Annotated in this window: 62 protein-coding genes and 1 tRNA gene (1 of these 63 cut by a window edge); 9 read left to right on the plus strand and 54 right to left on the minus strand. The window is 57.1% G+C overall.

All coding sequences use genetic code 11. From position 1 onward, the window contains the following. Positions 1–213: 213 nt before the first annotated feature. The gene (locus BISA_RS10715) at positions 214–714 is read right to left on the minus strand and encodes a single-stranded DNA-binding protein (RefSeq protein ID WP_051917550.1); all 501 of its coding nucleotides are present in this window, start codon (positions 712–714) and stop codon (positions 214–216) included. 262 nt (positions 715–976) lie between these two features. Beyond that, positions 977–2,779, minus strand: coding sequence for a proline--tRNA ligase (locus tag BISA_RS10720; RefSeq protein WP_033891947.1), 1,803 nt, complete (start codon positions 2,777–2,779; stop codon positions 977–979). Positions 2,780–2,951: 172 nt separating this feature from the next. Here BISA_RS10720 and BISA_RS13390 point away from each other — a divergent pair, with 172 nt between their 5' ends. Continuing rightward, positions 2,952–5,108 (plus strand): SCO7613 C-terminal domain-containing membrane protein, encoded by a 2,157-nt coding sequence (locus tag BISA_RS13390; protein WP_051917551.1) that lies wholly within the window; start codon positions 2,952–2,954, stop codon positions 5,106–5,108. A gap of 22 nt (positions 5,109–5,130) precedes the next feature. On the opposite strand, the gene amrS is transcribed toward BISA_RS13390, so the two are convergent. Genes amrS through orn form a run of 6 tightly spaced genes read right to left on the minus strand, consistent with a single transcriptional unit; the run spans position 5,131 to position 11,449 of the window. Beyond that, positions 5,131–6,258: an AmmeMemoRadiSam system radical SAM enzyme gene (gene amrS / locus BISA_RS10730; RefSeq protein WP_081890120.1), complete on the minus strand. Its 1,128-nt coding sequence runs from the start codon at positions 6,256–6,258 to the stop codon at positions 5,131–5,133. Next, the gene (gene amrA / locus BISA_RS13395; RefSeq protein ID WP_237746148.1) at positions 6,245–7,015 is read right to left on the minus strand and encodes an AmmeMemoRadiSam system protein A; all 771 of its coding nucleotides are present in this window, start codon (positions 7,013–7,015) and stop codon (positions 6,245–6,247) included. Before amrA ends, amrS begins: the two co-directional genes overlap by 14 nt. Further along, the gene (gene amrB / locus BISA_RS13400) at positions 7,012–8,004 is read right to left on the minus strand and encodes an AmmeMemoRadiSam system protein B (protein ID WP_237746149.1); all 993 of its coding nucleotides are present in this window, start codon (positions 8,002–8,004) and stop codon (positions 7,012–7,014) included. Before amrB ends, amrA begins: the two co-directional genes overlap by 4 nt. Before the next feature lie 41 nt (positions 8,005–8,045). Next, a complete protein-coding gene (locus BISA_RS10745; RefSeq protein WP_033891948.1) occupies positions 8,046–9,458 on the minus strand; it encodes a DEAD/DEAH box helicase in 1,413 nt (470 codons plus the stop codon). Between the two features lie 50 nt (positions 9,459–9,508). After that, on the minus strand, positions 9,509–10,738 hold the full coding sequence (locus tag BISA_RS10750) for a flagellar biosynthesis protein FlhF (RefSeq protein ID WP_033891949.1): 1,230 nt from the start codon (positions 10,736–10,738) through the stop codon (positions 9,509–9,511). Positions 10,739–10,798: 60 nt separating this feature from the next. Further along, positions 10,799–11,449, minus strand: a complete 651-nt coding sequence (gene orn, locus BISA_RS10755) for an oligoribonuclease (RefSeq protein WP_033891951.1) — start codon at positions 11,447–11,449, stop codon at positions 10,799–10,801. A 266-nt stretch (positions 11,450–11,715) separates the two neighbouring features. Between orn and BISA_RS10760 the strand changes: the two genes are divergently transcribed. Further along, positions 11,716–13,065 (plus strand): IS3 family transposase, encoded by a 1,350-nt coding sequence (locus BISA_RS10760; RefSeq protein ID WP_033891952.1) that lies wholly within the window; start codon positions 11,716–11,718, stop codon positions 13,063–13,065. A gap of 209 nt (positions 13,066–13,274) precedes the next feature. On the opposite strand, the gene guaB is transcribed toward BISA_RS10760, so the two are convergent. The 3 genes from guaB to BISA_RS10775 form a co-directional block, all read right to left on the minus strand. Then, positions 13,275–14,825, minus strand: a complete 1,551-nt coding sequence (guaB, locus tag BISA_RS10765; RefSeq protein WP_033891953.1) for an IMP dehydrogenase — start codon at positions 14,823–14,825, stop codon at positions 13,275–13,277. A 75-nt stretch (positions 14,826–14,900) separates the two neighbouring features. Next, positions 14,901–16,148 (minus strand): MraY family glycosyltransferase, encoded by a 1,248-nt coding sequence (locus BISA_RS10770; RefSeq protein ID WP_237746150.1) that lies wholly within the window; start codon positions 16,146–16,148, stop codon positions 14,901–14,903. Next, positions 16,145–16,813: an L-threonylcarbamoyladenylate synthase gene (locus BISA_RS10775; RefSeq protein ID WP_420308767.1), complete on the minus strand. Its 669-nt coding sequence runs from the start codon at positions 16,811–16,813 to the stop codon at positions 16,145–16,147. The genes BISA_RS10770 and BISA_RS10775 overlap by 4 nt, the downstream gene beginning before the upstream one ends. Before the next feature lie 203 nt (positions 16,814–17,016). Here BISA_RS10775 and BISA_RS10780 point away from each other — a divergent pair, with 203 nt between their 5' ends. Next, positions 17,017–17,673 carry a sugar O-acetyltransferase gene (locus BISA_RS10780; protein ID WP_033892039.1) on the plus strand — a complete coding sequence of 219 codons (657 nt, stop codon included), beginning with the start codon at positions 17,017–17,019 and terminating at the stop codon, positions 17,671–17,673. An 82-nt stretch (positions 17,674–17,755) separates the two neighbouring features. On the opposite strand, the gene prmC is transcribed toward BISA_RS10780, so the two are convergent. The 3 genes from prmC to rpmE form a co-directional block, all read right to left on the minus strand. Further along, the gene (prmC, locus tag BISA_RS10785) at positions 17,756–18,637 is read right to left on the minus strand and encodes a peptide chain release factor N(5)-glutamine methyltransferase (protein WP_033891955.1); all 882 of its coding nucleotides are present in this window, start codon (positions 18,635–18,637) and stop codon (positions 17,756–17,758) included. Between the two features lie 161 nt (positions 18,638–18,798). Then, positions 18,799–19,887: a peptide chain release factor 1 gene (gene prfA / locus BISA_RS10790; protein ID WP_033891956.1), complete on the minus strand. Its 1,089-nt coding sequence runs from the start codon at positions 19,885–19,887 to the stop codon at positions 18,799–18,801. Positions 19,888–20,021: 134 nt separating this feature from the next. Beyond that, positions 20,022–20,234 carry a 50S ribosomal protein L31 gene (gene rpmE / locus BISA_RS10795; protein WP_003830110.1) on the minus strand — a complete coding sequence of 71 codons (213 nt, stop codon included), beginning with the start codon at positions 20,232–20,234 and terminating at the stop codon, positions 20,022–20,024. 268 nt (positions 20,235–20,502) lie between these two features. Here rpmE and BISA_RS10800 point away from each other — a divergent pair, with 268 nt between their 5' ends. Both BISA_RS10800 and BISA_RS13505 read left to right on the plus strand, forming a co-directional pair. Then, positions 20,503–21,342 (plus strand): tyrosine-type recombinase/integrase, encoded by an 840-nt coding sequence (locus BISA_RS10800; RefSeq protein WP_033891957.1) that lies wholly within the window; start codon positions 20,503–20,505, stop codon positions 21,340–21,342. Between the two features lie 40 nt (positions 21,343–21,382). Next, positions 21,383–21,505, plus strand: coding sequence for a hypothetical protein (locus BISA_RS13505; RefSeq protein WP_272945254.1), 123 nt, complete (start codon positions 21,383–21,385; stop codon positions 21,503–21,505). 10 nt (positions 21,506–21,515) lie between these two features. Here BISA_RS13505 and BISA_RS12360 read toward each other — a convergent pair whose 3' ends face one another. The 26 genes from BISA_RS12360 to BISA_RS10910 form a co-directional block, all read right to left on the minus strand. Then, complete coding sequence (locus BISA_RS12360; RefSeq protein ID WP_051917552.1) at positions 21,516–22,178, minus strand: CHAP domain-containing protein; 663 nt, start codon at positions 22,176–22,178, stop codon at positions 21,516–21,518. Positions 22,179–22,189: 11 nt separating this feature from the next. Continuing rightward, entirely contained in the window at positions 22,190–22,393 is a 204-nt protein-coding gene (locus BISA_RS13020) for a hypothetical protein (RefSeq protein WP_152597273.1), read from the minus strand. Next, complete coding sequence (locus BISA_RS10815) at positions 22,377–22,742, minus strand: phage holin family protein (protein WP_033892042.1); 366 nt, start codon at positions 22,740–22,742, stop codon at positions 22,377–22,379. Before BISA_RS10815 ends, BISA_RS13020 begins: the two co-directional genes overlap by 17 nt. A gap of 41 nt (positions 22,743–22,783) precedes the next feature. Beyond that, positions 22,784–23,314 carry a hypothetical protein gene (locus BISA_RS10820; RefSeq protein ID WP_033891959.1) on the minus strand — a complete coding sequence of 177 codons (531 nt, stop codon included), beginning with the start codon at positions 23,312–23,314 and terminating at the stop codon, positions 22,784–22,786. Beyond that, a complete protein-coding gene (locus BISA_RS10825) occupies positions 23,311–24,732 on the minus strand; it encodes a hypothetical protein (RefSeq protein WP_033891960.1) in 1,422 nt (473 codons plus the stop codon). Before BISA_RS10825 ends, BISA_RS10820 begins: the two co-directional genes overlap by 4 nt. Then, positions 24,729–25,829 (minus strand): phage tail tape measure protein, encoded by a 1,101-nt coding sequence (locus tag BISA_RS10830; protein ID WP_033891961.1) that lies wholly within the window; start codon positions 25,827–25,829, stop codon positions 24,729–24,731. The genes BISA_RS10825 and BISA_RS10830 overlap by 4 nt, the downstream gene beginning before the upstream one ends. Before the next feature lie 8 nt (positions 25,830–25,837). Then, positions 25,838–26,296, minus strand: coding sequence for a hypothetical protein (locus BISA_RS10835; protein WP_033891962.1), 459 nt, complete (start codon positions 26,294–26,296; stop codon positions 25,838–25,840). 158 nt (positions 26,297–26,454) lie between these two features. Next, positions 26,455–26,805: a hypothetical protein gene (locus tag BISA_RS10840; protein WP_033891963.1), complete on the minus strand. Its 351-nt coding sequence runs from the start codon at positions 26,803–26,805 to the stop codon at positions 26,455–26,457. Beyond that, the gene (locus BISA_RS10845) at positions 26,802–27,221 is read right to left on the minus strand and encodes an HK97 gp10 family phage protein (protein ID WP_033891964.1); all 420 of its coding nucleotides are present in this window, start codon (positions 27,219–27,221) and stop codon (positions 26,802–26,804) included. The genes BISA_RS10840 and BISA_RS10845 overlap by 4 nt, the downstream gene beginning before the upstream one ends. Then, a complete protein-coding gene (locus BISA_RS13625) occupies positions 27,218–27,343 on the minus strand; it encodes a hypothetical protein (RefSeq protein WP_161786511.1) in 126 nt (41 codons plus the stop codon). Before BISA_RS13625 ends, BISA_RS10845 begins: the two co-directional genes overlap by 4 nt. A gap of 17 nt (positions 27,344–27,360) precedes the next feature. Further along, positions 27,361–27,777, minus strand: coding sequence for a hypothetical protein (locus tag BISA_RS10850; RefSeq protein WP_152597272.1), 417 nt, complete (start codon positions 27,775–27,777; stop codon positions 27,361–27,363). Between the two features lie 2 nt (positions 27,778–27,779). Continuing rightward, the gene (locus BISA_RS10855) at positions 27,780–28,163 is read right to left on the minus strand and encodes a hypothetical protein (protein WP_033891966.1); all 384 of its coding nucleotides are present in this window, start codon (positions 28,161–28,163) and stop codon (positions 27,780–27,782) included. Then, the gene (locus BISA_RS10860) at positions 28,160–28,489 is read right to left on the minus strand and encodes a head-tail connector protein (protein ID WP_033891967.1); all 330 of its coding nucleotides are present in this window, start codon (positions 28,487–28,489) and stop codon (positions 28,160–28,162) included. The genes BISA_RS10855 and BISA_RS10860 overlap by 4 nt, the downstream gene beginning before the upstream one ends. A gap of 14 nt (positions 28,490–28,503) precedes the next feature. Continuing rightward, positions 28,504–29,370: a hypothetical protein gene (locus BISA_RS10865; protein ID WP_033891968.1), complete on the minus strand. Its 867-nt coding sequence runs from the start codon at positions 29,368–29,370 to the stop codon at positions 28,504–28,506. Continuing rightward, positions 29,367–29,525 carry a hypothetical protein gene (locus BISA_RS13025; RefSeq protein ID WP_156099611.1) on the minus strand — a complete coding sequence of 53 codons (159 nt, stop codon included), beginning with the start codon at positions 29,523–29,525 and terminating at the stop codon, positions 29,367–29,369. The genes BISA_RS10865 and BISA_RS13025 overlap by 4 nt, the downstream gene beginning before the upstream one ends. Next, positions 29,522–31,111: a phage major capsid protein gene (locus tag BISA_RS10870; RefSeq protein ID WP_033891970.1), complete on the minus strand. Its 1,590-nt coding sequence runs from the start codon at positions 31,109–31,111 to the stop codon at positions 29,522–29,524. The genes BISA_RS13025 and BISA_RS10870 overlap by 4 nt, the downstream gene beginning before the upstream one ends. Beyond that, the gene (locus BISA_RS10875) at positions 31,108–32,232 is read right to left on the minus strand and encodes a phage portal protein (RefSeq protein ID WP_081890122.1); all 1,125 of its coding nucleotides are present in this window, start codon (positions 32,230–32,232) and stop codon (positions 31,108–31,110) included. Before BISA_RS10875 ends, BISA_RS10870 begins: the two co-directional genes overlap by 4 nt. An 85-nt stretch (positions 32,233–32,317) precedes the next feature. Further along, entirely contained in the window at positions 32,318–33,763 is a 1,446-nt protein-coding gene (locus BISA_RS10880) for a hypothetical protein (protein ID WP_033891973.1), read from the minus strand. Then, positions 33,760–34,068 carry a hypothetical protein gene (locus tag BISA_RS10885; protein WP_033891974.1) on the minus strand — a complete coding sequence of 103 codons (309 nt, stop codon included), beginning with the start codon at positions 34,066–34,068 and terminating at the stop codon, positions 33,760–33,762. The genes BISA_RS10880 and BISA_RS10885 overlap by 4 nt, the downstream gene beginning before the upstream one ends. Positions 34,069–34,191: 123 nt before the next feature. Beyond that, positions 34,192–34,929, minus strand: a complete 738-nt coding sequence (locus BISA_RS10890) for an HNH endonuclease (protein ID WP_033891975.1) — start codon at positions 34,927–34,929, stop codon at positions 34,192–34,194. Further along, positions 34,929–35,075, minus strand: coding sequence for a hypothetical protein (locus BISA_RS10895; protein ID WP_156099612.1), 147 nt, complete (start codon positions 35,073–35,075; stop codon positions 34,929–34,931). The genes BISA_RS10890 and BISA_RS10895 overlap by 1 nt, the downstream gene beginning before the upstream one ends. Positions 35,076–35,122: 47 nt before the next feature. Next, complete coding sequence (locus BISA_RS10900; RefSeq protein ID WP_033891977.1) at positions 35,123–35,479, minus strand: hypothetical protein; 357 nt, start codon at positions 35,477–35,479, stop codon at positions 35,123–35,125. A 478-nt stretch (positions 35,480–35,957) separates the two neighbouring features. Then, complete coding sequence (locus BISA_RS13200) at positions 35,958–36,134, minus strand: hypothetical protein (RefSeq protein WP_162832219.1); 177 nt, start codon at positions 36,132–36,134, stop codon at positions 35,958–35,960. After that, complete coding sequence (locus tag BISA_RS13030; RefSeq protein WP_156099613.1) at positions 36,124–36,291, minus strand: hypothetical protein; 168 nt, start codon at positions 36,289–36,291, stop codon at positions 36,124–36,126. Before BISA_RS13030 ends, BISA_RS13200 begins: the two co-directional genes overlap by 11 nt. After that, positions 36,288–36,542, minus strand: a complete 255-nt coding sequence (locus BISA_RS10905; RefSeq protein WP_033891978.1) for a hypothetical protein — start codon at positions 36,540–36,542, stop codon at positions 36,288–36,290. The genes BISA_RS13030 and BISA_RS10905 overlap by 4 nt, the downstream gene beginning before the upstream one ends. Further along, a complete protein-coding gene (locus BISA_RS10910; RefSeq protein WP_033891979.1) occupies positions 36,542–36,739 on the minus strand; it encodes a hypothetical protein in 198 nt (65 codons plus the stop codon). Before BISA_RS10910 ends, BISA_RS10905 begins: the two co-directional genes overlap by 1 nt. Positions 36,740–36,870: 131 nt before the next feature. Here BISA_RS10910 and BISA_RS10915 point away from each other — a divergent pair, with 131 nt between their 5' ends. Next, on the plus strand, positions 36,871–37,464 hold the full coding sequence (locus tag BISA_RS10915; protein WP_033891980.1) for a hypothetical protein: 594 nt from the start codon (positions 36,871–36,873) through the stop codon (positions 37,462–37,464). 17 nt (positions 37,465–37,481) lie between these two features. On the opposite strand, the gene BISA_RS10920 is transcribed toward BISA_RS10915, so the two are convergent. The 3 genes from BISA_RS10920 to BISA_RS10930 all read right to left on the minus strand — a co-directional run bounded on the left by BISA_RS10920 (position 37,482) and on the right by BISA_RS10930 (position 39,497). Further along, on the minus strand, positions 37,482–37,706 hold the full coding sequence (locus tag BISA_RS10920) for a helix-turn-helix domain-containing protein (protein WP_237746151.1): 225 nt from the start codon (positions 37,704–37,706) through the stop codon (positions 37,482–37,484). A 432-nt stretch (positions 37,707–38,138) separates the two neighbouring features. Then, a tRNA-Ile gene (locus tag BISA_RS10925) sits at positions 38,139–38,212 on the minus strand. A gap of 61 nt (positions 38,213–38,273) precedes the next feature. After that, a complete protein-coding gene (locus BISA_RS10930; protein WP_033891981.1) occupies positions 38,274–39,497 on the minus strand; it encodes an ROK family protein in 1,224 nt (407 codons plus the stop codon). A gap of 227 nt (positions 39,498–39,724) precedes the next feature. Between BISA_RS10930 and BISA_RS10935 the strand changes: the two genes are divergently transcribed. From BISA_RS10935 to BISA_RS10945, 3 genes are all read left to right on the plus strand, one after another. Continuing rightward, the gene (locus BISA_RS10935; protein ID WP_033891983.1) at positions 39,725–41,245 is read left to right on the plus strand and encodes a xylulokinase; all 1,521 of its coding nucleotides are present in this window, start codon (positions 39,725–39,727) and stop codon (positions 41,243–41,245) included. Between the two features lie 154 nt (positions 41,246–41,399). Continuing rightward, on the plus strand, positions 41,400–41,702 hold the full coding sequence (locus tag BISA_RS10940; protein ID WP_237746152.1) for a hypothetical protein: 303 nt from the start codon (positions 41,400–41,402) through the stop codon (positions 41,700–41,702). A 116-nt stretch (positions 41,703–41,818) separates the two neighbouring features. Beyond that, entirely contained in the window at positions 41,819–42,166 is a 348-nt protein-coding gene (locus tag BISA_RS10945) for a hypothetical protein (protein ID WP_033891984.1), read from the plus strand. A gap of 305 nt (positions 42,167–42,471) precedes the next feature. Here the strand turns inward: BISA_RS10945 and mmsB are convergent, their stop codons facing one another. The 11 genes from mmsB to BISA_RS10995 all read right to left on the minus strand — a co-directional run. After that, on the minus strand, positions 42,472–43,686 hold the full coding sequence (gene mmsB / locus BISA_RS10950) for a multiple monosaccharide ABC transporter permease (protein ID WP_033891985.1): 1,215 nt from the start codon (positions 43,684–43,686) through the stop codon (positions 42,472–42,474). A 43-nt stretch (positions 43,687–43,729) separates the two neighbouring features. After that, positions 43,730–45,271 (minus strand): sugar ABC transporter ATP-binding protein, encoded by a 1,542-nt coding sequence (locus BISA_RS10955; protein ID WP_237746157.1) that lies wholly within the window; start codon positions 45,269–45,271, stop codon positions 43,730–43,732. A gap of 152 nt (positions 45,272–45,423) precedes the next feature. Beyond that, positions 45,424–46,530: a substrate-binding domain-containing protein gene (locus BISA_RS10960; RefSeq protein WP_033891987.1), complete on the minus strand. Its 1,107-nt coding sequence runs from the start codon at positions 46,528–46,530 to the stop codon at positions 45,424–45,426. 585 nt (positions 46,531–47,115) lie between these two features. Next, complete coding sequence (locus tag BISA_RS10965; protein WP_033891989.1) at positions 47,116–47,307, minus strand: hypothetical protein; 192 nt, start codon at positions 47,305–47,307, stop codon at positions 47,116–47,118. Between the two features lie 474 nt (positions 47,308–47,781). Continuing rightward, positions 47,782–49,773 (minus strand): right-handed parallel beta-helix repeat-containing protein, encoded by a 1,992-nt coding sequence (locus BISA_RS10970; RefSeq protein ID WP_033891990.1) that lies wholly within the window; start codon positions 49,771–49,773, stop codon positions 47,782–47,784. A gap of 27 nt (positions 49,774–49,800) precedes the next feature. Next, positions 49,801–50,439 carry a sugar O-acetyltransferase gene (locus BISA_RS10975; protein ID WP_033891991.1) on the minus strand — a complete coding sequence of 213 codons (639 nt, stop codon included), beginning with the start codon at positions 50,437–50,439 and terminating at the stop codon, positions 49,801–49,803. A gap of 60 nt (positions 50,440–50,499) precedes the next feature. Further along, on the minus strand, positions 50,500–52,233 hold the full coding sequence (locus BISA_RS10980; protein ID WP_237746153.1) for a glycoside hydrolase family 43 protein: 1,734 nt from the start codon (positions 52,231–52,233) through the stop codon (positions 50,500–50,502). A gap of 301 nt (positions 52,234–52,534) precedes the next feature. Then, on the minus strand, positions 52,535–53,239 hold the full coding sequence (locus tag BISA_RS13405) for a beta-xylosidase family glycoside hydrolase (protein WP_237746154.1): 705 nt from the start codon (positions 53,237–53,239) through the stop codon (positions 52,535–52,537). Then, positions 53,239–53,886: a family 43 glycosylhydrolase gene (locus tag BISA_RS13410; protein WP_237746155.1), complete on the minus strand. Its 648-nt coding sequence runs from the start codon at positions 53,884–53,886 to the stop codon at positions 53,239–53,241. Before BISA_RS13410 ends, BISA_RS13405 begins: the two co-directional genes overlap by 1 nt. Positions 53,887–53,892: 6 nt before the next feature. Continuing rightward, positions 53,893–55,323, minus strand: coding sequence for a carboxylesterase/lipase family protein (locus BISA_RS10990; RefSeq protein WP_033891992.1), 1,431 nt, complete (start codon positions 55,321–55,323; stop codon positions 53,893–53,895). 89 nt (positions 55,324–55,412) lie between these two features. Continuing rightward, positions 55,413–56,095, minus strand: the 3' portion of a protein-coding gene (locus tag BISA_RS10995) for a family 8 glycosyl hydrolase (RefSeq protein WP_033891993.1). The gene runs 448 nt beyond the window's last position; 683 of the gene's 1,131 nt are visible here — the last part of the coding sequence; its start codon lies beyond the right edge, outside the window; the stop codon is at positions 55,413–55,415.

Below are 56,095 nucleotides of genomic sequence, written 5' to 3' on the forward strand. Positions count from 1 at the left end.
GCCGAACCGCCGCGAACCCGATCGCGAMTATGCAGTTCCCGTCTCGCCGTCCTCCTCGTCACGGAACTCCACGCCCGACACCCTCCACGGGTCAGGCAGTTGCAGGGCGGCGGTGAACAACGACGTGGTATCCATACCCCCAAACTACCCGACCAGCACCACCACCCCCCCCGACCCACTCACCCACACCAAACAGCGAAAGGCCTGTTGTTTTTATATTCCAGAGTTGCTCTCAAAATCATCGTCAGCTGGCATGTTCTGCCGCTGATTCGGTTCCTCCTCTGAACGTGTTTGCAATGTGACGCCCTGAGCCGCAACGTTTTCGGCTTTATTCTCCTGACTGGTACGAGGCACCTTGGTCAACGTGGTTGTTGCATAGTTGAAATCGTGACCGATGTTGCTGGCTTCCAACACCATTCGGCTGCGCGTCTCGCCTTGTTCGGTTTTCCATTGTTCGGTGGTCAGTGTTCCAAGAACGATGAGTTTATCCCCTCTGCGGATGGATTTGTGGGTATTCACCGCCAATGCTCGAAAAGCTTTGACCGGAATCCAGCATGAGCCGACGTCCTTCCACTCCCCTGTAGACATGTCAAGACGAGACCTACTCGACCCGATGCGGAAGTTCAATACGGTAAAATTCGGTGTTTCCGTCAGTATGGGATCGTTTGCCACAAAACCGGTTATGGTAACCGTTGCCTGTTGTATTGCCATCATCAATCCTTTCATTCATCACAATGTCGTGAACCCGCCGAATCGTCTCGGTCATCATCGATCGGTGAATTCGGCGATATCTCCACTGTGAGGCATGGCGGTTCAACTACACAAGGGCAACTGGCAAATGTGGATACTATGACGGGGTTTGCAACACTGTGGATAACTTTTGGTTATCCACAAGAATCAACACAACAAAGCACAACAACAAAAAACGCCACCCTGCATGTGAGCAGGATGACGTTAATCAGCTCGGCACGAGCCTTTACAGACGCTCGAGCAGGGTCTTCACAGCCTCGTCAGCCGGCACAGCAACCTTGTTCTCGCCGTTGCGGTCACGAATTTCAATCGTACCGTTGTTGACGAAGTCGCGGCCCACCACGGCGATGGTCGGCACACCGATGAGCTCGGCATCCTTGAACTTCACGCCCGGGGAAACCTTCTTGCGGTCATCGTAGATTACCTCGACGCCGTTGGCCTCAAGCTCTTCGACCAGCTTCTCGGCACCTTCGAACGCCTGAGCATCCTTACCGGTGGCCACCACATGCACCTGAGCCGGAGCGATTACGGACGGCCAAGCGAGGCCTGCCTCATCGTGATGCGTTTCGGCAACGCATGCAAGCACGCGGGAAACGCCAATGCCATAGCAGCCCATCCACACCGGCACGGTCTTACCATTTTGGTCCAGAACCTTCAGGTCCAGGGCCTTGGAGTACTTCAGACCCAGCTGGAAGACCTGACCGATCTCCACACCGCGCTCGAAGCTCAACGGACCGGAGCCGTCCGGGCTCATGTCGCCGTGGCGAACCTCAACAGCCTCAACCACGCCGCTGGCCTCAAAGTCACGGCCGTAGACCAGGTTGTAGTAGTCCACCTCGTGTTCGTCGGCACCGGTGAACCATGCGGAGCCCCTGACCACATGCGCATCCACAAAGTAACGCAACGGTTCCTTAACACCTGCGGCCTCAGCCTGCGGACCAAGCACCATCGGGCCAATGTAGCCCGGCACGAGTTCAGGATGCTTCTTGAGGTCCTCTTCAGTGGCTTCTTCAAGCTCGGAAGGAGCGAACTGCGCCTCGAGACGCTTCATGTCAACCGTACGGTCTCCCGGCACGCCGACAACAATCAGCTCGCGCCACGGCTCGTCATGCTCCTCATCCTCAGGATGCTTGACGGCGATGACCACGTTCTTGAGAATGTCGGAGGCAGCCCATTCGCGGCCATCAGTACGCGGGTGATCAGCGTTGGCGCGCTCGATCATCTTGTCGATGGTCTTGGCGTCCGGCGTCGATTCCTTGGTGGCGGCCGGAGTGTTGGAAGCGTCGATTTCCGGCAGTTCCGGAGTGTGCAAAGCCTCAACGTTCCAAGCCTTGCCGGAAGGAGCCAGCGCGAAGGTATCCTCGCCGATAGCCATCGGAGCCAGGAACTCCTCGGAAGCGGAGCCACCCATCGGGCCGGACATGGCGAACACCGGCACGTACTTGAGGCCGATGCGCTGGAACACGCGCTCGTAGGCGCCACGCTCGTCCATGTATGCCTTGCGCATGCCCTCTTCGTCCACATTGAACGAATAGGCGTCCTTCATCACGAATTCACGGCCGCGAATCAGGCCGGCACGCGGGCGGAACTCGTCGCGGTACTTGGTCTGAATCTGGTACAGGACGACCGGCAGGTCCTTGTAGGACGAGTACATGTCCTTGACCAGCAGGGTGAACATTTCCTCGTGGGTAGGAGCCAGCAGATAGTCGGCCTGGTGACGGTCCTTCAGACGGAAGATGTTGTCGCCGTATTCCTCCCAGCGATGGGTGGCCTCATACGGTTCACGCGGCAGCAGAGCCGGGAAGTGCACTTCCTGAGCGCCAATGCCGGCCATCTCTTCACGGATGATGGCCTCAATCTTATTGAGTACGCGCAAGCCGAGCGGCAGCCAGGTCCAGATGCCGGGGGCGGCCTTACGGATGTAGCCGGCGCGCTGCAGCAGCTTTGCGGAATCAACGTCCGCGTCCGCCGGGTCTTCGCGCAACGTGCGCAGGAACAAAGTAGACATACGAAGGGTATTGGAAGTCATAGGTTCCAAGATATTCGCGTGAACCGACAAGCCTGTGTAATCGCAACGCACATACTGTGCTATGCACTGAAGCAAGATACAAATTTCGTACTGTATTTTGTGGACTTGCCCATCTTGGCTTTCCTGAACCGGCGTGCAAGAATTGTGATAGTGAAGGGGCAGGAGGGGCACAATGACGCAACCGACCGAACATTGGGGAAATCAACCGCAGCAGCCGCAACCGCAGCAAACACAACCACCAGCACAGCCGCCAATGCAATCGGCGTCGCCGGCATGGCAGCAGCGCAATTTGTCACCGGCACAGCCAGCACCGCAGTATTCGCCGTTCCAACCGCAACCCGAATCGCCAGCACAGCCTCAGGCATATGCGCAATCATTTGTGCAACATACCAACCCAATGCCTGTGCCGGCTCAATCTAACCCGTATTCCCAGCCAAATCAGCCCAAGCATTCCAGCGTCCAAATACTATTGCTGATTCTCGGCGTAGCACTCGTAACTATCGCCGTGTTTGCGTTCGCTTCGTTTGCCTATGGTCTGCTCGGAGACATTGGTCGTGCGGTATGCATTGGCATAGTCGGCATAGCAGCACTGATTATTGGCATGCTGCTGACCAAGCGTCTGCGCGTCACCGCTGAAGGCCTGACCTGGGCTGGTCTTGCGGCGCTTTCCATCGATGCTGTGCTCATTGGTGATATCCCACCAGTAGCGCGAGTGATTTCAGACGGCTACTCATCAGGCCTTATCATCCTGTGCATTACCGCTCTGGCATATGCCCTGCGTGCAATGGCGGCGCATCTTCCTGAACCGGCGGCCAAACCAGAAACATCCACCTCGGCATTGCCACTCAGAGCCACCACACTGTACGCCATGTGCGCGTTGCCGTTCGCGTTCATGTCATTCATTTCGGCAATGCCCATCCCCAATACTGACGTGCAATGGGTGTTGGCTGCATCCGTTGGCTCGCTGGTGTCTATTGTTTTCGCCGCTATTGTTCGCATTCCGCAGCAGGCTCGCTACGCTGATTTCGAATGGATGGCTTCAATTATTGCGGCAATGATCACACTGGGCATTGTTTCCATATTCGGCTGCACAACTATCGATGGCGCCGATCCGCTGTGGATCACCGCTATTACCAGTTTTATCCCACCAGCGTTGTGGGCTGCGATTCTTGTCATACTGTATAAGAAACCCGCTATCCGCACGGGCAAACTGCTGCATCCAGCACATCGTATAGCGCCTGTGCTGGGATTCTTCTGGACATTGACGATTACTGTGGAATCATTGTTGCGCCGCGTATTAACCGATGCGATGAGCAACGATCCAGCCGCACGCACTATTGCCGATTGTGCCGCAATCACCGTTGCCGGCTTTGCTTTAATTGCTGCTACATTGCTCATGCGTCGCAGCATAGCCCTGAGCTCACAGGAGCGCATATCCGCCGCTGTTATGGGATCGTGGATGCTGCTGATTCTTATTGCCGGCGACTTTACGCATGGCAGCCCACTACCGATGGTGGTTTCCATCGTGGGATATGTCATGATGCTTGCGATATGCGTAGTGTTCTGGATTATCGCGGCGCAAACACAATATCAGCCAGTTGCCGCCGTGCCGTTTGTCTCACGCTCCACGAACACACAGACAGCGCAGTCCGCATCAGCGACATTTGCGCCATCGCCGTTCATTCCAGCACGCAGTACACAACCGCATCCGGAATCCTTGCGTCCCCGCCCTTATCCCCCAACACCGGAACAAGCGTTCCCGCAACCACACGTCTCTCCAACACGGCAAACCTTGAACCTGCTTACCGCAGCGCAGATCATTGTGACCTGTTTCACCGCAGTTACCGGCATCGTGCTGCTGTTTCTGGCATGGACCGATCCGCAACCATATGCGCCTGTGGATCTTATCGCCATGCTGTCTGGCGCGGCTACGCTGATTGTCGGAGTCCGCTGGCTGCAAGTAAAGCCAGCCTCACGCAGTTGGCCAACATTATGGCCGGCTTTGACATTGCTGATGGTACCGTCGTTGCTCATCAGTTGCGTAGAGCCGCCTTCACTACCACGTATGCTTGCGCTGTTTGCCATGTCGCTATGTGCATTGCTGCTGGGTGCTGCGTTGGGTCTGCAAGCACCGCTGATTTACGGAACCGTGGTTCTTGTTGTGCACTTGTTGATTGTGGTGTGGCCGTGGCTTGCGGAGTTCTCCCGCCATTATTGGTGGGTGTGGTTGCTCATTGGTGGCGTGATTCTTATTGCCGCCGCAGCACGGTATGAGGCCAGCCTTAAATCCGTACGCACTTTGGCTTCGCGTATCAGCGATTTGCGCTAGTCACGCCAACTCGTGCACATAGCTACCATCGCCCGGCAATAGACGCGCCACATTCCGGGCAACGCCCATCAGTGCCACTGAGTCGATCAGTGATGATGCGATACCAGTCACGTTCGATAAGTGTGGCATGACATTGCGGATTCGGACAATACGTAGTGTCGCCTACGCGATCATGCACATTACCGGTGTACACATAATGCAGTCCCTCGTTGAGAGCGATTTCGCGCGCACGAGTCAACGTCTTATGCGGAGTTGGCGGAATATCCTGCATTTTCCAAGCCGGGTGGAATGCGGAGAAATGCAGCGGTATATCAGAGCCGAGGCGTTCGCGAATCCATGTGCATTCGGCGTGCAGTTGTGCATCATCATCGTTAAGCCCTGGAATCAGCAAGGTGGTGAGTTCAACCCACACATGGTTACCGTCTGGTGTGCGCGCCTCGTTCACCGCATAATCAATGGTGTCGAGCACATCCTGCAAATGTGTGCCAGTCACTTTCCAGTAGAAATCCTCGGTGAAGCCTTTCAAATCGATGTTTGCCGCATCCATCGCCGCATAAAAAGCCGGTCGCGCTTCGGCACTCATGTATCCAGCGGTGACAGCGATTGGATGGATACCTTGCGCACGGCAAGCTTCAGCTGTATCGATTGCGTATTCCGCGAACACAATCGGATCATTGTAGGTGAACGCCACCGAATCGATGCCGCGGGCCGCCGCTACCTGCGCAATTTTCTCCGGGCTCGCCTCTACACCAAGCTTGTCGAAGTCACGGGCTTTGGAGATATCCCAGTTCTGGCAGAAACGGCACCCGGAATTGCAGCCAGCCGTGCCGAAGCTCAGCACGCTGGAACCAGGGTGGAAATGGTTGAGTGGTTTCTTTTCCACCGGATCCACTGCGAAACCAGAACTGCGGCCATAGGTATCCGAAACGATGACGCCATCATGATTCGAGCGGACGAAGCAGAAGCCTCGTTGCCCAGGCTTTAGCACACAGCGGCGCGGGCAGAGTTCACAGCGAGCGCGACGAGTGCCGTCATTGAATCGCGTTTGCCAACGGCCAATGGCTGAAGGAGGCACTGTGACGGGTACTGTATCTGGCTCTGATGTCACCGCACTCTGCCCCGAGCGAAAGACCACCTTAGTGTTCGGCATACGCGGTCACCTCGTACCGTTCGCATTCGATTTCGCCATTGTTCCAGTCATACGACGGTTTGATGCCGGCTTTTGCCAACAAATGCGAGACGAAATCATGCGGATTCGGCAATTGTTCCCAAACTTGCGGAAGGAAAGTGGCTCTACGGCCTTGGCTGTCGGTCAGGATAAGACCATCCTTGCCGGGCTGCAATGTTTGCTCAAGTTTTGTTCGCGAGCGCACTGGCATCGTCATCGGCTTTCCTAGTACCGAGACCTCCACTTGCAGCAGCGGGTATTCTTCCGGTGAAACAGGAAAGAATCGTGGATCGTGCGCGGCTGCATCAACGGCATGGTCGGATACATCCTTGCCAAGCGAGCGATAGGCTTCCAATGTACCGATGCATCCGCGTAATTGGCCGTGTTCGGTGAGTGTCACGAAACTGGCACCGGACTCATTCAGCCAAGGATGTTGCTTGATAATAATGTCTGGCGCGCTTTCCGGCTTGTTATCTAGACCAAGATGCTGGCGTATAGCGGCACGGGCGAGGCCGAGGAGCACACGGCCGTGGTCCGTAGTCATGGCTGCACCAGAGACTACTTCATCAGCATTGTCGGCTGCCTTGCCTTGCTGAGCCGTTTCACGATTCGTAGTATTGCCATCAGAACCATTGACAGCGTTGGTATTCTGTGCAGTCGCATCGCCGATACCAGTATTCGCGTTTTGCCATACGGCAAATGATGCATAACCAACCACAGGTTCATCCGGATCATTCATATCCGAACGTGACTTGCCAGCAAGCGATACGACACCGTCATCACCAGAGGTGCTGCGCCCAAGGAGCCGAAGGTCAAACTGTTCGGCTGAGGCTTATGGCTGTCTCCCTCTTCTTCATCAGATGTTTCACGCGTCGTTTCACACTGTGCGGTTTTAAGGCCACGCACCAACACATCAAGTAGCCCGTTAATTGGATACGCTCCGCACGCCCTGCGCGGATGAATGGGGAGTCTCAAGTGTGCGATGTTGTCGATAGTCTCATCATCAAGTTGCCGCGCATAAGCCTCAGGATGATAATGAGACAAATCGGAGCTGATAATGATTACGGTTTCCGGACCGCCCCACAGCGCGCGCAGAACGTCACCCACTTCTTCAGGGCTTGCGTCACCAGCATTCAACGGCACAATGGTTAGATTCGGACCGAATACAGTTTGCAGAAATGGAATCTGCACTTCCACCGCATGCTCCTGCGCATGGGTTGGGTCGTTGACAATCATTGCCGACGCCGGTGCACCCGGATGGGCATGTATGCCGGAACGCAACGGCTCATCAGCTACCAGTTCCAAAGCCTTTCGCTCCGCATCCACATCTATTGGTACCGCACCGAGCGGTGTTGCAAATGCTATTGCAGTAGAACAGGCGATGCCACGCACGGCAACACGGTGTGTTGGACCAACAATCACCGCACGCTTTACTACCCCGCGCCCACGTTCCAGCAATGCGTAGGCGAGCGCCGCAGTCGTACCCGAATACATGTATCCAGCATGCGGCACAATCACCGCTTTCGGCACTCCTACGGGCAGCTGCGGCTCCAACTGTCTAAGCAGTGCGCGCCCATAATCAAGTTGCGTATTGATCAGGTGCTTAAGCCGTGTTCTATCCGCTGGGTAAAACGCGCCAGCCACCGCAGCCGGGCGCACATATCCTTGCTGCCTCTTATCACTATCGCGAACGTCACTGTTCTCATGGAATATATCGAAATGCACCATAACGACCACCCCTACACACTATGGTAGCCGTCACGGAACAATCAGAATAAAGATTCTTGGGCGAAGTCGTCGTCGGCATCGTCGAGCGCGGTTGCGGATGGCTTGAAGACAGTTGGACCTTCTTGGGCGAGCTGGTCGCTGGCGGCAGCGGAAGCATCGCGTAAGGTGCCGTCGAGCGTCACGGCATCCGGCGAGACCAGAAACATGCGATTATTGACCCCGGCCAAATACAGTCCGCCCAACGATTCCACACGGGACAGCGCCACGTAACCCATGCCGGGCGCGAAGGTTCGGCGCAGGTCCATCACCGCGCGGTCAAGCGTCATGCCTTGCGACTTGTGAATGGTGATGCCCCACGCACAGCGCAACGGCACTTGGGAAACCGAAGCCAGCACGGTCTCTCCATCCATCATCTCCCAAGTGGCTGGTTTCATCGTAACGATGTTGCCGTTTTCGAATTCCACAATCGGCCAGCCGCCCTTAGCCTCAGGCGAGAACGCACGCACAGTGCCCAGCGAACCATTGACGAACTGACGGTCGGCATCATTACGCAATGCCATGACCGCTGCACCAGTCTTCAGCACCAGATGCTCCGGGGCGAGCATGTTCTTTTTCAACCGGCTGACAAGATTCGCCGGGCCGGCGGTCTCAGCGAAGAACTCATGGCTTTCGCTTGGAATCTGTTGCAATCGCAAATCGTTCAGCCCATCGGCTTGGCGGTTCACTGGGAATAAGTGCACTGCCACTTTGCCGGGTTCCGGCATGACTCCCAAACGAGTCACCAACACATCACGGTCGTTTTGGGTTACGTTGCTTTCGCGAATGTCGGTGAGCACGGTGAGCAGATCGCCGGTATCCTGCCTGTGTTGTTCGGTCAGATAGCAGATGGCAGGGTTGAGTTCATCCCAGACCAAGGACTCGGTCACGAATCCTTCCGGATTCTTACCCGCCTTGGCGTATTGTTCACGGGCTGCCACGAATTCCGGCGTCGGCGCAATCACATCATTGTTACGCCCGGATACCGAAACCGGAGGCAGCTGGAAGAAGTCGCCGGACAGCACAACTTGAATACCGCCGAATGGTCTTGGGTCCCGGCGAACGGCACGGCAAACCTGATCGACCATATCGAACAGCCAGGCATGCAACATGGATACCTCATCGATGATGAGAATATCGGTGGCCTGAATCTTGCGTTTGCGGCGGGTTTTGATGAGCTTCAGCAGGTTGGCGGTCAGGCTTGTGGCCACACCCACACCGCTCCACGAATGAATAGTTTGCCCGTTGATATGCGTGGACGCTATGCCTGTGGACGCAGTAACGGCCACATCAGCGCCGTCAGCCCTGGCCTGCCGAATGAACTCGTTGAGCGTAAAGGTCTTGCCGGCACCAGGGGCACCAGTCAAAAACACATTCGCGCCAGCATTCAGAATGGCCAGAGCTTCGCTTTGACGCATAATTCTACTTTCTATGGTTTTCTATGGCTAAGTGGTTCTAGGATTGAAACCTAGGCCTGAAAACCATGTGCATTCGGCAAACTGAGACGACGATTCTCCATGATCAACACACCACGATTCACCATGTCCGTTGCGATGAAGCGCAAATCGTCTTTGCTGAATCTGCCGCGCAATTCACCAAATCGAGGATGGTTGGCCAATCCGGCTTGAACGATAAAATCCGCCGGTTCGCCCGCAAGCGTATAAGTGACGGATGAAAGAGCAGGCTGTTCCTTGCTCTCTGCAGTCAGTTGTGTCACCATATCGGCAATTGCCTGTTCGGCAATGGCACGATCACTCGCTGGCAATTGCTGAAGGTATGCCGTCTGTTGCGCTTCACTCTGACGCCGGCGTTCAGCGCGCGCAGCTGACTCCGCTTCACTCATTTTCCGCGGCCGAGGTTGACGCTTTGGCTTATCAACAGCGTGATTGCGAGGAACAGCCGCAGTCGGCGCATCGGAAACCTGAGAAGCCGGAACAATTGGAGATGGCGGCACGGACGCATTCGAAGCCACGGCAGAAGCCGGAGCCAACGTATCTTGATCATTCGAACACGGCACAGATGCTGTATTTTCTCCCGAATTCAATGTCTGTGCACTCGCCCCTTGTATCTTTTCCTCGCCCCGCTCTTCCATCTCCTCCATGAGAATATGAATCACACGAGAACCCAGCAGATTCCTCAGAATGACGAACTGCGGTAACTGATCCAGGGAATATTGAGCCATTCCCCTACCACTTACCAATGTCGTGGCGATTGTATTGGCTTTAGCAGTTGCTTTATCTCGAGATATTGCAATGATTGCTTGTTCAACCACGGATCGTTCTTCTTGCGGAAGCATCGCATCAACCGTAGTTTTCTCTGCATCTTTACGTTGCGAACGCTGTTTCGCTGAACTCGCTCGCTTCGCTTCGAGCTGCGCCTCTCTTGCCGCATCTGTAGAAGCACTATTGGAATGAGGAACAGACTGCGTCTGGCTCACCGGCTGCGTTGGAACAACCGGCGACTGTTGCGGAACTGACACCGGCGTAGGCTGCGAGCGCCGAACAGCTGGCTGCTCAACAGCAACTGGCACCTGCTGCATAGATGCAGCAGACTCATTCTTCGTGTACTGACGTTGCTCTTGCATCTCCTGCTCGATTACCGCCGCTTTCTGCAAAGCCTGTTCCACGGGCACATTGCCGAATACCGGAAGAATCCGCGGAATCGGCGGGATACTCTCACGCTTACCAAAAATACCCATTGACAGCCTTCTTTGCCTTCTATGAGTTCCTATACATCCAATACCAGCGTATAAACGATGCTACTTATTGAGCAGGCTGGTAGCCACGATCTGCTCAGAGATGGCCTTGGCTTGAGCATCATCCGGACCGGGCACCGGAGCCATGAATGCCTTGCGGTAGTAGCGCAGCTCATCGAGGGATTCGATGATGTCTGCGAGCGCGCGGTGGCCACCGTTCTTCGGCGGACGGTTCTCATACACGGCCGGATACCAACGGCGTGCAAGTTCCTTGAAGGTGCTCACGTCCACGCTGCGGTAATGCAGATGGCTCATCAGGTTCGGCATGTAATGGTCGAGGAACTTCTTGTCGGAGCCGATAGTGTTGCCGGCGAGCAATGGCTTTACGCCTTCCGGAGTGAAGCGCAGTACATAATCAGTGACCTTCTTCTCAGCTTCTTCAAGGCTCAGGCCGTGCTCCCACTCGTTAATCAGGCCAGAGCGGGTGTGCATATTGCGCACGAAGTCGTTCATGTGGTCCACGGCCTTCTGGCTCGGCTTGATGACGAAGTCGACACCTTCGTCCAGTACATTCAGGTCAAAATCGGTGGGAACCACGGACACTTCGACCAGCTCATCGCCACCGAAGATATCCAGTCCAGTCATTTCACAGTCAATCCAAATCAGGCGCGAATCCTTGGCGCTGTAAGTCTCTGCATCATGGCTATCAACCATGCTCATGCCTCTTTTCTTCTATGTCACCCATTACTACAAGAACAGTTCAGACTATACCCCAACGCCTACAAGGCTCATACGGGTTATCTTTCCTGAAAATCTTCCTATGACTGTAGGTTTTTGAACACTCACTGTCGGACTTTGGATATTGACTGTAGGACTTCAAACGCTGACTGTAGGTTTTTGAGCATATTTCGTTGGAAAACCTACAGTCAGGGGGTGCGGACGAAAAGTTGGACGCTTGGGCGTCCGGATTGGAGTCCGTGATGTATCCGCAGGAGTTGAGGTCGCGTGCCCTTGATCTGCATTTCGTGGATGGGTTGAGCGTGCGTGCGATAGCCGCGATGGAGGGCATGCCCGTGCGGGCCACGGTCTATGCGTGGATTCGCGCCGATGCCCGGTATCGTCCGCCGGTCCCCGGCGGGTACGGGGCGACGTATACGCTTGAGACCAGGTTGAAGGCCGTTCGCATGCTCATGGAGACCGGCGACGTGAAGGCGGTCGCCGCGGCGGTGGGATGCACGCCGTCGAGCGTGTGTGCGTGGGCCTGCGGGTATCGCGTGGAAGGCGGTGCGACGATGGCGGTGGGACGGCATGGCGGCGTGGCCGGCGCGGAGGATGTGGAGGCGCTGCGCCGCCGGGTGGAGGACCTCAGGCTGGAGAACGCGGTGATGAGGGAGACGATCAGGGTTTTAAAAGCCGACGGCCCGCTCCTCGACCCGTCCACGCTGACGAACGGGGAGAGGACGCGGGTCGTCGACGCGATCAGGGGTGAGTTCGGTCTGGCCCGCGCTCTGGAGGCCGTGGGTCTGAAGCGCAGCACGTACTACCACGGGCGTGGCGCCGTCGCCGCTGGCGACGGGTGCGCCGCTCTCCGGGGGCGGATCCGCCGCCTGTTCGAGGACGGCGGCCGCGTGTGGGGCTATCGGCGCATCCACCGGATGCTGCGCCTGGACGGGGAGGACCCGCTCGTCGTCTCGGAGAAGGTCGTGCGCCGGATCATGCGCGAGGAGGACCTCAGGCCCGTGTATCTGAAGCGTCCGAAACGTTGGAGCTCCTATGCCGGCGAGGTGGGCGAGGCGCCCGCGAACCTCGTGGAACGCGACTTCCACGCCGATGCGCCGAACCGGCTGTGGGTCACGGACGTCACCCGGTTCACCATGGACGGGTACAAGTGCTGGCTTTCCCCGGTGGTCGACTGCTTCGACGGGATGGTGGTCTCCTGGACGCTGTCGCGTTCGCCGGACGCCGGCATGGCGAACCGGATGCTTCTGGACGCCGTCGCCACGCTCGGGGACGGCGAGCGTCCGGTCGTGCACTCGGACCGTGGCTGCCACTACCGGTGGCCCGGATGGATCGCGATATGCGAGGAGAACGGGCTGACCAGGTCGATGAGCGCGAAGGGCTGCAGTCCGGACAACGCGGCCGCGGAGGGGTTCTTCGGCAGGCTCAAGAACGAGTTCTACCACGGGCGTGATTGGAAGGGCGTGGACTACGACGAGTTCCGCCGTCGCCTCACCGCCTATCTCACCCACTACAATGAGACCAGAATCAAGAAGTCATTGGGCTGGATGAGCCCGGTGCAATACCGTAGACACCTTGGACTGGCCGCCTAGCCGTCCAAAAAAACATCCGCACCCCCCTCAAAGGGGATTTTCCTACAGTGACTGTTCAATTTCCTACAGTCAATCCATGTAATCCACGTAAGCAACGCAATCCACACGATCCATGTATTTGATGTGAATCCAAGGGATATACGCGAAAAGGGCCCGCATCAGCGAGCCCTTTCAGCAGTAATCAACCCTGACCCAAGTCAGGAATCAGATCAGTTGTGGAAACCGGAGTAGTTCGGAGCTTCCGCGGTCATCACGATGTCGTGCGGGTGGGATTCGCGCAGACCAGCGTCGGTGATGCGGATGAACTGGCCGCGTTCCGGCATTTCGGCGATGTTGTGAGCACCAATGTAGAACATGGACTGGTGCAGGCCACCGAGCATCTGGTACAGCACAGCGTTCAGCGGTCCGCGGTACGGCACTTCGCCTTCCACGCCTTCCGGCACAACCTTATCGCTGGAGGTCACGTCGGCCTGGAAGTAACGGTCCTTGGAATAGGACTTCTTGCCACGCGGAGCCATAGCGCCAAGAGAACCCATGCCACGGTACAGCTTGTACTGCTTGCCGTGCAGAAGCACCTTCTCGCCCGGGGCTTCCTCGCAGCCTGCGAGGGCGCCGCCGAGCATCACGGAGGATGCGCCAGCAACCAGAGCCTTGGCAATATCGCCGGAGTAGTGGATGCCACCGTCAGCGATGCACGGCACGCCAGCGGCGCGGCAGGCCTGAGCAGCCTCGTACACGGCGGTGAGCTGCGGCACGCCAACACCAGCGACCACACGGGTAGTGCAGATGGAGCCGGGGCCAATGCCAACCTTCACAGCGTCAGCGCCAGCGTCAATCATGGCCTGAGCGCCGGAACGGGTGCCGACGTTGCCGCCAATGATCTGAACATTGTCGAATGCGGAGTCGTGCTTCAGACGGGAGATCATGTCGAGAGCCAGACGAGCCTCGCCGTTGGCGGTGTCGACCACGAGCACATCCACGCCGGCTTCCATCAGAGCGGAAGCGCGCTGCCAAGCGTCGCCGAGGAAGCCAACGCCAGCGGCTACACGCAGACGACCCTGCTCATCCTTGGTGGCATCCGGGTACTGCTCAGTCTTGACGAAGTCCTTCACAGTAATCAGACCGGTCAGGTGACCTTCGGAATCAACCAGCGGCAGCTTCTCAACCTTGTGCTGGGCAAGCAGACGATGAGCGTCATCCTTGGAAATGTTGGACGGACCGGTGACCAGGTTCTCCTTGGTCATCACGTCCTTAACCTTCAGGGTGTCGTAATCCTCGGAAGCGATGAAGCGCATATCACGGTTGGTGATGATGCCAACGAGCTTGTTTTCCTTGTCCACAACCGGCAGACCGGAAATGTGGAACTTGCCGCACAGCTTGTCGAGATCAGCCAGAGTGACTTCCGGGCTGACGGTCAGCGGGTCGGTAATCATACCGGACTCGGAACGCTTGACCACATCGACCTGAGCGGCCTGATCATCGATGGAAAGATTACGGTGCAGCACACCAATGCCGCCGTTACGAGCCATAGCGATAGCCATCTCGGACTCGGTCACGGTATCCATAGCTGCGGAGAGCACTGGGGCCTTCATCGTGATCTTACGGGTCAGATGGGTGCTGGTATCCACCTCGGAAGGAATGACATCCGTCTCGTTCGGCAGCAGCAGCACATCGTCATAGGCAAGGCCGAGCTTGGCGAAAATCGGGGGAAGAGGGGCGTACGCCGATTGGGCGTTCAATTCATCAAGGTTTGTAGCCATGTAAACACTATATGAACATGCGCTGACCTCTGGCGACACACTGCTGTTAGCGGTCACGATATCGACAAATTATAGCTATTTGTCAGTACGCTCTGGCTGAGCGATCTCAACAACCTCAGTCTTTTCGGGAGCCTTTCCAGCAACTTCTGTCATCTCAGCCGTGTGCATTGGTGCAGCTATATGCTGCGCCCCTTCACGCGCCGCTTCCATTGCACGGCCTTCAGCCTGCATTTCCGGAATACGATGCTTGAGATACGGATACATAGTGGCTACAGTCAGCACCACCACGGCAATTATCATGCCGATCAACACATGCTGCGCTTTAAAGAACAGAATCATCAGCGAACCAAAGGCGATAAGCGCCGCCCAACCCCATAGAATCAGCACAGCGCCTCGCACCGAGTGACCGATGCGCAACATTCGATGATGCAAATGCATGCGGTCCGGATGCATCGGCGATTGTCCCTTGGCCAGTCGGCGCACAATTGCCAGGCACATGTCAAGCACCGGCAGGAACAGTACCAGAATCGGCAGCAGAATCGGCATGAACACCGGCAGATAGATACTCGGATGAATGGATGCCGGATCGAGGCGACCCGTCATCACAATCGAAGCGCAGGTAATGAGATATCCCAGTAGCATTGAGCCGGAATCACCCATGAAGAGTTTGGCGGGATGCCAATTGTGAAGAATGAATCCCACGCAAATGCCAACCATCATCACATCAATCAGGGTGGCCAGAGAAGCATAACTCGGCGAATAGCGGGCAATGATATAGGAGTAAATCGCAAATGCGATGCCGCCGATGGCCACAATGCCGGAAGCCAGACCATCCAAACCATCTACAAAGTTCACCGCGTTGATCGAAGCCACAATCAGGAATGCGGTGATAGCCATAGACAGGCTTGGCGAAGCGGTAATCAGCGAGCCTCCAAGCGGCAGGGAGATAATCTGCAGACCGCCCCACGCCACGAACACCGAGATGAGCAGCTGGCCAGCTAGCTTGAGCATCCAATCCAGATCCCAAAGATCATCGGCCATGCCCAGCAGACTGATCATGATGCCACCTGCCAGAATCACCCACATCTGGTAATTGCCAGTGAACAATCCGGAAAGGAACATGGTTTTACTGGCGAACACGGTAGCTACGGTAAATCCAATGAGCATGGCGAGGCCGCCCATGCGCGGCGTTGGAATCGTGTGCACATCGCGTGCACGGACTTCACCCACAGCACCGATTTCAATAGCCACATGACGTATCAGCGGAGTCACCAACCAAGTAACACCGCCGGCAATAGCCGCAATCAGCAGATAGATTCTCACGCGCCCAGTCCTCCGCCGTTCAGGTGAAGAGCCTTGCGAATCATGCTTTGCGCAATGACTCCCTCACGCAGGATTTCAATGCCGTCGCGCCCATAAGGGTCGGCTTTTACCACAGTGCTGGAAACATGCCCCGGAGTCGGGCCGCCGTCCAGATACAAATCAACATCGCCGCCAAATGCGCGCATGGCTTCTTCAACACTTTGCGCACTTTCCTCACCCGAACGGTTCGCGCTGGATGCGGCAAGCGGACCTGTGGCGCGCAGAATGCTCAAGCACAACGCCGAGTTGGGAATACGAATACCTTGGGTTCCCGGTCGGCCTTCCCCGGTATCAGCCAACGTTGCCAATGTGCAATCTGGGCGGGCAACGGCAATCGGAGAGAATGCGCCGGGCAGAAAAGCCGCAGACAGACGGTTCAATGGCGACGGCAAATCCAGTCCAAGCTCGTCAAGTTGGTCGATGGAAGCCAGCAGCACCTGCAACGCCTTATACCGCGGACGGTGCTTCAGCTCATAGACGCGCGAAATAGCGTCGGTATTGCGCGGGTCGCAGGCCACACCATACACGGTATCCGTAGGAATAACGACCAGTCCACCCTCATTCACGATGCGCGACGCCAACGCCAGCGACTCATCCGTGACTTTCAATGTTTGCGTGGACCCCATGCCTGTCATCTCCGTTCACTACCGTATGCAACAATCTACCATTGCATCATCGAACCACGACGTGCGTCAAGCATACGCTTGCCCGCATTGCATGACTTCAACACATGGTCACCCCATCGCCCGCACTCCCCTGCACTTATACAATGGACAAGATTTTTGTTTCTCAAGGCAAATAAAGGAGTGACGTTGTGAGCAACGAATCCATGAACGAGCTGCCTCCCGTTGAACCGCGTATGCCGCGTGCCAGCGAGCGCGAAGAGATGCTAGCTGGCAAACTCTATAATCCCGCCGACCCTGAGCTTGTTGCTCTGCGCGATAAAGCCGCCGATCTGTGCACTCGATTCAACGCCACCTCTCGCGCCGATCATGCCACCCGCAACGCGATTCTTGACGAACTGCTGCCAGGACACGGTAAGGGACTAGATGTGCTTGGACCGATTTTCTTTGATTACGGCTGCAATACCACTATCGGTGAGCGCGTGTTCGCCAACTTCAATTTCACTGTGCTTGATTGCAATCCAGTGACCATCGGCGATGATGTACTCTTCGGCCCGAATGTTTCTCTACTGCCGCCGATGCATCCGCTGCGCTGGCAGGATCGCAATGTGCGCCAGGCCGCTGATGGTTCGATGTATGACTATGAATACGGCAAGCCGATTGTGATTGGCTCGAACTGCTGGTTTGGCGGCAATGTGACCGTGATTGGTGGTGTGACGATTGGCGAGGGCTGCGTAATCGGTGCCGGCTCGGTGGTAACGCGCGATATTCCGCCGCACACGGTGGCCGTGGGCAATCCTGCGCGCCCGATTAAGGAAATCACCGATAAGGACGCGTCTGTTCTGCAGTATTACGCGCAGTGAGTGATCATATTAATGATGATTGTGGGACGCAATTGCAATTTCGACACAATTGCAATTGCGTCCCACAAATCATAAGAAGCAACTATTTTTCCGCGAACAGGTATCGATCGCGTCCGGTCCAATCCTTGCCAGTGGAAGCGTTAGCAAACCCAGTGGCTCGTGCATAAGCCACAAGACGATCGCCTTGGCTGATATCATGCTCCATAACCAGCGCACCACCCGGCTTCAACAGACGGAAAGCACGCTCGATGATGCGCTCGGGAATCAATGTGCCATCCGCTGAGCCACCATATAATGCCAATTCCGGATCCCAATCACGCACTTCAGGCTGCTCGGGAATATCAGTTTCGGGAATATATGGCGGATTGGTAATCACCATGTCCACAGTGCCGTCAAGCTGCGCCAAAGTCGCCAATGATGTGGCATCGCCGACTTCCAGCTGATAATTTGAGGCGATGGAAGGATACTGCTTGGCAGTGCGCACCAGATTCTTCTGCGTCCACTCAGCAGTTCTCGGCGAAAGTTCCACAGCCCACACCTGACTGCCCGGTACTTCCGTAACCACGGCAAGTCCGATAGCACCAGAACCGGCGCACAGATCAACTACGCGAGGATGCATGAGTCCGCGCTGGGTCATCCAATCAAGCCCTGCCTGTACTACGGTTTCCGTTTCCGGGCGAGGGATGAACACACCGGGACCGACTGCAAGATCCAGATATCTGAACGGAGCATGGCCCACGATGTATTGCAACGGCTCACGTTTGGCACGGCGTTCAAGCATCGTTTGGAATCGCGCAGTGTCAAAGTCGATTGGCTCCCCCATCAGCAGAGCCTTGTCGATATCGCGCAGTTCGATGTCTGCGGCCTCAGCCAACAGCAGTTTCGCATCATGCTCGGGCGTTTCAATTCCAGCTTCGCGCAGCTGAGCCGTTGCGTTCTGAATCACATCACTGACGGTCGTCACTCATTCATCCCATCCGGCCGCAGATGTTATATATCAGCACAGGAGGGGTTGGCGGGGCATGTGATGTGAGACCGTAAGCTTGGCCGAACGGCCTTGAGTGTGTCGAACATCATATGCCCCGCCAACCCCGGCCAAACTACTCTGCTGAACTTAATAAGGAATTACTTCTGATTGGCCAGACGATCGGCTTCGTCAGCCTGAATATCCGAGTCGATGACGGCCTGGAGATCGCCATCGAGCACAGCATCCAAGTTGTATGCCTTGTAATTGGTGCGATGATCGACGATACGGTTCTCCGGGAAGTTGTAGGTACGGATTCGCTCGGAACGGTCCAGCGAACGCACCTGGGAGTGACGCATATCGGCGGCTTCGGCGGCTTCCTGCTCATGCTTCATGGCGAGCAAGCGGCTCTTGAGCACGCGCAAAGCAGCAGCACGATTCTGGATCTGCGACTTCTCATCCTGCATGCTCACCACGATGCCGGTGGGAATATGGGTCATACGCACGGCGGAATACGTGGTGTTCACCGACTGGCCACCGGGGCCAGAGCTCATGAAGATATCAATCTTCAGATCCTTCGGATCGATCTCGATCTCATCATCGTCTTCATCGGCTTCCGGGAACACAATCACGCCAGCGGCGGAGGTCTGAATACGCCCCTGCGATTCGGTAACCGGCACGCGCTGCACACGATGCACGCCGCCCTCATACTTCATGGATGCCCACACACCATCTTCCGGAGCGGGGGTGCCCTTGGCGCGGATGGCAATCTGTACGTCCTTGACACCGCCAAGCTCGGTGGTGTTCTCGGACTGAATGTTCACGGTCCAACCGCGCTTTTCGGCGTAACGCGTGTACATGCGCAGCAGGTCGCCGGCGAACAGTGCGGCCTCCTCGCCACCAGTGCCAGCCTTGATTTCCATGATGGTATCGCGCGCGTCATCCGGGTCACGCGGAATCAATGCGGTGCGCAGCTTCTCTTCGGCAGCAGGCAACTCGGCTTCCAGCCTCTTGGCCTCCTCGGCGAAGTCGGCATCTTCGCCGGCCATTTCCTGAGCGGCTTCAAGATCATCCTTAATCTGCAGCCATGTTTTATAAGCGCTTACAATAGCGCCCAGTTCGGCGTGACGACGGCCCAGCTTGCGCAGCTTATCAGGATTCGACACGATTTCGGGGCTTGCCATCTGCTCTTCGATGGACTGGTACTCCTCAAGTGCGGTTGCCGCCGCTGGGAACTGTTCGTCTGCCATAACGTTTCTTTCCAAAGTCAACAATCAGTCAACAATCAATACTGAACGGTTTCAGATGCCTATAGATACAAAAACGCCAGTCCTCGGAAGGCATGCCGAAGCATGCCAAACCCATCGGACTGGCGTGAAGTATGCTACTTGCTCTTCTTGCCGTAGCGCTTCTCGAAGCGAGCAACACGACCACCGGTGTCGAGAATCTTCTGCTTGCCGGTGTAGAACGGGTGGCACTGAGAGCACACGTCAACGAACATGTGATCTTCCTTGCCAGCGGTGCGGGTCACGAAGGTGTTGCCGCAAGAGCAAGTCACCTCAACTGGGTGATAATCAGGATGGATACCCTGCTGCATTTTACGTCTCCTATGGATTCGGGGGACCCGGGTCGCAATGCCCCTATGGCAAAGCGTGAACCGGAACCTGAAAGATAATACTCGCGTACATGGACGTGCAGTCCATGCCCCGCTGAAAAAAATGAGTGGGGCCGCAGGGGCTTGGACCCTGGACCGGGCGGCCTCGGTCCAGGGTCCAAGCCCCTGCGCGGCCGCGCATTTTTTCGGCTGTTCACCTTAGCAGCCTGAGTGGTCCTACATTCAGATGACCACAAGGGAGGTGGTCAATATGAGAATGCAGAGACAACCGTGGCCTGACTCATGGAAGGAACCGGCCGAGCAATGGCTGACGTATCTCACGGCATGCGGGCGCGCTTCCACGACGATAGACACCAGACGTTTGAAGCTGGCAGGCTTCGCCCGCTGGGTCGATAAGCCACCGGAACAGGTCACACGAACCGATTGTGAGACATGGATGGGCCGCGAGCATCTGGCAGCGGAGACGCGCAAGGGCATTCGGGCAACGCTGACCGGTTTCTTTGAGTGGATGCATGACCACGGTCTGATTGCCGAGGACCCCGCGGCGAAGCTGCCGCATATAGCAGGATCGCGGCCGCATCCGCACCCATGCCCCGATGCGGGCATACGCCTGGCTATGGAGGGTATGAGCGAACGTGACCGGCTCATGGTCCGGTTGGGTGCGGAGCTTGCGTTGCGGCGAAGCGAGATAGCGCAGATACGAGGCACGGACGTGATGGCCGATGCGTGGGGAGGGCGAAGCCTGATAGTGAACGGCAAAGGCAACAAGCAACGGCTTGTGCCGTTGACCGATGACCTGGCGGATCGCATCACCCAGGCGGGTGACGGCTGGCTGTTTCCCTCTCGAAACGACGGCGGAAAGAGCCATATCATGCCGGAACGTGTCGGCAAGATAATAAGCCGCCGTCTGCCAGCGGGCTATTCCACGCATAGTCTGCGCCACCGAGCGGCCACGCGCGCCTACGTCCAGACACGCGATCTGTTGGCAGTGTGCGCTTTGCTCGGTCACACGAGCGTGGCCACAACGCAAAGGTATGTGGCCATGCCTCCCGAGCATCTGAGAGGCATGGTCGCCGCGTTGGCGGTGTGACCGTATCGGCCGCATGAGCCCAGATTGATAGGATGCGAATATGAAACGCTTATCTGATTTCCTTACCTTGCTCGGTCTGCTGCTCAAGCTTGCGGGCTGTCTGCTGCTGATGGGCGCGGGCCTCGCGGTGCTGGGTATCTCGCTATGGCTTATATTCCATTGACCGGCACGATTCAACGTGTGAGGTAGCTGGTTGTGCCGGCAGGCCCCAGGGCGATGTAGCGGTGCTTGCCGCTGGATGCACCGATGTATCGACCCCAATCGTAGCCGTCTGCCCGTGTGGTCCAGCCGTCGAGGTTGACGGTCTGGCCTGCCGAATATTGGGCCACGATCTGTGCGCCGGTGCTTGGCTGGGCTCGCACGTTGAGTTTGGCCACGTTGACGCGCCAAGCGCCGGCGATGCCGTTCGACTGCGAAGTGCCGGCAACGGTCTTAGGCCTCAGGTAGCCGAGCAACCCGTTTTTGGTGATGCTGCCTTGATGCGTGGCCCCTGGGTTCTGGGTCAGGCATAGCAGGCTTCCGCCTTGGTCGGCGAGAACGATGGCCACATGCGTGTGCGGGGTGGCCGGAGCGTTGCCCCAGAAGGCCACGTCTCCCTTGCGTGGCGTGGCGCTGGCCGGCAATCGGTCGAATTTGGCGCGCAACGCGGGTTGTTTGTTCCATGTGCCGGTGTACACGCTTCCGGCGTAGCCGTTGCTGGTGTGCGTGGCTGACTGGGGGACGCCGGCCACGTCCTGCGCGTATCGGCTCCATAGGTCCCAGCATTGGCCGCCATAGGCCTTGTCAACGTCCACGGTCTTGCCGTTGTAGGTCTGGATGAATTGGTCGATGTTCATGATGGTTCCTTTCATATAAGAAGAGCGAGGGCAAGGTATACGAACACGGTGGCGAAAACGCCGGCTGTCACGGCGAGGAACAGGCAGGCCCCGATGGCCAGCAGCCAGTCGGTCAGGCCGTTCAGCGGCGTGTGTCGCTGCCGTGGATGAACAGAATCACGATGGCGAGGCCCAGAAGCCAGAGAATCGCCACGGTTTTCATGCCTGGGTCCCATTGTTCGGTTCCTTGACGCTGCGAAATAGCTGCATGATGGGGCCGGTTTTGATTCCGGGGTTGATTTCTCCGATGTTCTCCAGAATGCTGCTGATCTCGGTGATGCTGATATAGACGCCTGCGGGAATGATGAGCGGCACGGCGAATCCCATGTCAAGGTATTGCTGGCCGCGTTCCACGACTTCGGCCAATACCATGACGAGCACTAGCCCGCTTTTGTGCCATAGGCCCAACCGCATCTTCTCGCTGCTGATGTCGTGTTGCATGGCTGCCTTCATGAGCCCGGTGAGGTAGTCCAGGCAGATGAGAATGCCGACGATGGACAGGGCTGCGATTTCGCTTGTCTGCATGATGTGCATGGTTTTTCCTTTTCTCTTCGTTGATGGTCGGTTTATTCGTCGTCGGTGGTCCAGATGCCCATGAGCGAGTATTCGCTGGTGGAATTGTTGATGGACCATTGCCGGATGACGTGCCCGACTACGCATGAGTCGTCGGTGTCGGGGGCTATCTGGCTGTGGGTGATGCTGATGCGGCTGCGGCTGGTCACGTTCTTGCCGAATCCCGTGGGAACGGTAAGGGGGTCGTAGGAAGCTCCGCTGCTGGTGATCACGCCGCTTTTGTAGGTGAACACGGCTGATGCGATGACTAGATTGCCCAGGCGTAGAAGACTGTTGACGGTCACTGTGACTTTCGTTCCGTCGTAGCCGAACGCGCCGGTCCTGATGCCGAGTGTGGCCAGCTGGCTTTCGACCTTGACGAGTCTGGACGCGTATTGGTCCGTATCGGTGTCGTTGAAGTCGAATCTCTTCAAAGCGGTTTCGATGCCTTCGGCCTGCCGTTGCAGGATATCGGGAAGGTTTCTGACCGGCTCGTTGTCTTCCGGGTAGGGCAGTTGGAAGATTGGCGTGGTGCTTACCGTCATGCGGGTTCGTCTCCTGTCTTTGTCACGTAGCGCAAGGCTCCCAGTTTCCAGTTGGCTTCGTTGAATGTCGCGGCGCTTTTCAACGCCTTCATGTCCGCACAGGTCAGAGCGCCGCCGCTGGATGCGTCCACGGCGGGGAACAGTCGAACCTTGTGCGTCCAATGGCCTTTCCTGCCGGTCGCGTCATAGGTGAGCGTGCCGCCGATGATGGCCCAAGGCCCGTGCGTGGAGGGCGTGGTGCGTTCGAAGCGTGAGCCGATGATCATGGCGATGCGGGGGCGGCAGTAGAACCACATCTGGTTGAGCCGGTCGCTTCTGAAGGTGACCTCGGGTAACAGGGTTCTTCGGTTCTGCGTTTTCAACACGGCTTCCGCCCGCGTGGTATCGACCACGCCGATACTGCCATCCTCTCCTGAATCCGCCCAGTTCGCTTCGATGCTCAGGCAGGTTTCACCGTTGCGTTTCTCGGTCTCGATCTGTTTGATCAGGCTTCCGTCATGCGTCACCTCGTACTTTCGAAGGGGTGATGAGGTCGTGGCCTTCAAATGCGAGTATCTGAGTTCCAGCTGCGTGTAATAGGTGTTCGCGCCGGAAAGCTGCGGCTTCGGGTCTACGAGTATGTAGCCGGCATCCGCATATCTCCAATCCAAGCCGATATCAGTGTTGTCGTCTCCAGCGCGAACGCGCGGGCCGGTTAGCACGGTTTCTATGTCCCATCTCAGATAGAAGGCTTCGAATGACGGAACTTTGGCTGCATCTTTCGACTGGTAACCGATAAACAGCATTCGGTCAATTTCGAACATGTATTTGCCGTTGATCTGCCGGGTCTTAGTTGACTCAATCCAAGATAAAAGGCTCGCACGTTCGGAGGCGTCAATGGGTGCTAGATAGGTACGCCAAGGATGCCAGTGGCTGTTTATGCCGTCATTGGCCAACCATGCGGCCATTTGGCTGACTATGGTGCCGCTTGGCCACCATTGGAACCCGGCAGCGTAATTTTCGTCTCGGTTCCAGTTGGGGCCTTTGCGGCAGTCGGTGCGCAGGATATAGAGACGATCGGATGCGGTGACGCTTATCCGGTTGTGTCCGGTTTCTGCGGTGAGTATCTGTGTATCGGTGATGAACCCGTCGAACATGCAGAAGTTCACCGGGCCGGGAAGATTGTTGGTCCAGTCGGGGGTCACTGTGATGCGATGGCCGAGAAGGGTGTCACCTGTGCGCGCGTATCTTCCGTTTTGGTCTATGAGCGTGATTTTGAGCACGTTGGGCACGGTTTCGGCCCAGGGTTCGGTCGTTCCCCATTCGATGGTGAACGGCGAGAGAGGCACCGGCATTGAACCGCCGTCCTCACTGTTCGGCAACTGTTCCAAGTCAAGGTACACATGACAGGTCTCTGGCAGTTTGTTTGCTGTGCTCATATTGCCAGTTCCTTTCCTCTTACTCGGGCCCAACGGTCGAGCGCGGTGACGATCTGGCCGGCCACTTGGTCGTTGTCGAGGTTGCCGTGCGCGTCCACGTTGATGTTCACGTTCACGGTCGCCGGCCTTGATTGGTCGGAGCGGTTGGAAGGTGCCGTGAGTACGGCGCGGGCAAGCGACGGCAACGGCGTGGCCTGCGTGACGGCCGTGATTTCACGGCTCATGGCGTACCGGTGTGCGGGGAGCGTGGAGGGGGCGAGTGCGTAGCCTTGCGCGTTGATGCCGTTGGCCGCGTTTTTCGCGCCGGTTATCTTGCCCCATAGGTCGGATACCCATTTGAAAGCGTTCTTGATGGCCCCCACGATGCCGTCGAATATGCCGAGCACCTTGTCCTTGAGACCGTCAAAGAAGCCCCTGACGTTATCGATGGCTGTCTTGCAGGTGTCCTTTATGTTGTTCCAGGTGTCGCTTCCCCATTGCCTGATGTTCTGGAATACGCCGGTGAGAACGCCCGTGAACGTGTTCCATTTGTCACCTATCCACTGTGCCGCCGCGGCTCCGGCCTTTTTCACCGTGTCCCAGTTCATGACCAGCAGGGCCACGACCGCCACGATGGCGAGGATCACGGCCACGACTGGCAGGAACGCGAGGTTAACGGACCCCTGGGCTATGGCGACGATGCCGGCAACCACCGAGTAGGCGGTCATGGCGGCGTTCAACGTGACGATCACGGCAGCGACGGCGGCAACGGCCGCCACGAGGGGCGTGAGCCATGCGCTGTTCTTCTGGACCCAGTTGGCGAGTTCGGCGAGTTTCTGTGCCGCCGTGGTGAGCACCGGCAGCAGCGCCTCTCCCAGGGTGGCCTTGGCGTTCTCGAACGCGGCGGCCATGCGCTGCTGCTGGCCTTGCGCGGTGTCGGCCTCGCGTGCGAAGTTGCCGACCGCCTTGCCCGACTGCGCGGTGATGGCCGCCAGGGTGGCCTGCATCTTCGCGTTTCGGTCGCCGCTCTTGTACAGGTCCCCCAATCCCATTGAAGCGGCCTGAGCCTGAAGAGTCGCGTCGTTCAATGAGATGCCGTATTTCTCGATAGGGTCCATCTCCCCTTTCAGGCCGATGAGAGCGCGTCCACGGCTTCGGAGGTACTGCCGCCGAACATGCTTGACAGATCGGCGCCGAGTCCAATCAACTCGTTGGTTTTAGAGGCCGATTCTTCCACGCTCATGCCGAAGTTCTGCAGCTGGGAGCCGACCAATGTGGCGAACTCGTTGTACTCGTTTTTCGACAAACCCACGGACTGCGCGGCCTGGTTGCTCCATTCGAGCATCTTCCGCGCACTGGAGCCGAACACCGTCTCCACGCCGCCGATGGACTGCTGGAGGTCCGCGGCGTTCTTCGCGCAAGACGCCGCGCCGGCCCCGATTGCCGATAATGCGGCGCTTGCGGCCACGGATGCCTTGCCGAGCTTGTCCTTGAAGCTCGCTGACGCTTGTTCCGCCTTGTTCATAGCCGACACGGCGCTGGTGGCGTCGCCGATGATGCGAATTGCCAGAATGGCCGATTTCACCGTTTCACCTCACATTCCCGCCTTGCGTCTCGCTTGTTCGGTCTCCTCCGCCTCCTCCTGGAGCAGTCGCGTGCATGTTCCCCAGTCGGCTTCGTCCGGCTGGAGTTCACGCCGCCACTGCCAGGGGGTGCCGCCGAAGCGGGCGGCAAGGATGCAGCTCAGTTCGCCGAGGCTTCCGCTGTCCCATTGGTCGAAAAACCCGGCGCGTCCTGGGTGTCCATGTCAACTGGACTGTTGACGGTTTCTAGGGTTTCGGCGTCCTCGTGTTTGATGTCCTCGACCTGCACGACGGAACGCACCCATTGTTCGAACGGTTCGTTGAGTTTGCCTTCCTGGCGTAGTTTCGCGTACACCTGGTAGGCGGCGAAGGTCACCGGTTCCTCGGCCACGGTGCCCAGGTTGTTGTTCTTCAGGTAGCGGGTGGCCATGATCTGTTCGAACATGGTGACGGTCAGCTCCTCGGTGGTGCCGTCGGTGTAGATGACCTTGGTGGTTTTCATGCTGCTCATTTGCTTGTGTCTCCTGTTGTTATCCGGTTGATTATTTTCCGCACCGCTTCCTCGTAGAGTCGTGTCCACTGGGGTTCGGTGTTCTTCGCCGCCTGGTTGGCGAAACGTGTGGGCTTGATGTTGTGTTTCGGCCAGCCGTAGTTGATGACGCCCGCGTAGGGCACGCGCTTCTTGGAGCCGGCGCGTATCACGCCGGCCTTCTGCGTGGCCCCGGCTCGCACGGACTTGGCGAGGTTGCCGCTTTTGCCTTTGGGCGCGAGCCGTTTGGCTTCGGGGGCCACGACCTGCGCGGCCTGCTTGTTGATGTCGCGGAGGTCCTTCATGTCCACGCCGGCCTTTTTGAGGCCGCGTGCGAGCTGGCCGGCCCCTTTGAGCTGGATGCTCGCGCTGCCGTTCGCGGTGATGTTGCCGGTCATGGCAACGTGACAGTGGCGGCCGCGATATTCGGATCAGCGGGCGCGGCGGTCACGCTTTGGTCCGCGCTGGCCGGCTGCACGCTGACAGTTAGGGTTGCCGTCTCCCCTGCCTTAAGAGTCACCTGTTTCGGTGAGACGGTCAGGCTTTTGGGTCGGGGTACGCCTTGGCCTGCACGTCGAGCGCGGTGAAGCTGAAATCGTTGCTGTTGCGGGTCTTCACGTCGCCGCCGAACTTGATGGACGACACGATCACGTTGCCGGTGAGTTTCATGGTGCCTTCGGTGTTTGGCACCCATTCGAACGGCAGCGTCTGGCCGCTGTGGTTCAGACACCACACCTGGAGGCCGTCCATGCTGAAGTCCTCCTTGATGCTGCCGGTGAGCGCCCACGTCTCCGTCTGCATTCCGCCTTCAACGTGCCCGTCGAGGAAGTTGTCGTTGTCTTCCGTGTCGGTGGAGGGTTCCAGGGCTGTGTTGATGACGTCGGCGCTGAAGTCGCGTGCCGAGTTGGTGGTTCCGATTTTCAGACTGCCGGGGCCGAGTGTTCGAATGGGCATGGTCATTCTCCTTCTGTGAGTTCCAATGGGTTGAGCGTGATCTCGTAGGCGGCGAGGCTGCCGACGCCCGCGAGGCTGAAGGATGCCGGTTTGGCCTCCTTCATGTTCAGACGGTGTTCGTGGAGCCGTTCGAGGGCTTCCATGAGCAGGTCGAAGGCATCGGCCTGCGTGGCGGGAGTGCCGGCGATGAGCGCTATTCGCCATGTGCGGTTGACGTACCGCCAGCCCTCGAAGCTGATGTCTGGCGGGTCGATGAGCACGGACACCTTGCCCGGCAATGGTCGGGCCTCCTGCGCGTCGATGGTGACGGTGCTGGCGAGACTTCCGAGCATGTCGGTAAGGGTCTCGATCAGTCGTTCGCGTTCCTGTATGGCTGGCGAGCTCATGCGATCACCATGCCTCCGGTGGGAACGCCCACCGCGTTGAGTTTCGGCCAGACGCTGCGCAACGGGTCGGTGCTGATGCGGTAGGGTTCGAGCGTGGAGTCAGCCACGTTCATCACGCCCAGCCGCGCGTCCCTGGCGTTGTACAGGTCGGCGGCGCACGCGGTCACGCAATCCGTTTTCACGGTTTCGGGCACGCTGTAGCCGCCGATGGCCCCGTTCACGTAGTCGATGGCCGCGTCGATGGCGCGGCGCACGCGTTCGTCGTCTCCTGCCGGCACGCCGATTTCGTCGCGTACCGCCGCCTCGTATGTTTGCCACTCCGTCAAGGTTGATGACTCCTTTAGATGCTGTAGAGAAATGGTGCGAACCGTTCCTGATTGCATACGGTGCCCGAGGGCAGGCTTATCTCGCACTGGTAGGAGCCCGCGGGGATATGCTGCGGCAGGCCGGAGGGACGCAGGTATTCGCCGTTGCCGAGACTGATCTGGATGCGCGGGCTGTTGCCCGCAAGCAGGTAGTCGCCTTCCGTGAGCTTGAGGGAGATGCTGCACACGGCCCAGCCTGACGCGGTGCCGTCCGCGATCACGTCGGTGCCGTCCGGCGTGAACGTGACCCCGTTGCGGGTCAGCGCGGATGCGAGCCGCGGCCACAGGTTAGGCAGGCTCATACCCCCCCCCGAGAGATTCGTCACGTCGGGCCGCATCCAAGCGGGCGGAGTGGAACCCTCGGTGAGCCTGATTTTCAGGTTGCCGTTCATCAGGCCCGCATTGTTGCCGCCCTTGTAGATCTTCAGCTGCAACGTTTTTGCGTTGGCGGAGGTCACGGTGAACGACTGGTTGTTCTTGCCCGCGTAGACGCCTGCGCCGTCTGAACCGTCCGTTTTACGCAGGCTGACGATAACGTCGCCCAGCGTGGTGATGTTGCCGTCGAAGCCGAGGGTGAGCGTCCGGCCTATGTACGCGGTCAAATCCAATACCGGCCATTGCACGCCCTTGCCGAGTTCGACGGCCTCCGCTGATGCGAGGTCGAGCGAACCGTCCTTGGCGACGGTGACGTTCAGGTTGTTGCCTGATGCGGGCCCGTATTGCAGCAGGTTGAGGCTTTTCACGGTGACGGGCACGATGGTCTTCAGCGCGGGGTTGACGGTGCTGGCTATCGTGACGCTGGTTGTTCCCGGTTGTTTTCCGGTGATGCTGATGGTGGTCATTGGTTCTCCTTGATGCCGATAAGGTCGGTGCCGTTGGTGGTGGCGGCCACGGTCTGTGGTGCTGTGGCCGGTGTCACGGTGGCTTCGATGCTCGCGGTTTCACCCACGCGGACGGTCAGGCTCTCCGGTGTGGCCTTGATGCCTGTGGGCGTCACGCTTTTGGGGAGAACTTCACCGGAATGAGGCCCAGCGGCTGGGTGGCGGCTACGGCAAGGTAGCCATAGACCGAATAGTTTTCGGTGAGTTTGGTCGGGTCGCCGTCGCTCAGCTGGGTGGGGCCGCCGGACTCCCATACGGTGACGGCTTCGGGGTCGATGAAGCAGGCGGTGCCGGCAGGGGCTTTCGGCAGCATCTGCACGGGGACTCGCAGGAAACGGCCGGCGATGCCGGTGAGGTCGAAGCTGCCGATGGTGTCGGAACCGTCGCCGGAGAGGTCGAAGAAGCGGGTGCCGGTGTCCTTGAGCTTAATCAAGGCGGCCATCACGTCCTTGGATACTCCCAGACGGGTGAGGCTCACGTTGCGGTCGTCCGCGAGTTCGGCGGCGTCCATGATGAGGCCGGCCCATTGGTCGATGGTCATGGCGGCCAATGCTGCTGGCGCGTCAATCTTGTTCGCACCGGTGGCGGCGTCACGCTGGGTGGCGATGGTGTTGTACAAATAGGTGCGTACCGCGTTTTCGGTGGCCTTCGCGTAGGCGTTACGCAAGGCGGAGAGCGCGGTGTTGAGCATGGGCGTGGTGCTGCGTTCGATGGTCTGACGGGACAGGGTGGTGTAGCCGCCGTAGGTGTCGATGCCGACGCTCTTGGTGCCGAACGTGACCTTGCCGAACGGCAGCGCGCCGCCTTCGTTGGTCTGTTTGCCGGTGGTCGTGGTGTCGGTGGCTACCACGTTGTATTCCATAGTCATGCCCTTGGCCGGCAGCGTGTCGTGGGTCAGCAGGTTGGTGACCTTGCGGCGCATCTGGATAAGTCGCAGGTCGTCCGCGATCCAGGTGGTGGTGTTGCCGGTGTCGCCGGTGGCGATGAGGTCGCGGCATTCGTGCATGAGCTGCACGGCCGTGTCCTCGCCCCGGTAGAGCGCCTGTAGGTAGTCGCCTGCGGTGCGGTATTCCGAGCCCAGCGGCTTCGGATTGTCCGTGCTGCCGGCGTGCGCCAGCGCGGCCTTGAGGCTGCGTTGTTCGTCCTTGATACCGTCCAGCATTTCGGCCAGTTCCTTGTCCATTCGGGTTTCCTCGCTTTCCTGTGATGATGGTTTTCCGGTTTCGGACATGTTTTCGAGAGGTTCGGCGCTGCGTTGGCCGGTGATTTTCGCCGCCTCGTAGGCCGGCCATGACACCACCGACGTTTCCAATAGGCGGACGCGCTTGCGGTGGGTGATGCCCTGCTTGTCCACCTCGTTTTCGACCGGGATGAAGCCGACCGACAGGGAGTCGAGGGCACCGTCTCGCAGTAGGGTCGCCACGTCGCGGCCTCGCTGCGTGTCCGAGATTCTGGCGGTGATGTGCAAACCGTCCTCGCGGCTTTCGGTGCCGGTGATGCGGCCGATGAGTTCGCCGTGCTGGTAGCAGAGCTTGGCGTTGTCCGCGTCATCGAAACGGCAGTCGGGGTCGAACGTCTCGGCTCCTTCCCAGGTGTCGATGATGCTGCCGAAGGGCACGGCGATGCCTTCCAGCGTGCGGCCGTCGCCTTCCTCGGCAGCGCGTAGGCATACGCCTTTGAATCCGATTTCGTGACGGTTCACTGGTTCACCTCTTCCGGTTGTGGCGCGTTGATGAGCGGGGGCAGGGCCTCGCGGGCGCGCACCTCGTTGATTTCCATCCACCCTGATTCGAGGGCGGTCTTGTAGGCGTTGAAACGGTCGCTCATGTCGGCGCGGCGGCTTGAATCCCAGTCGAACGCGGCGGTGCGGCCTCGTGGCAGCAGCCTGTTGAACAGTTCCTCTATCTCGCCCGCGTAGGCGGCCAGCGTGTAGTCGGCGAACTCAATCCAGCTTTGTTCGATGTTCGAGTAGGTGAGGTTCGAGCCATCCACGGCGGCGAGCATGATTGAAGCGGGAATGCCCAACAGTCGCGCGATCTGCGTGGTGTCGAACTTCTGGGTTTCCAGAAACTGCAAATCGGCTGGCTTCATGTCCAACGGCACGTATTTCAGTTTGGAGCCGAGCACTTTGATGTCGCCTGCGGTGCCGGTGGCCTTCCATGCCTCCTTCGCGTTCCTGGCGATGTCGGGCGTCACTTTGTCCTCGGTGGACAGGTAGCCCTTGAGGTTGCTGGAGTCGGTGTAGAAGCGCGCCTTGTAGTCGCGTGCCATCTGGGCGCTTTCGACTTCCTCGCGTGCGGCGCTGATTGGGCCGAGGCCTCGCAGTCGGCCGGGCACGTTCAGGAACTTGCAGTGCACGATCTGGTCGGCCGTGTAGTCCTGGCCGAGATACGAGTAACGGAGCTTCGGCGCTGCCGGGTCCTTGCCGTCATCCGAAACGGTCACCAATGAGGGCGGCAGCACCTCGCAGGTCACGACTTCGCCGGCGTAGCGCACGAGTCGGACGAAGGCGTTGCCGTCCAATACCATGCTGGCCACCATGTCGGCGAGGAAGTCGCGGCGGCTTCGGTTCACGTCGGGCTGGAGGATAAGAGAGCTCACGGTGTCGAGCTTCAACCCGCCTCGCATCTCGTGGATAGGCAGGCCGGTTATCGCGGTCTGCAGCACCTGGACGCCACGGAACACGGTGGATAGGCTCAACGGGTCGCACACCGGCTCTCGGCTGGGTGGCCTGATGCCTTCGGGCATATCATCCGCATCGCTGCGGGTCAGGATACGCCCGGCGAGCTTCATACGCTGCCAGAGGCTCAAACGGTTGTTCATGCCGCCGATTATGCGAGGCCGGCACGGTTTCCGTCCACCACCGTGCCGCCAAGTGCCGCCAAGTACCGCCAAGTACCGCCAAACGTCAGTAGATTTGCAGAGGGCCTGCCTCTTCGGGGCGGTGCGCGGCTCCCCATGCGGCCAACATGCAGCTCTCGAGCGGCGAGGTGAGGCCTGTGCTGCCGCGTCGGCTGAGCCGCCATGCGTCGCCGGCCCATTTGCGTGCCGAGTTGGCCGCGCTGGCGTCAAGGTCGGGGTCGGCGGCATGTTTGATGGTTCCGTTGTTCAAACCGCTCACGTAGCTTTGTCCGGTGGTCAGGAAGTCGGCCGCGTCCATGTCCACGAACTCGATGACGGGGTCGCCGTTCCGGTCGGTGAGATTATGCAGCCGGTCGGAGAGGTCGGCGGCGGTGCCGCGTTCATCGATGACGGCGGGCGCATGGTAGGTTTCGCACAGTCTCGTGATTTCGGCGGGCGCGTATCCGGTGCCGTCGAGAATCCTCAGCAATTGCGTGGTTATGGTGCCGTCGCTGTTGACGATGCCGGCGCTGATGCTGGTATGGGTGGCGTCCACGTCAACGGCGATGCCGAACACCACCGGCCGGTCTCCGAGTTCGGCCGGTGTCACCGGCATGGTGGCGGTGGTGTTCCATGTGGTTTCGTCTATGGCGCGGTCAGTGATGCCTTCGTCGCGCCGGTTGCCGAACGCTCGCGCCCACCCTGCCGGGTTGTCGCGGAACTGCTCGTGGAAGTCCCTGAGCTGTGATTTGTCCCAAAGCAGGCCGGCTGCCGGGTGGTAGCGCATGATGGCGTCGAGGTCTTCGGGGTCTTCGCCCGAGGGCAGGCCGAAGTCGAACCAGCAGGTGCGGCGCGACTGTTCGCCCTTGCGGCATGTGTCAAGCTTTTTGTTGAAGAACGTCGAATCGGCGGTGCCTTCGGTCGAGGTTATCCATAGTTGGGGTTGCACGCCGGTGGCCTTCAATCGGGTGGCCATAGTCGGCATGAACCCGTCGAGAATCGTGTTGCCGGTCTCTTCGGACAGTGAAAACGCCTCATCGAGTGTGATCTTGTCGCCCTGGACTCCGTGGCCGGCAACCTTCGTCACTGATTTCGGCATTATCACGCTGCCGTTGACGAATGGTTGGCGGAGGTCTCCGGCCCCCATGTAGGGGCGTGTGGTGATGTCCGCGAGAGGTGACGCCTGAATGGTCTTCAGGTATTTCTTGAAGTGGTCGCCAGCGTCCTTGCCGGTCTGTGCAAGATAGTAGATGAACCGGTCGGGCCCCCACTGCGAGTTGCGTGTGTCCACCGCGTCCACGAGCGTTGACTTGCCGCATTGTCTGGGCGTCGAGAGAATCACGGTGTCGTAATAGTAGGTTCCGGTTACGGGGTCGATTTCACCGGCCACGTCTGCCACGAGCTGCTGCCACGGCAATAGCGGGGTGCCGAGCAGCTGGGCGAACCTGGCGACGATGGGCCCATCCGTCCGTCGTTCGAGATTACGCGGGGTGCCGCCGCGTACCGGCGTCATGCCTTCGCCTGCTGCAGCAGGTCGGCGAGGGCCGGGTTGACTTCCTTTTCCTCGGGGAACATCTCGTTGAGCTCCTGGAACCACAGAAGCAGCTGGCCCATGACACGGCTCGTGTCGCGGCCCTTGGCGTTCAGCACGTCGAAGTTGCGGGCGATGTTCACCATCGTCTTGCAGATGAACACGGCGCGCGAATTAAGCTTGCGCCCATGCACGAAGTCCTCGATAAGCTCCTTGGTGGCCTTTTCCTGCAGCCCCGCCATGATGTTGTCGTAGGCTTCGAAGCCCGGCAAGGTTTCCTGGCTCATTATTTTTCAATCTCCTGTTTTCGTTGCTATTCCGCCGTTTTCAAGAATTTTTTTTGCTCGTTTCGAGAGAGAAAAAAAACTTGGCGCGGGGTCTTTTGGCCGTCCGGCCGTTTAAAAAAGCGACTACCATTGCGGCCTCGCGTCGATTCGTTCGCATTGATTGCGCAGACCGAGCTCCGCGAGCCGTGCGCGTCGCGCACGCTGCCTCGCGTCCAGCAATTCCTGCGTGAGATGGAGCGAATACCATTGTCTGGCCGTGAGCTTCGCGCCCTCGTTGCGATGCTCGGCAGCGAGCCGGTCGAACACCGTGGCCGCGCCGGGGTCCACCACATGCAGCTCGTAGTCAAGGGCCAGCCATTCCTCCAGCAGGCGCGGGTGCGCGCGAGTGGACGGCAGCGACTTGATAAGCCACACCTCGACCGGCGCGTTCATTCTCGCGAGCTTGTTATAGGCACCCTGCCAAGCGCCCTGCGCCGTGGCCACGAGCGGGCCAGTGGCCTCGTGCTTCACGTCCACGTCCATCATCAAAGCTTCGGCCAAACGGTCGAAGTCCAGGATAAGCGCGCCACTGCCGGCATGTTCGGCCACATATGAGCTCTTGCCCGCGCACGGCGGCCCCATGACCACATGCAACGTGGCCCCATAGCCCGACAACACGCGATTGCTTCGGCTGATGTTGCAATGCTTGCACGCGCGGCGAATGTTCGCAACGGTGCCCTGGCCACCGGCCTTGAACGGAATGATATGGTCGTCCTCTTCACCGACCTTGGTGCAGCCGGGAAGATTCAGCCAGCATTCATTGCCCCACAAGTCGATGACGGTCTGCCGCACGCGCGCACCGACAACCTGACGCCTCGCCATCACTCCACCTTCCCCTTCTGCGTCTTCACCCACATATCCAGATCGGCCAGCTCGTACATGCACGGCGAGTTGATGGCGTCACCGGCCTTGAACCATGTAGGGCCGGTGCCGTCGCATCTCATGCGTTCCATCTGCCTTTTGCTCATGCCCACGTATCTTGCCGCCTGCGCGGTGGTCAGTTTCGTCTTCGGGTTCACAGCAGGCCCACCCACGCCTTGAGCGAGGCGATAAGATCGTCACGACGGAACCGGTAGACGCCGGCGATGCGTTCCGGCTTGTGAATCACCGCGTAGCCACCCTCTTTCGAACTGGACAGCTGGCGAAGCACATGCACGCCCTCCGGGTCGGCGGTGCGAGCGATCATGTTCAGCTTCAGCAGCTTGCGTACCTGTTCCTCGGTCACGTACTCGCTTGACACCGTGTCATGCTCCAGACGCGGAAGATTCCAACGAATCGCGTTCTTGATGTCCTTCGTGCGCTGTGCCTTATTGGCCGGAACCTGCCGCCTCGCACGTTTCCTCGTCGGCCTGTAATCCACCGCATAACCCATAATCTGACCTCGCTTCCCTGTAAAGCATTGATTGAAATTCCGATTGATGTTCTGATTGATTGCCCCGGCCACCTTGGTCTTTCATGTGGCCTTCGGGTGGTGAACGGGAGAGCGGGGAACCCAAGCCGGAAAACGGCCGGAAGCCGCAAGGCTTCGCCAATCATTTCCGGTAGGGCTCCCCCAAGTGCTTCGTAACGGAGCCACGGTTGTCGCTTGAAGGAAGCAGGCCGAAGCCTGCGCGCAAGGTTACGACCACGGGCCCGCCCCATTTTGGCGGTGATGCACCCTGTTGCGCCCTGACAATGCGCCCGTGGCCGTTCAGTAAACCCGCATGACGGCCCCGCGCCGCCGTTGTAACCACGCCACCACATGACGTGTGTTTGTAACGCGCTGGGCAAGGCGCGGCCGGGTACTTTAACGCGCTAGGATCCACCGACGGTCGTAACCCATCACGGCGCATGAAATTATCGAAGAAGAATCACAGGTGTCTTCGCCGCCTCGCGTCCACCGCGAAAGCATCATTGATGGACGCGCGCAACGCCTCCACCTGAGGGAACGTCAACACCTGACGTATCTGGATATCCCCAGAATCACCCGTGAGATAGAACAGGCCAGGATAATCCGGCACCGCCTGCACCTGAAGCCTAGAAGCCATGCCACGCCTCCAAACGCTCAGGCAGTTCCGCGGTCACCATGCCAGCACACAAACACGTCACGCCCAGCAGCAGCCAGAAACCACACACCGCGAACACCAAACCAACGAACACCGCCGCGAACAGGAAAAACCGTCTATACAGCCACCCGAACATCACGACACCACGCCTTCATCATCGACGGACAACTGTTCCGCATCGGGAATCGACCGGATGCAGCAGATCAGCTCATAACCTGCGTATTCGGGTATCGAACCCGACGTGAGCACTATCGCCGGCGCGTCCTTGTCGTCCGTGAAACAACGCACCGGGCCGCAAGACCACTTCACACTGCTCTTCGTCTGCAACCGGAACACCACCAGATCACCCGGCCGCACCTCGTTCGGAGCGGTCGTAATTTCATACCGCATCACGACGCCTCCCTCTTGCTTGAATCCCTCTGAAAGAACCCGAGCTGGCGCTGGGCCAGCCGAAGCTCGTCAATCCACTGCTGCAAATCAGCAGCTCCCACCAGACGCGAGTAAGCGCTGCCGTCATCGCCGATGACAGACACCATCACCTCGTCCCTGTGTCGGTCATGCACGACCACATTGATCTGGGTACTCATAATCCCACCTCCATTGGCGCATCTGCTTTGCAAGCAGAGGGTTGACAACGTTTAGGTTCCTTCCCCCGCCGTAGGCTTGATAAGGAAGAAGAAACAAGCCCCATGACGAACCGACGAAGGAAGGAAGAATAATGGGAGTTGACGTGATGGCTTCGCTTGCTTTTGCCGGTATTTCCGCTGGCGCGGCCGTTGGGGCCGCAATAGCGGCGGTAATAGGCAATAAGAAAGCGCAGGGAGCCAACGACATCGCCGCGCAAGCGCTCGGGAAGAGCGACAAAGCGAACGAGTTGAGCGAACGCGCGAACCAAATCGCACAAGATGCGCTCGAAGTCAGCAGGAGCCAGCACCTGCGAGAGACGACGCACGAGGTCGTCGATTGGACACTCGAGATTGATGACGCAGGAGTGTTCACCCTGTCCAATATCGGCACCGATTCCGCCTGCAATGTGGCCGTAGTCATCACGGGTGTTCCCGAGGAAGGATGCGAGTCCGCAGAATGGAGACTCAACGAGTCTCGGAGGATACAGCACGACATTCCGGCCGGCCGCCAAATCATTATCGACACCCCGCAAATACGCGATGTAGTCGAGCAGGCCAGAACAACCTTCCTTTACATCCCCGGCGTCTACGATCACAGGGCGCACATGGATATCGAAGTCACAATCTACTGGGAAAACTCCGTAGGAGTCCTCTCTTCGAAGGTCATTAAGCGTCATTTCGACTAGAATCTGCGCTGGAGTCATCACGCCACCTCCAAGGGCTTCGCGTAATCGGAACGGCCAGTGAGGTAATCAAGGCTCACATCGAAGTAGTCGGCGATACGAGACAAGTCACGAAGAGTGAAATTGGTACGGCCGTGAAACTTGTCGCTCACGGCCTGCTCAGATACCCCAAGCACGCTAGCGAGTTCACGCTGCTTAACGTGATTGGCTCGCATCAGCTTTCTTAGATTCTGAATCATCATCATTCTTTCAGTATTAACTACAGAATATCTGTAATTAATACACGTAAATATCTGTATATGCAACTACGAAACGCCAGTACTTACGGAATATCCGTAGTAAAATATCAAAACATGACAGCAACTATGGCAATGCCGAACGCAACTAAGCGTAGGCAAGACGTACTAGCAATGAACGTTTCTCGAATGCTTACCGCGCGTGGCCTGAGGAAAAAAGATTTAGCTCACGCTATGGGTGTATCCCCTCAAGCGATGGCATCACGCTTGCAAAGTAAAGCCAACTGGACTCTTGACGAAGCATGTTCAGCTGCTGACTTCCTTCACGTTTCACTTGATTTACTCATGAAGGATAATTTAACTGCTGCGGAAGTGCTGGGATACGCAAATACCGCCACCTCGGATGAATCCAAGAATGGCGGTATTTCTGCGAGTAATGAGTGGGGCCGCAGGGGCTTGAACCCTGGACCGGGCGATTATGAGTCGCATGCTCTAACCGACTGAGCTACGGCCCCACATTGGTTTGCATCGGCAAAAGCCAACTTGGATAGTGTAGCATGCCCCTGCCCCGCCGACTTACTCCATGTATTGCAACGGATTCTCAATGAAACGCCGGAGTCCCATTTCCGCTGCTCCATAGAGTGACGGATGTTCCGCAACAGGCGGCACGAAAACGCGGATTTTCACGTTCGGGTAGCCAAGAATCTCGGAGCGCAATCGGCCTTCAAGCACATTGCCAAGCTCGTCTCCGAAATGCGTCCACAATCCGCCGAGCAATACGGTATCCACATCCACCATGTTGACGGCGGACGCAATGGCGGAAACCAGCGCATCTGTAGCCTCATCCACCACCTTGGCCACCACCGGGTCACCTTGCCGCCATCGTTTCAGGAATTCCTCGATGGCCTTGGTGCTCGTGGCCTCCTCGTCTTCAGCGATTTCCGCAGCTTCCACCAGTGCTCGGCGGCCCGCGAATGCCTCCAAGCAACCGTGGCGGCCGCAGCGGCAAAGTGGCCCATCGATGGATACGGACATGTGACCGATCTCCCCGGCGAACCCATGCGAGCCGGACACCACGGCACCATCGCGAACCACAGCGCCACCGATGCCGATATCAGTGGAAAGGTAGATGAATGAATCCATACGGTCCACCACGTTTAAAAAGTCCGCTCGCTTGGTGGCATACCCTGGAATCTGCGCAATAGCAGCCATTTTGGCCTCATTGCCGGCCACCACATCCAGCCTGCGCACAACATTGAATCGAGTCAGGTTCACATTTTCCCAGCCAAGGTTGCGGGCCACGAGCAGCCACATGTCTTCAGTCACAATACCGGGTAAGGCGAGTCCGGCACCTACCACTTTGCAGCCACGCCTTTTGAGACGGTTTTCCAAAGGAAAAGTCATCGCATCAAGTTTGGCGAAAATCTCATATGGATCAGTACCGGTCATGTCTTCGCTGACCCATTCCTGACCTAAGGTATCGCCGTTCAGATCAAGAGCCAAGCACCCATAGCCGTCGGTATTGATCTGCAATCCAATGCCGGCCACGCTGCCGCCTCGAATTTCCAGCGGTGTGCTAGGGCGTCCATATGCCGTGGAAACTACCGGATCACCTTCACTGATTACTTTGCTTTCCAGTAGCATTGAAGACAGCAATGACATCGTAGCTTTGGTCAGACCGGTTTCCTTAGCCAAATCAGCGCGGCTCATCGGCTTGGGCGCACGCAGCAAGGCATCGAGCGTTACCGAAAGATTATGATTGCGCAGATCTTCCTGATTGATTCTGCGTAGATTCGTCATGGTACCTCACCCCTTCGTTGCTGTTGCATTATGAACCGCTGACTTCTAGTGAACGCTCACATCTGTTCGACTCATTATGCATTATGCGTCATCCCACGCATAGGAAAGCGCATCGTTGCGTGTTTCCGTTTGCATTCAGACGTTGGAATACAGTATAGTTTAATCGTCTAACTTATTGGTCAAGACGCGCCGAACACAAGCGCTTTAGCCTCATTGAGGAGGAATTCATGGCAACGATTTTGGTCGCTGGCGTCGATACGTCAACCCAATCAACAAAAGTTCGCATTACAGACGCCGCAACCGGCAAATTGGTCCGTTTCGGTCAGGCCAAGCACCCAGATGGCACTTCAGTCAACCCTGAGTTCTGGTGGAAGGCATTCCAGGAAGCCGCCGAACAGGCTGGCGGGCTGGACGATGTGGCCGCTTTGGCCGTGGGCGGCCAGCAGCATGGCATGGTGATCCTGGACAAGCAGGGCAATGTTATTCGCGACGCCATGCTGTGGAATGACATCAGCTCTGCACCGCAGGCTGCCGCTTTGATTGAGAAGCTTGGCGAAGCTCCTGCCGAAGACGGCGAACCGGAAGATGTCATCGCTCGCGGCAAGCAGCGCTGGGTCAAGGCAGTCGGCTCCTCCCCTGTGGCTTCCTACACCCTCACCAAGGTGGCTTGGGTTGCCGAAAACGAGCCGGAGAACGCTAAGAAGATTGCGGCCGTCTGCCTGCCACACGACTGGTTGAGCTGGCGCATTGCCGGCTATGGCCCTGTGGCCGAAGGTGAGGACGCTCATCTGGAGGCCCTGTTCACCGATCGTTCCGACGCCTCCGGCACCATTTACTACGATGCCGCACACAACGAATACCGCCGCGATTTGATTGCTATGGTGTTGGCCGCAGCAGAAGGCGAAGAGGCGGCCAAGGCTCACGCTGACGCCATCGTGCTTCCCACCGTGCTCGGACCGACCGAAGCCGCCGCCGTCAAGGCATCTCCTGCCATTGCCGGCAAGGATGTTGAAGGTGGCTGCATTCTGGGCCCTGGCGGCGGTGATAACGCTATGGCTTCTCTGGGCTTGGGTATGGCAGTCGGCGATGTTTCCATCTCGCTGGGCACCTCCGGCGTGGCTGCGGCCATCGCCGAGAACCCGGTCTATGACTTGACCGGCGCAGTGTCCGGTTTCGCGGATTGCACCGGCCATTACCTGCCGCTGGCTTGCACCATCAACGGTTCCCGTATTTTGGATGCCGGCCGCGCAGCCCTCGGCGTGGATTACGACGAGCTAGCTGACTTGGCTTTCAAGTCCGAGCCTGGCGCAGGCGGCATCACGCTGGTGCCGTACTTCGATGGCGAGCGCACGCCGAACCGCCCGGATGCCACCGCTTCCCTGACCGGTCTGACGCTGCACAACACCACTAAGGAAAATCTTGCCCGCGCATTCGTTGAGGGTCTGCTGTGCTCTCAGCGTGACTGCCTTGAACTGATTCGTTCGCTGGGCGCTCAGATCAGCCGCATTCTGCTGATTGGCGGCGGCGCCAAGTCTGTGGCCATCCGCACGCTGGCACCTTCCATCCTCGGCATGGATGTGACTCGCCCTGCAACCGACGAGTATGTGGCCATCGGCGCCGCCCGTCAGGCAGCCTGGGTGCTTTCCGGAGAGGCCGAACCGCCGACTTGGGAACTCAACATCGAGGGCGTGGAAACCGGCGAACCGACCGAAGCCGTATACGAGGCTTATGCCAAGGCTCGCGGCTGATTGCAGCATTGTGATGCAATATAACTGAATACGCTACCGCCGTGGTGGGCAACCGATACGAGCTCGGCTGACTGCCACGGCGGTTTTTCGTTCAAGCTCGCTATAATCAGTTCGTTTGAATAAGTCTGGAGATCCCATGAATAATCGCTCCCGTATGATGTTGTACGCCCTGACCGCCGTGGCCTGCGTGGTATGGATTTATCAATCCGTTAAGGAATCTATGTCGGACGGCACCATAATCAGCACATCCAACATCATTTTCCTCGTATGCATTGGCATCGCCGCCGTGTACTGTGCCGCAAACGCGCTGATTATCTGGTGGCGCCAACCCGGCAAGGATGATGAAGACGGTCCTTCATCAAATGCTGCAGAAGACGCTGAGGAAGAGACTGAAGACTCCAAGATGGATTCCGGTTCCCCCGCCGAGCAGCAGTCTCCTCAAATCAATAACCAATAGTTTTCATCACAAAGCGGTAAGCGGCCTATGCGGCGGCTTACCGCTTTACTAGTATCGTTTTCAGACAGTGCATGCGTCATAGTTGCGCATGAATATCAACGGCGCAAGGAGTACCAATGGAAGCCACTGCAACCATGTCCATCATTATCAGCGTTGTATTGGGAATCATTTGCATTCCCTGCGGCCTGTTTCTGGGGCTTATTCCAATGAAGGCCGATCAGGTCACGGCCAAGCAATCCAAAGCATCGCAGATGATGTGTTTTATTATCGCCTTGATTTTTATCGGACTGCTGGTCGCTGGACGTGACCTGGAGACTTGGGGCATTGTTATCGGCCTGGTCATCGGATTCGCCATTGGTAAGATTCCGGCACTTCATACCTGGGCTGTGAACAAGTGGCCGTTCCTTGAGCCTAAGAAGCCGGCCACCAAGCCAAAGCGTGTTAAGAAGGCCAAGAAGAAGTAATATCCCGCCTTCTGCATCTCAACCGGCGCTATGTATGCGGCTCGACGAAGATCCCGCATACATAGCGCCGGTTTTAGTGTCTTAATCCTCACTATGTATGCGGCTTCATGGTTTTACCGCATACATAGTGAAGGTTTGGGTTCGTAGCCTGCATGTAGAACTATAACGCACCCGCAGAAAGCACCCTCCCGCATGCACGAAAAAGGGACGCCGCCTAGACGACGTCCCTTTCGGAGGAGGAGGGAACCAAGTAAGTTCCTATCCCCGTGGCAACCGGGCGCACACCCCGACTACCAGGTGCAACATCAGCCCTTCTTCTTCTTGGAGAGCAGATCGTAGGCCACTGCGGCGATCACGACGAGGCCCTTGATGGTCTTAACCCAAGCGGCATCCACACCCATGATGGACAGACCCTGGTTCAGAACACCCATGATGAGTGCACCAACCATAGCGCCCGGGATGGTACCAATACCACCGGTGACGGCCGTGCCACCGATGAAGCAGGCGGCGATGGCGTCCATCTCGAACTCCATACCGGTCTGTGCGGAAGCGGAGGCCAGACGGGAGAGGGTGATAATGGAGGCGATGGAGACCAGGAAGCCCATGTTCAGGAAGATCTCGAAGTCGACCTTCTTGGTGTCGATGCCGGAGAGGATGGCGGCCTTGCGGTTGCCACCGACTGCGTAGACGTTACGACCGAAGACCATGCGGTTCAAGACGAAGTAGTACACGCACACCAGTACGCCGATGATCACGAGCACGATTGGGATACCGCCCTGGGTGGCGTTGCCGGACATGGCCAGCAGGTAGGTCACGTAGCCGATGGCGAGTGCTGCGACCACGCACTTCAGGATGACGAAGCTCATCGGCTGGGCCGGCAGACCATTCTTGACGGCCTTGGCGCGCTTGGTGAGCTGGCTCCATACCACAAGCACAATGGCGGCGATGCCGACGATCAGTGCGGTCAATGCAAACGGTCCAACGAAGATGGTCGGGATGTAGTCCTTGGAGATGGAGCGGAACGCTGCGTTGGAGACCGGGATGGATTCACCGGCGACGACGGTGGCGAGACCACGGAAGATGAGCATGCCGCCCAAGGTGGTCACGAAGCCAGGGACTCCGACGTAGGCGACCCAGAAGCCGTGCCATGCACCAATTGCGAGGCCGATGACGATCATCAAGAGGATTGCGGCCCACCACGGTACGCCGTGTTTCATGGCCAGTGCGCCGACACCACCGATGAAGGCCACCACGGAGCCCACAGACAAATCGATATGGGTGGCGATGATGATCATCAACATACCAATGGCGGCGATGAGCACGTATGCGTTCTGCTGGAACAGTGCGACCACGTTGTTCGGGTTCAGGAGGCGGCCGCTGGTCAAAATCTGGAAGACGATAATCACCAGCACGAGGGCCAAATAGATGCCGTAGGAGCGCATGTTGCCCAGCAACAGGGACTTGAGGCTCTGTTCCTCTCCGCCCTTCTTTGCGGCGGGGGTTGCGGTTGCAGTAGACATTTTCAGCAATTTCCTTTCAAAGAACGTTTTTCCGGGCGCGCGGTCAGGCGAATACCTGATCCTTGGGCAGCGGGGTTGCGGAGGTCATATAACGCATGAGCTCCTCCTGGTTGGTGGTCTTGGCGTTGAACACGCCCGTGATCTGACCTGCGCTCATCGTGTAGATGCGGTCGCAGATACCAAGCAGCTCAGGAAGTTCGGAGCTGATAACCACCACGGCTGAGCCGGAGTCGGCAAGCTGGTCAATAATCTCGTAGATGTCGTACTTGGCACCAACGTCGATGCCTCGTGTGGGCTCATCCAGGATCAGGACCTTTGGGTCAGTGGCCATCCATTTGGCCAGCACGACCTTCTGCTGGTTACCACCGGAGAGGTTTCCTGCCGGCATTTCGATGGTCGGAGCCTTGGTACGGAATTCCTTGCGGTATTTCTCCGCGACCTGCTTCTCCTTGGTTTCGTTGACCACTCCAAGCTTGTTGGAGAGTTCTTTGAGGCTTGCGAGGGAGGTGTTCTCGCGAATGGTCTTCATGAGGTTCAGACCGTAGACCTTACGGTCTTCAGTGGCGTATGCCACACCGTGGTCGATGGCGGAGCGCACGGTCGGGAAGTGAACTTCCTTGCCTTCCACGAAGATCTTGCCGGAGGCGTTCACACCGTATTGACGTCCGAACACACTCATCGCTGTTTCGGTGCGGCCAGCACCAATCAGGCCTGCAAGACCTACGATTTCACCTGCGCGCACGTTGAAGCTCACGTTCTTGGCGACCAGACGAGTCTCATCGAGTGGATGATGCATCTTCCAATCCTCGATGCGGAACATCTCCTTACCGATGTGGCTCTCGTGCACCGGGTAGCGGTTGGTGAGCGGACGACCGACCATGTCACGAATCAGTACATCCTGGTCGAGCGGATGTTCGGCATCGATGTCGATATGGCTGATGGTGTGGCCGTCTCGAATCACCTGTACGGCGTCTGCCGAGTAGGCGATCTCGTTGAGCTTGTGGGAGATGATGATGGCGGTGATGCCCTGCTCGCGGCGTAGGCCATCGATCAGGTCGAGGAGGTTCTTGGAATCCTCGTCGTTCAATGCTGCGGTCGGCTCATCGAGGATGAGCAGCTTCACGTTCTTGGTCAGGGCTTTGGCGATTTCGACGAGCTGCTGCTTGCCGACGCCGATGTTGGAGATCAGGGTGTCCGGGTTCTCATCCAGACCGACCTTCTTCATCACGTCGTAGGCGATGCGACGCTGTTCGTCGGCATCGATTGCGATGCCCTTCTTCTTTTGGTTACCCAGGAAGATGTTCTCCTGGATGGACATGTAGGGAACCAGTGCAAGTTCCTGATGGATGATCACGATGCCTTTTTCCTCGGAATCGCGAATCGTCTTGAATTTGCAGGTTTCGCCGTTGTATACGATGTCGCCCTCGTAAGTACCGTACGGGTACACGCCCGACAGCACGTTCATCAGGGTCGACTTGCCGGCACCGTTTTCACCGCAAATCGAGAATATCTGGCCCCTCTTGACCAGGATATTCACGTCGTTCAATGCGGTGACCGGGCCGAAGCGCTTGACGATATGACGCATCTCCAAAATCACGTCATCGTTTGTAGCCACAGTTACCTCCTCCGATAGTTTCGTCACTGTGCATGGTGAAGGCGCCGTACCGCATCGTTGCAGTGCGGCGCCTCCTTATCTATTCGTTTCGCTTGTTACTGGTCAGTTGGTTATGTGTGCGATCACAGACCAGCGTCGGCAGCGGAGATGTAGCCACCATCAACGAGAACCTTCTTCAGGTTGTCCTTGTCGACGGTAACCGGGGTCAGCAGCTGAGACGGAACATCCTTGACGCCGTTGTTGAAGGTATCGGGTGCCTTCGGCTCCTTGCCTTCGACCAGAGCCTTGATCATCTCGGCGGTGGCCTTGGCGAGTTCACGGGTGTCCTTGTAGACGGTCATGGACTGCTTGCCCTGAACGATGGCCTGAACGTTGGCCTTTTCAGCATCCTGGCCGGTGATAATCGGGTAGTAGTCCCAGCCAGCAGCCTCTACGGTGTTGTAGGTACCGGTTGCCTCGGCGTCGTTCTGCGCGAGGACTGCGTCGAGCTTGGTGCCGTCGTTGTAGAAGGAGTTGATACGGTTCTCCATCTCGTTCTGGGCCTTCTGACGATCCCAGTTATCGATACCGATGGACTGCCAATCATCAGCGGAGGCCGGAACCTTGCCGGACTTGGACTGCAGGACGCCGGACTTGAAGTACGGTCCGAGCACATCCCAAGCGCCCTTGAAGTAGTAGCCTGCGTTGTTGTCGGTCGGGGAACCGGCCATCAGCTCGACATTGAACGGGCCCTTCTGTCCATCCTTCAGGCCGAGCTTCTGCTCGATGTATTCGCCCTGCATACGGCCGACATCCTCGAGGGAGAAGGTGGTGTAGTAGTCCACGGCGTCGGTGTTCATGACCAGACGATCGTAGGCGATGACCTTGCCACCGTTGGCGGCGACCTGCTCGGCAGCGGCACCGGTTGCAGTACCATCGATGGATGCGATGACCACGTAGTTCATACCATTGTTGGCCATGTTCTGAATCTGCGAGGTCTGCAGATCGGTCTTGCCGTCTGCGTACTGCAGGGTAACGTCATAGCCGTAGCCCTCGAGCTGCTTCTTCAGGTTCTCGCCATCGATCTTCCAACGCTCGAGCATCTGCTCAGGCATGGAGATACCGACCTTGACGGTGTCCGATCCGCTACCACCGGCGGTGGTGGTACCACGGGAACCGCCGCAGGCGGCCAGCGGGACAAGCATGGCGGTAGCAGCAATTACGCCCAGGGCCTTGGTCCACTTGTTCATGGGTATTCCTTTCGTCACTGAATAGGAACTTTTGATTTCCTCTTCCTTGGTTCCGGCAACCTTGCCGAACCTGTTAAAAATATACCACATAGTTTTTTGATTTAACAATTACCAATTGGTGACTTTTACTGAAATAACGCCATTTTTGACAGATTTGATTCATTCGCCTAACTAAATGTGAGCGGTAACAATGACAGAGTATTAACGTTTTTTAGTTCAAGAAAGTACACATATCATCAACGGGGAAAAACGCGACACGCCGACATTCGGTCGAGTTCCAGACCCAGGCATACCTCAATATCTCCAAGCAAAAACTCACATTATTCAATCAAAATACAATAATTCATTTCATATATACACATTTTGATTCATGGCAACACGCTCAGCGGCACAATCCAATATCCGGCCCTCTTCTACGCCTCGAACAGGCCCCACGCGAAAACCGGTCACAAAGCCCATGAATCATACAGTCCTTATATTCGCACAAAACGTTCCACCCACATCATCCCTACAACAACAATGCCGTCCTGCCCACAAGCAGAACGGCATTACGGATTACTTTTTCGACCCATACCTTGGCAAACGTCAGTCCGACTCCCCCATTTCAAAGAGGGCAAGGAACTTCGGCCGCCAGGCATAGCGGGTGGAAACCAGAACCAGGCCGGCAGCGGTCAGCAGAGCGCCGAGTGGCGCCGCCACGGGATCAACGAACAACAACGCGGCATAAGCCACCGCCAGCAAAGCCAGCGAGAATAACAACATTCGATGTGCGTGCATAGCAGTATCTCCATTGACGTTGCGCAGGTACGCAGAGTGGAATTAATTATTTAGTTTAATGATTTAACCATATACCCGTTGTGTTACGAATGCAAATCATCAGCATCTATTGACAGGTCCAAAGCTACGTCCCAATATGAAATTGAGTGCAGTCCTCAAACGTAATGCCTGCCACACCAATGCAATATCGGGCAATTTGCGTTAACGTACCATTCAAACATGCCACGCCAGCGCATTTCGAGACTGTACGCACTGTTGTACCGCGAAAATCCCTATAACCTCGGTCAGTCTACCGATAACGCCGTGTCACAACAGTGCAATATCAGCAAAAACGCACGATTGTGGCATGCATTCCACCCATGCTGTTCGGTAACACGAACACAAACCACTCCATAAAGCAGGAATCACAAACAACAATGGTCAGATACCTCGCAACCATGCCAAGGCATCTGACCATTCCTCAACCAGCAATCATCAACGGGACATGGCACTACTCCATATGAGCACTTCGCCTCTCGGATATGAGGCAAGAGGGCCACGCGCAGATTGTTCATCGCGCGAATCACCCACAATGTCACGGTTCACCACAATCGGCGAACCATCCGGATATTCGAAGTATTCCTCCACAATACGAGGTTGGCCCAAATCGGCGGTGGACACCACCGCACCGGTTACTTGCATCGCATCATTCGGTAAATGAAGCGTAAGCCACAATTCTTCATCCGTCTCTCGCAAACCAAGAGAACCCGACTCAGCGCTCACCTGCGAACCAGGCTCCCACGAAGCCGCCTGCGCACCCCCAAGATAGGTGTTGGAAGAAAGCTCCACTGACTGAGGCAGGTATCGAATCATTTCTTCATCGCCTAAGCCGGCATTCGCAACACTTTGCTCATATTCAGCAAGTGAGTGCGGACTTTTTTCGAAGCATGCGCTACCGGTATCCACCACAGTTTCGCTACCCACAGCATCAACGGTACGCTCGCTTCTCTGAACACCGCTAAGTCCCATAAACAGGTTGTTGATATAGCGGTCATCACCGCCATACACGAAAGCTTCACCGGCAACATCAGTGGAATGCGGGAAGTGGTATGGCGTGGACCTATCCAGAACCTGCGCATGACGGATACGACCAGCAAATACATTATTGATGAATGCAGCACCCTGTGCATAATCATCAAAACTAAATTCTGAGGCGAACACATTGTTCATGAACGTAATCGGTCCATGAGTTACTTCGGTCATAACATCTCGAGTGTTGCGATAGAACACATTCGAATCCACTATGGTGCCCTGCGCCTGCCAGTCCAGCCACATGCCCAGCACGGAATCGTGCACGCGATTGCCCCGAATCACCGTATCAACCGCCGCATGCATCTTGATAGCCGCAACTTCCCAGCCAAAGAATTCGCGCTTGGTTCCGATACGAGAAATATGGTTATGCTCAATCAGGCTGAATGCGCAACCCATATGACCGACCACACCATTCTGACCACAATCGTAGATCACGTTGTCGCGCACTATATGTCCGCCAACAACGCCCTTCTTCCATCCAGTATGCAGTGCCTTATACACAGCCTCTTTCTGGTACTGGTAGCCGGACTTGCGGCGTGTACGAGTCGAATCATTGTCTCCAGTGGAGATTTCCTTACCAAGCGATATAGCTGAACATTTCGCATCATGGATGAGATTGTTCTCAATCACCCAGCCACGAGACCAATGCGGGCCAATCAGTCCAATTTGATCGGCGGTTGGTGGCGTATACGGGCAAGCGGCCTGAGCCAGCTCGAAACCTGAGACCGTAATGTAATTGACAAACGTGCGGCTTGGATAGAAACAGGTTTGTCGCACATTGATTTCAACCAGTTCCTCGTTCGGATTGACATCATGGAAATTAGCCCAGATGACTGTACGCTCAGCATCAACGGCGCAACACCATACGTTCACCGTTGCTTCTGGGTCAATAAGAGGTACCACCGTATCCGTAGCGGCGTCACGCCCAGTATCCCAACGCTCAGGGTTACGCACCTTATCAAGCGAGGAGACTTCGTAAAATGATTTGCCATTGAGATACACATCACCGAGGTGACGAACCTCCTCTCTCGGGTCAGGATAGACAGTCCAGTCACCGAAGACCGTCTCAATGTATGGGTTGTAGCTACCGAAAAACGTATTCGGAATCTCAACCCGCCACACGCCGTCACCTTCCGGCACCCATGTGTCAATATGCTCGGAACCTGTGATAATCGGACGTGGCTCACCTTCAGCAGCGCGATACGTGATGCGATTCGTCTCACTTTCGCCGCCAAATCGGGGATCTACCGATTCGCGATATATGCCCGAATGCACAACAATTTCGTCTCCGGCATGAGCAATCGCTGCTGCTTGGCCGATCGTCATAAATGGGTTGGCCTCAGTGCCATTGCCCGACAACGAACCCGCCGAAGCCGAAACGTGATATTGCGTCATTGCATTACTCCTTTGTATTTGAAAAACTCACACTGAATTATCTTCAACTTCGGCGCGCTGCTCAGGTGTCCAATCCTCGGGCACTTGGCCAATCACATGGCAGGGATTGCCTACGGCGATGGAATCGGCTGGGATATCATGCGTCACCACGGCACCGGCACCAATGATGGTGTTGTCTCCAATGGTCACGCCTGGGCAAATCACCGCATTGCCGCCAATCCACACATTGTTGCCGATGGCTACATCTTCATTGTGCTGCCATCCTTCAAGTCTGGGTTTGCGTGCAATGGCGTGGTTCGGTGTATAGATGCTGACCCTTGGCCCAATCAGGCAGTCCGAGCCGATGGAGATCGGGCCGCCACCCACAACAAGGAAATCCATATTGATGAACGTGCGGTCGCCTATCTTCAATCCCAACCCATAATCCAGACGGATCGGAGGTCTGAAATCCACCCCCTCCCCTGCCTCAGGCACAAGTTCGCGAAAGAGCCGTTCAGCCTCAGCCGTATCCTCGAAATATATGCGATTGATGCGATCGCTCATTTCCTGCGACTCACGCGTCAGTTCCGGCAGGATCTTTGACTTGCGATATTGCAGCCAATCGTCGGCAAATAAAGCCTTTACATCCGGATAATCACGCTTAAGCTGTTCAAGATCATGCGCCATCGCATTGCCTCCTTATATTTGTTCAATGGTTGAACGATATTGTAAGACAGGCACCCGCTATCACTGGCATTCCACACCAGCCAGGCATCCCACGAAGCCACCAGCCCATTCCGTGCTCAGGAATCGGGCATCGTACTCCCCCAACACCCGAGCTTGCGTTGAATCACCATGCACAATCAGCACTGCATCATCACTGAATCCATCCGCTCCTGCAGCATGCCGCATAGCGAGGAATTGCATTCTATTATCAAATAGATGCACACCCAGCCATTCATCTGGCGCAACAACCCCCAACTCTAAATGTGCTGTCTCGCTACGATCGGTGATTTCAACGTTGACTCGGCGATCCTCCACTCGCAGCGTAACGGCATGCGTTGAATCCTGATGCAGCATTAGCGCATAAGACGGAGCAGCCAGTACTGTATAGTCAGGTTCATCGACACGTATGAATCGATATCCGTCACGTCCACGCACACCTATCAAACGGTTATCGTCATAACGAATCACTTCGGGCTCAGCATTCATTTCCGTATGTTCAGCGATTTCCACCAAGCGTAGTTCACCATTATCATCCGCGATGATGTCAAGCGCCTGCGGCAAACGACCTAAACCAGGAGCAACAACCGGCCAGCCGGGGTCATTGTCATTGTCCTGCTTGATGGGATCTTCACCTTCCAGCTTCCAGGAAACAGGATTGCGCTCCCAAACAACCGGTGCAATGAATGTTTCACGGCCCAGGTAACTGAACAATTCGCCAGGCTCATCGCCGGGAACCTCCCGCACGCCCAGGCACGTGAGCAGCCAACCGGCTTGTGGATGGCACAACAGATCGGCATGACCCACACATTGAATGAGTTCGCTATTGCCGAGATGGCGATGCGTCAGCACCGGGTTCTTCTTGCATGCTTCAAACAGACGGTCATACTGCCCCACAACACTATGTTCGCCTTCGCGCGCTGGCTCAATCCACACGTCACGCGCTGCGATGTTCCGCTCAAAAACGGCGAGCGCAGCAGCAAACCCCTGCGGAGCATGCGTACGCATCATCATCTCACTGTGCTCGAAACTGGTGCCGCCTTCAGCGGTCATCAAATACACCCAATCCCCTACGCGGTAGAGGTGAGGCCCTTCAGCCCAAACCGCATTGACGCCATATCCACGCCAAATCACGGTCTTATGATCCTGCAAGGTCCAGTCGGATGGGTCAATGGGCTGAGTCCATACCTCGGTCTGCCCCTCCCATTGTGGTTTCAACGCCGGGCGAGTCTGGGTCCACCAAACCGCGCCATCCGAATCTTCGAAAATATCCGGATCGATGCCTTCCGCACCAGCAATCCAATACGGCCCATGCCACGGACCTTCCAATGATGGTGCAGTAATCACGAAATTGCCTTGGGACGCCCGGCAACCTTCGACATCCTCCGGCGAGCAACCGCAGGCGAGCGCACGTTCCTCGTTCACGCGAGCCACCGTGCATACGATGACATACTGCCCGTGAATACGGCGAATGGTCGGAGCATAGAGACCGCCCGAGTCTTCGACGCCTTCGATAAGCAGACGTTTTGCCATTGCTGCATTCACGGCATCACCCACATGCTTCCATGAGACAAGGTCACGCGTCACATGAATCGGCAGACCGGGTATTAACTCGAATGATGAATTGACCAACACAATCTCATCTCGCGTCTTATCCCACATCCACGATGGATCCGGATACATGCCTCGCATTACCGGATTCGCTACCACATGCGTGTGAGCAACCATATCCACTGCTCCATTGTTCGTATTGTTCATTTGTTCATGCTTTCTCTCGTCATTGCGATGAATAATCAGGCTTGTTCCAGTTCAGGGGTTTCTTCGGCATCGAAGAAACGAAAATCATGAAAGGCCGCTGCACCTCCGCACTTCATAGTGGGCAGCAAAAAGAGCCCTATTCGGCATCCGATAAAATAATCCAACGTGTAATGCAGCTCATGCGCGTCTCCCAATCTGCTCCAACATGGCTGTTGGGCGTCAGGGTCCAGGTATGCAAATGCCACCAAGTCCTTTTTGTCGGTAAAGTCATAGATGGCACGCAACCTCACTCTTGACCCGCTCAGTTGGTAGATGCATATTCCACAGCCGGACTGTCATAGTCTCCATCTCCCCATATCGAGTCGCTAATACGCGGCTTACCCTGCACGCTGACGGTACAACCATTCCCATTATTGCTTATTGCAATAAATCGGTAATAGCCTTGTATGGCTGCAAGACCGGCAAAGTCGCCGGGTTGCAACGCCGATGCATCGACTGTAACCTCGGCCATGCAGCGAGGTCCAACCGTACGTTGCGTCAGCGTATTCCATGCGTAATTGAGATTAGGAACCACACGGTGCCCATGGAGCACCAGAGAACCAGGGCGTTCAGCCAGTGACCACGCTTCATGATGCGGCTGATGATTGAACTGCCAGAACGGTTTAATCATGCGAAGGGATACTTCACCATCGCTGCCAGGCCGACACCGAAAATCATCGCTTCCATTCAGTTGCTCGTAATGATAATCGGCATGTTTTGTTGGCACACTGATATCAATCGACACTACGCCATCATCACCCAATACGGGAAATCCGTCTTCGCCGAAGCGCATTGGCATAATGGTGGGTACGCGCCCCAATGCGCCGCGATCATGCATCATGAAGGCATACCATCGGCCATCAGGTGTATCGACCATGCCTCCTTGGGCATCGCCCAAATCATGGTAACCCAAATCGTCATCGAGAATTTCACGAGCTTCAAAAGACGCGTCCAAGGCCTCTGCCATCAGACAAACTTCAGTTTTGCGATGCCCTTTTCGGTAATGGCAAGTCCACACATAGTAACGGCCTTCATGTCTATAAATATGGCTGCCTTCGAATCCAAGGTCGGCTTCAGGATCATCTTCGGCGATAATCCGATTGAGCCTCCGCTTTTCGGGCGGCTCAGATCCGGTTCCAGTTCAGTTAAATGAAGCTGCATATTGCCGTACACCATGTATACGCGCCCATCATCATCGTACAGTACGCTGTTATCGTGGTAGAAGCCTTCGATGGTACGTTTTTTCCACGGCCCTGCTGGGTCACGGGCTTCAAGCACATACGTCTTCTTCGTATCGTTCGCGGTGAACACAATAGAAAAAATTCCATCGTGATACCGCAATGACGGCGCCCACATGCCGCAGCCGTAAGCATTACGCCCCTCCTCCTCCAACCGTTGGGCAGGCGTATCATCAAGCTCGTCGTAGGCGTGCGCAAGTAGTTCCCAGTGCACCAAATCATACGACTTCAGCACGTCGCAACCAGGCATGAGGAACATCGTGGTGGATGCCATGTAATAGGTTTCCCCCACCCGGATGATATCCGGATCAGGAAAATCGCTGTGGATAACCGGATTATGTCCTATCGTCATCCTCATATGTTCGCTACTGCTCATGAAGCATCACCAGTTCCGCTGCATATACGTATGTTCACCAAAGTGCATCGCGGCATTGGTGTACGGTTCGAAACAATCCCAGATAGGCAGGGGATTGCCTCGACCGTCTGTTCCGTTCGGGTTCCCTGTTGCGGCAAAGTGTGTCCAATATCGGCTCAGCGCATCACCAAGTTCGTAATGCCACCCGCTAAATGGTCGCCAGCAAACGCCAAGATTGTTGAAAGTGAACCATAATTCCGAAGAGTGGAAGGCTCCTGCATTGTCTCCGGGCATATCCACATCGAACCGGTAATAGTAAGGGTGGCCGGCACCTGATTTCACCCACGTATGTAGCAGTTCAAGGTTGCCTTGCTCGCCAACTGCAACACGAGTCCCATCAGAGCTTGTCTCCATGAACTCGCCTGTGGTATTGCCAACGAGTATCTCTACAGCCTGCTGCTTTCGATTCGCAATGGTTGCACCATATTGGTCATTCAGGAATCGCCCATCTATGCAGGGCACCCAATTGGCTGGCATCGACCATCCACCAGGTACAGTAGCAGCACCGTCCGGGGCGGGGAATCGTTCTGCAGCATCCAACAGTTCATCCGCGGGTATACAGCGTGCGTCTTCCACCGATTCAGCTCCTATGAATGCTAAGAACCGGGATCCGTTGCGCTGAGCTTGTGCCAGTGAACGCACATGCGCATTGAACATGCCCAGCCCGGCTCCGGATTGCATAATGGCACGATGGAATACACCATTATTCATTGGCGAACAGATTTGCGAAAGCACGCTAGCAGCGCCCGCCGATTGACCAAACAACGTAATGGAATCCGCATTGCCGCCAAACGCTGCAATATTGTCCCGCACCCATATCATGGCAGCACGCTGGTCCAACAAACCGAAGTTCGCGCATGGTTCCATAGCTGTCATCGATGATTGTTGAGACAAATCCGAATGGGCAAAGAATCCAAACACATTGAGTCGATATGCGATGCTGACCACCACTACGCCAAGACGCGCAAGCGCGCTACCATCGAATTCCTTTTCTGCCGTGGAACCGCATTGATAAGCGCCACCGTGAATCCACACCATGACGGGGAGACCTCCGTTTGCATCAACACGACTATCGCACCGAGCCTCTCCACTCCCACGCAACGCGGGAGTCCAAATATTGAGATACAGGCAGTCTTCGCTGCGCGGCGATTCGGGATCCATTTGCCATTCCCTGCCGTAAAAATCATGGGCATTCCACTGCGGCTGCATAGCACTTGAGCCGAAATCATGAGCCTGGAGTAGACCGTCCCAAGGTTCGACGTGCCGCGGCGGCCTCCAACGCAGATTTCCTACCGGAGGCTGGGCGAAGGGCACACCTCGAAACACCGTGATACACGGGTCTTCGGCGGCTATACCTTCGACTTCTCCGTATCGTGTGCGCACTCGCCTCAATACCATCGCCCAAACCTCCTTGTTGGTTATCCGCTCGCCAGACTGGCATCTTCCTTACCGAAGGAACCGGTATGCAACACCGTTCATGAACCCAATCACCATTGGTATCGGTAGTTACCGCTCAAAGCGAGCATGGCGAATGCGTACAGGAAATTGTCGTAGTAGCGTCGAGAGCCTACACGCATTGGCGTATTCCACAGCAGGTGAACCCATACGCGCGCATTGTGACGGGCATCGGGCAGGGACGAGTGCCATGAGGCCAGTGACCCTTCAGCGGTGGCGGCCAGGAATCCCACTGGATGCAGCACCGTCTCGTCTACCGCGGTTCCATCCACCTCGTACACGCTGGTACGATCATGGGTCAGGAAGAATCGCTGCAACGCCGCAACGCGGTCGCACAACACCGAGTCGGTCGCTCCATTCCAGCTGACATCCAATCCAATATTGCCGGCAGTCCGATAGGCATCGGAATAGAACCAGTCATGTCGTCCAAAACGTTCTTCGGTGTGGGGTGTGCCATCATATAAGGCATATTCGCCGTTCATTCCGGTATCGGCATTACAAGCGGTTTCCAAATATGACCGGCTTGCAGCCGCGGCTTCACGCCAGAATACGTGATCCTGTTCATCGGCGCACAAAGAGAATACCTCATAAAAATGCGGCAAATGGTAGGAAGGATCACTCCATTCCGTTTCAGGAATGAACTTAATGAGTTTATTATCAGCGTTCCACATTGGCTCGCCTGCCTCATCGCGGCCCTTATGCACGCAATAGTGCA

Origin of the sequence: Bifidobacterium saguini DSM 23967 (genome assembly GCF_000741715.1) — a bacterium.
GTDB classification, from domain to species: Bacteria; Actinomycetota; Actinomycetes; order Actinomycetales; family Bifidobacteriaceae; genus Bifidobacterium; species Bifidobacterium saguini.

Excerpts from the sequence above, each read along its gene's own strand:
- BISA_RS10715 (WP_051917550.1), bottom strand. The coding sequence starts at position 714 with ATGATGGCAATACAACAGGCAACGGTTACCATAACCGGTTTTGTGGCA.
- BISA_RS10720 (WP_033891947.1), bottom strand. The coding sequence starts at position 2,779 with ATGACTTCCAATACCCTTCGTATGTCTACTTTGTTCCTGCGCACGTTG.
- BISA_RS13390 (WP_051917551.1), top strand. The coding sequence starts at position 2,952 with ATGACGCAACCGACCGAACATTGGGGAAATCAACCGCAGCAGCCGCAA.
- amrS (WP_081890120.1), bottom strand. The coding sequence starts at position 6,258 with ATGCCGAACACTAAGGTGGTCTTTCGCTCGGGGCAGAGTGCGGTGACA.
- amrA (WP_237746148.1), bottom strand. The coding sequence starts at position 7,015 with ATGAATGATCCGGATGAACCTGTGGTTGGTTATGCATCATTTGCCGTA.
- amrB (WP_237746149.1), bottom strand. The coding sequence starts at position 8,004 with ATGGTGCATTTCGATATATTCCATGAGAACAGTGACGTTCGCGATAGT.
- BISA_RS10745 (WP_033891948.1), bottom strand. The coding sequence starts at position 9,458 with ATGCGTCAAAGCGAAGCTCTGGCCATTCTGAATGCTGGCGCGAATGTG.
- BISA_RS10750 (WP_033891949.1), bottom strand. The coding sequence starts at position 10,738 with ATGGGTATTTTTGGTAAGCGTGAGAGTATCCCGCCGATTCCGCGGATT.
- orn (WP_033891951.1), bottom strand. The coding sequence starts at position 11,449 with ATGGTTGATAGCCATGATGCAGAGACTTACAGCGCCAAGGATTCGCGC.
- BISA_RS10760 (WP_033891952.1), top strand. The coding sequence starts at position 11,716 with ATGTATCCGCAGGAGTTGAGGTCGCGTGCCCTTGATCTGCATTTCGTG.
- guaB (WP_033891953.1), bottom strand. The coding sequence starts at position 14,825 with ATGGCTACAAACCTTGATGAATTGAACGCCCAATCGGCGTACGCCCCT.
- BISA_RS10775 (WP_420308767.1), bottom strand. The coding sequence starts at position 16,813 with ATGGGGTCCACGCAAACATTGAAAGTCACGGATGAGTCGCTGGCGTTG.
- BISA_RS10780 (WP_033892039.1), top strand. The coding sequence starts at position 17,017 with ATGAACGAGCTGCCTCCCGTTGAACCGCGTATGCCGCGTGCCAGCGAG.
- prfA (WP_033891956.1), bottom strand. The coding sequence starts at position 19,887 with ATGGCAGACGAACAGTTCCCAGCGGCGGCAACCGCACTTGAGGAGTAC.
- rpmE (WP_003830110.1), bottom strand. The coding sequence starts at position 20,234 with ATGCAGCAGGGTATCCATCCTGATTATCACCCAGTTGAGGTGACTTGC.
- BISA_RS10800 (WP_033891957.1), top strand. The coding sequence starts at position 20,503 with ATGAGAATGCAGAGACAACCGTGGCCTGACTCATGGAAGGAACCGGCC.
- BISA_RS13505 (WP_272945254.1), top strand. The coding sequence starts at position 21,383 with ATGAAACGCTTATCTGATTTCCTTACCTTGCTCGGTCTGCTGCTCAAG.
- BISA_RS12360 (WP_051917552.1), bottom strand. The coding sequence starts at position 22,178 with ATGAACATCGACCAATTCATCCAGACCTACAACGGCAAGACCGTGGAC.
- BISA_RS13020 (WP_152597273.1), bottom strand. The coding sequence starts at position 22,393 with ATGGGACCCAGGCATGAAAACCGTGGCGATTCTCTGGCTTCTGGGCCT.
- BISA_RS10815 (WP_033892042.1), bottom strand. The coding sequence starts at position 22,742 with ATGCAGACAAGCGAAATCGCAGCCCTGTCCATCGTCGGCATTCTCATC.
- BISA_RS10820 (WP_033891959.1), bottom strand. The coding sequence starts at position 23,314 with ATGACGGTAAGCACCACGCCAATCTTCCAACTGCCCTACCCGGAAGAC.
- BISA_RS10825 (WP_033891960.1), bottom strand. The coding sequence starts at position 24,732 with ATGAGCACAGCAAACAAACTGCCAGAGACCTGTCATGTGTACCTTGAC.
- BISA_RS10830 (WP_033891961.1), bottom strand. The coding sequence starts at position 25,829 with ATGGACCCTATCGAGAAATACGGCATCTCATTGAACGACGCGACTCTT.
- BISA_RS10840 (WP_033891963.1), bottom strand. The coding sequence starts at position 26,805 with ATGAGCAGCATGAAAACCACCAAGGTCATCTACACCGACGGCACCACC.
- BISA_RS10845 (WP_033891964.1), bottom strand. The coding sequence starts at position 27,221 with ATGACCGGCAACATCACCGCGAACGGCAGCGCGAGCATCCAGCTCAAA.
- BISA_RS10850 (WP_152597272.1), bottom strand. The coding sequence starts at position 27,777 with ATGCCCATTCGAACACTCGGCCCCGGCAGTCTGAAAATCGGAACCACC.
- BISA_RS10855 (WP_033891966.1), bottom strand. The coding sequence starts at position 28,163 with ATGAGCTCGCCAGCCATACAGGAACGCGAACGACTGATCGAGACCCTT.
- BISA_RS10865 (WP_033891968.1), bottom strand. The coding sequence starts at position 29,370 with ATGACCACCATCAGCATCACCGGAAAACAACCGGGAACAACCAGCGTC.
- BISA_RS10875 (WP_081890122.1), bottom strand. The coding sequence starts at position 32,232 with ATGAACAACCGTTTGAGCCTCTGGCAGCGTATGAAGCTCGCCGGGCGT.
- BISA_RS10880 (WP_033891973.1), bottom strand. The coding sequence starts at position 33,763 with ATGACGCCGGTACGCGGCGGCACCCCGCGTAATCTCGAACGACGGACG.
- BISA_RS10885 (WP_033891974.1), bottom strand. The coding sequence starts at position 34,068 with ATGAGCCAGGAAACCTTGCCGGGCTTCGAAGCCTACGACAACATCATG.
- BISA_RS10890 (WP_033891975.1), bottom strand. The coding sequence starts at position 34,929 with ATGGCGAGGCGTCAGGTTGTCGGTGCGCGCGTGCGGCAGACCGTCATC.
- BISA_RS10895 (WP_156099612.1), bottom strand. The coding sequence starts at position 35,075 with ATGAGCAAAAGGCAGATGGAACGCATGAGATGCGACGGCACCGGCCCT.
- BISA_RS10900 (WP_033891977.1), bottom strand. The coding sequence starts at position 35,479 with ATGGGTTATGCGGTGGATTACAGGCCGACGAGGAAACGTGCGAGGCGG.
- BISA_RS13200 (WP_162832219.1), bottom strand. The coding sequence starts at position 36,134 with ATGGCTTCTAGGCTTCAGGTGCAGGCGGTGCCGGATTATCCTGGCCTG.
- BISA_RS10905 (WP_033891978.1), bottom strand. The coding sequence starts at position 36,542 with ATGCGGTATGAAATTACGACCGCTCCGAACGAGGTGCGGCCGGGTGAT.
- BISA_RS10910 (WP_033891979.1), bottom strand. The coding sequence starts at position 36,739 with ATGAGTACCCAGATCAATGTGGTCGTGCATGACCGACACAGGGACGAG.
- BISA_RS10915 (WP_033891980.1), top strand. The coding sequence starts at position 36,871 with ATGGGAGTTGACGTGATGGCTTCGCTTGCTTTTGCCGGTATTTCCGCT.
- BISA_RS10920 (WP_237746151.1), bottom strand. The coding sequence starts at position 37,706 with ATGATGATGATTCAGAATCTAAGAAAGCTGATGCGAGCCAATCACGTT.
- BISA_RS10930 (WP_033891981.1), bottom strand. The coding sequence starts at position 39,497 with ATGACGAATCTACGCAGAATCAATCAGGAAGATCTGCGCAATCATAAT.
- BISA_RS10935 (WP_033891983.1), top strand. The coding sequence starts at position 39,725 with ATGGCAACGATTTTGGTCGCTGGCGTCGATACGTCAACCCAATCAACA.
- BISA_RS10940 (WP_237746152.1), top strand. The coding sequence starts at position 41,400 with ATGATGTTGTACGCCCTGACCGCCGTGGCCTGCGTGGTATGGATTTAT.
- BISA_RS10945 (WP_033891984.1), top strand. The coding sequence starts at position 41,819 with ATGGAAGCCACTGCAACCATGTCCATCATTATCAGCGTTGTATTGGGA.
- mmsB (WP_033891985.1), bottom strand. The coding sequence starts at position 43,686 with ATGTCTACTGCAACCGCAACCCCCGCCGCAAAGAAGGGCGGAGAGGAA.
- BISA_RS10955 (WP_237746157.1), bottom strand. The coding sequence starts at position 45,271 with ATGCGTCATATCGTCAAGCGCTTCGGCCCGGTCACCGCATTGAACGAC.
- BISA_RS10960 (WP_033891987.1), bottom strand. The coding sequence starts at position 46,530 with ATGAACAAGTGGACCAAGGCCCTGGGCGTAATTGCTGCTACCGCCATG.
- BISA_RS10965 (WP_033891989.1), bottom strand. The coding sequence starts at position 47,307 with ATGCACGCACATCGAATGTTGTTATTCTCGCTGGCTTTGCTGGCGGTG.
- BISA_RS10970 (WP_033891990.1), bottom strand. The coding sequence starts at position 49,773 with ATGACGCAATATCACGTTTCGGCTTCGGCGGGTTCGTTGTCGGGCAAT.
- BISA_RS10975 (WP_033891991.1), bottom strand. The coding sequence starts at position 50,439 with ATGGCGCATGATCTTGAACAGCTTAAGCGTGATTATCCGGATGTAAAG.
- BISA_RS10980 (WP_237746153.1), bottom strand. The coding sequence starts at position 52,233 with ATGAACAATACGAACAATGGAGCAGTGGATATGGTTGCTCACACGCAT.
- BISA_RS13405 (WP_237746154.1), bottom strand. The coding sequence starts at position 53,239 with ATGGCAGAGGCCTTGGACGCGTCTTTTGAAGCTCGTGAAATTCTCGAT.
- BISA_RS13410 (WP_237746155.1), bottom strand. The coding sequence starts at position 53,886 with ATGAGCAGTAGCGAACATATGAGGATGACGATAGGACATAATCCGGTT.
- BISA_RS10990 (WP_033891992.1), bottom strand. The coding sequence starts at position 55,323 with ATGGTATTGAGGCGAGTGCGCACACGATACGGAGAAGTCGAAGGTATA.